The following is a 57,671-nucleotide window of genomic DNA, read 5'->3' as shown; positions in this document are numbered from 1 at the left end:
CGAGCCGACCCGGCAGCTGACCGCGGCGACGTTCGGCCGGGGCATCCACGACCTCACCGTGCCGCGCTGCCCGGCGGCGTCGACCAGCCTGCCGCTGCGGGACCCGGGCGTCGGCGTGGTCGGCGCGCTGGCCTCGTGCCGGGCGGGCTGACCCGGTAGCCCGGAGCGGGGGTGTGGACAACGGCGTCCACACCCCCGCTCCCGTCTCCCCCGGTTGTCGCGGTGATCGAGCGGGCACCCTCGGACCTTCTGCCATGACCACCAGTGTGTGGCCTGGCATCCCCGCCATCGGGTCTTCACGCCGTTGGCGGTCGCCGGCGAGGCTTCAGCTCGCCGCCGCCATCGCGATCGGCAGCGCGGCACGAGGCGGACGCGGCAGCAGATCGGCGAGGTCGCTGTCGGTGCCATCGAGGAAGCCGGCCGCCGTCGCGGAGTAGATCGACATCAGCATCGCCGGTTGGAACGGCAGCAGATCCGCGCCCGCCAGTGCCGCGCGCTGCTCGGCGAGGGACACCGGCTGGTAGGGCACTCCGAGCGCGTCGGCGAGGTCGGCGGCGGTGAGGGCGGCCGGGCCCGTCAGCTCATACGTGCGGTTGCGGTGCGCGTGCGGCTGCGCGGCCACCTGCACCGCGACGTCGGCCAGGTCCTGCCGGGCCACGGCGGCCAGCGCTCCCGTGCCGAAGGGCGCCCTGATCGCACCGGCGCCGGGAGCGGCCAACTGACCGAACAGCTCCGCGTACAACCCGTTGCGCAGGATGGTCCAGCTCAACCGGCTGTCGCGCAGGCGGCGTTCCGTCTAGCGGTGGGCCAGGGCGAAGGCCAGGTGGTCACCGGCCGCGGTGAGGCTGGTGTACACCACGTGTTCCAAGCCCTGCTGCTCCGCGGCGCTGATCACCCGGTCGTGCCGGGCGGTGACCAGATCGTCCTCGCCGTAGCCGGCGGAGACCAGCACCAGGGTGCGCACCCCGGAGAGGTCGAGTCCAGCCGGATCGTCGAAGTCCATCGCCCGGCCCAGCAGGCCGAAGCGGTCGGGGGTCCGGGTGCCGGCCGCCGGGGACAGCCCCCGGTCGACCAGCCCGGCGTGGATGAGTGAACCCAGGTGCCCGGAGGCACCGGTGACGAGCAGCATGGGGCAGACCCTTCCGGGGTGGTGATCATTGGGGACCAGCCCGATCGTGGAAAACCACCTCGGCGAGTGCAAGGAGGCACTTTCGTGTCAGCAGCGAACACCCAGGTAACCGACCTGCTGGAGCCCTGCGGGCTGCCCGAGCATCCGGACTGCGGGATCCGCGACGTCCTGGACCGCATCGGCGACAAGTGGTCGGTGCTGGCCGTCGCTGAACTGTCCGCCGGCACCCGGCGCTTCCGGGAACTGCAGCGGGGCATCCATGGGATCTCCCAGCGGATGCTCACCCTGACCCTGCGTCGGCTGGAACGCGATGGTCTCGTGCTGCGGACCGCGTTCCCCACCGTCCCGGTGACGGTGACGTATGAGCTGACTGACCGGGGCCGGAGCCTGAGCCAGCTCGTCCGGCAGTTGGCCGACTGGTCCCTGGCGAACAAGGCCGCGATCGCGCAGTCCCACCGGGAGTGGGACGTCGCACACCCCGGGGCGGAGGTCATCTGACCGACGGCCGCGTGGCGCGAGCCGGGTCTGTCGGTTCGCCGGGCCCCGCTTCGCAGGCGCGCCGGCGCGGACGGGGCGCAGTAGCACAAATGGGTGTTACCGGACGACGCCGAGCTTTCTTGTCTACCGTAGGTCCCGAGTCGGTCAGCGGAGAGCTGCCCCAGCCGCGCGGCCGGACGGCCCCGGAACGCGGGGCTGGTGGAGAACACCGATGGCTGGAGGCGATGCCGGTGACCATGGAAGCGGAGCGCGTGCTGCGCGAGGAGGAGGTCGGCCAACTGGCCGAGCTCGCCGCCCAGCTGCGGGTGGACGCGATCAGGTGCAGCACGAAGGCCGGGTCCGGGCACCCGACGTCGAGCCTGTCCGCCGCGGACCTGCTCGCCGTGCTGATCTCCCGGCACCTGCGCTACGACTGGGCGGACCCGGACAACCGCGGCAACGACCACCTGATCTTCTCCAAGGGTCACGCCTCGCCGCTGCTGTACGCGGTCTTCAAGGCCGTCGGCGCGATCACCGACCAGGAGCTGGTCGACACCTACCGGCAGTTCGGCTCGCGGCTGGAGGGCCACCCCACGCCGGCGCTGCCCTGGGTCGACGTCGCCACCGGTTCGCTCGGCCAGGGGCTGCCGGTCGGGGTCGGCATCGCGCTGGCCGGCCAGCACCTCGACCGGCTGCCGATCCACGTCTGGGTGCTCTGCGGAGACAGCGAGACCGCCGAGGGCTCCATCTGGGAGGCGCTGGACAAGGCCGGCCACTACGGGCTGCGCAACCTCACCGCGATCGTCGACGTGAACCGGTTCGGGCAGCGCGGCGAGACCGAGCTGGAGTGGGACCTGGACACCTACCGGCGCCGGGTCGAGGCGTTCGGCTGCCGGGCGATCGTCATCGACGGCCACGACCTGGTCGCCATCGACGACGCGCTGGGCCGGGCCAGGCAGGCCACCGGCCCCACCGTGGTGCTCGCCCGCACGCTCAAGGGCAAGGGGGTGGCCGACATCGAGAACCAGCCGGGCTGGCACGGCAAGCCGATCAAGCCGGAGCAGGCCGAGCGGGCCGTCGACGCGCTCGGCGGGGTGCGCCAGATCCCGGTCACCGGGCCACGACCCGAGCCGGTCCCGCCCGCCCAGGCCCCCGACCGCCGGCCACCCGAGCTGCCCCGCTACGACAAGGGGGCGAAGGTCGCCACCCGCGACGCGTACGGGGACGCGCTGCGCGCGCTGGGCGCCCGGTCGGACGTGGTCGCCCTGGACGGCGAGGTCAGCGACTCCACCCGGGCCGACCGGTTCGCCGAGGCCCACCCCGACCGGTTCTTCGAGATGTTCATCTCCGAACAGCAGATGGTCGCGGCGGCGGTCGGCCTCCAGGTGCGCGGCTACCGGCCCTTCGCCTCGACCTTCGCGGCGTTCCTCTCCCGCGCGTACGACTTCATCCGGATGGCCGCCATCTCCCGCGCCGACATCGCCCTGTGCGGCTCGCACGCCGGGGTGGAGATCGGGGCGGACGGCCCCTCGCAGATGGGGCTGGAGGACCTGGCCGCGATGCGCGCCATCCACGGCTCGACCGTGCTCTACCCGAGCGACGCGGTGTCCTGCGCCGCCCTCGTCGCGCAGATGGTCGACTGCGAGGGGATCAGCTACCTGCGCACCACCCGGGGCGGGCACCCGGTGCTCTACGACAACGACGAGACCTTCCCGATCGGCGGCAGCAAGCTGCTGCGCGGCAGCGCGCACGACCACGTCGCGCTCATCGGCGCCGGGGTGACCGCGCACAACTGCCTCGCCGCCGCCGACCAGCTGGCCGGCGAGGGGATCGAGGCCCGGGTCATCGACCTGTACTCGGTCAAGCCACTGGACTCCCAGCGGCTGCTCGAGGCCGTCCGGGACACCGGCGGGCGGCTGGTGGTCGTCGAGGACCACTACCCGGAGGGCGGCCTCGGCTCCGCCGTGCTGGAGGCACTGGCCGACCTCGCCGTACCGGCGCAGGTGTGCCGGCTGGCGGTCCGCGGACTGCCCACCTCCGGGACGCCCGCCGAGCTGATGGACCAGGCCGGCATCGGCGTGAGCGCCATCGTCACCGCCACCCGCGCCCTGCTGGCCCGGACCAGCTGACCCTCCCCCACCGGACCGACGGCCGGTGGATTCCTGGTCGGCCGGCGGGCAGCGGTAGCGTGACGGGGGACACGATCACCACCCGCCGCCGACGCGGTGTCGGCGGCAGGTGATGTGGTGACGCTGGCGACGTAGACGGCGGACCGGGGGGAATGAGTCATGCAGACCCGCACTGATCTCATCGAGGATCTGATGGGGCGGTTCCCGCAGGTGCCGCGGGAAGCGGTGATCAAGGAAGACCTGCTGCGCGGGGGCATGGCGTTCGACGACTCCGCGCTGACCGACAACGAGGGCGGCGAGGTCAAGCCGAAGTCGTACTTCATCTTCTCCTTCGACCACCGCACCCTGCCGGAGCTGGGCACCGCCGCCCTCCGCCGGCCGCCGGAGGAGATCGTGCTCAGCGGCGGCCCGTACGGGCTGCGCCGCACGGTCGTCTCCGTGCGGGTCAACCCCGACTCGCCGTACCGGGTCAAGGACAGCGGTGACGGGGTGCTGCGGCTGTTCCTGGACGACCGCCCGATCGCCGACGTCGGCCTGCCGCCGATGCCGGAGTACTACCGCCACACGCTGGCCAACGGCAAGTCGGTGATGGAGGTGGCCCCGACCATCCAGTGGGGCTACCTGATCTACCTGACCGTGTTCCGGGTCTGCCAGTACTTCGGCGCCAAGGAGGAGTGCCAGTACTGCGACATCAACCACAACTGGCGCCAGCACAAGGCGGCCAAGCGTCCGTACACGGGGGTCAAGCCGGTCGACGAGGTGCTGGAGGCGATGGAGATCATCGACCGGTACGACACCCTCGGCGCCTCGCGGGCGTACACGCTGACCGGCGGCAGCGTCACCTCCACCGTCGAGGGGCTCGGCGAGGCCGACTTCTACGGCCGGTACGCCAAGGCGATCGAGGAGCGGTTCCCGGGCCGGTGGATCGGCAAGGTGGTCGCCCAGGCGCTGCCGAAGGCGGACGTGCAGCGCTTCCACGACTACGGCATCCGCATCTACCACCCCAACTACGAGGTCTGGGACAAACGGCTGTTCGAGCTGTACTGCCCCGGCAAGGAGCGGTACGTCGGCCGCGAGGAGTGGCACCGCCGGATCCTCGACTCGGCTGAGGTCTTCGGCCCCCGCAACGTGATCCCCAACTTCGTCGCGGGCGTGGAGATGGCCGCGCCGTTCGGCTTCACCAGCGTCGACGAGGCGATCGCCTCGACCGCCGAGGGGCTGGAGTTCTTCATGTCCCGCGGCATCACCCCGCGGTTCACCACCTGGTGCCCGGAGCCGACCACCCCGCTGGGCCGCACCAACCCGCAGGGCGCCCCGCTCGAATACCACATCCGGCTGCTGGAGGTGTACCGCGCGACGATGGAGGCGCACGGGCTGTCCAGCCCGCCCGGGTACGGCCCGGCCGGCCCCGGCAACGCGGTCTTCTCGGTCAGTTCGTTCATGGACAGCCTGCCCGCCGAGCCCGACCAGGCCGCCGCCCAGCCGGCGTGAGCCGGACGGCCGGTCCCCGGGCGGGCGGGTAGCTCCGCCGCGCCCCGGGCGACCAGCGGGAGGCCGGCGCTGCCGCACCTCGGGCAGGGTCTCGGTCGCCGCGTCGGCGAGCGCGGGGGTGGCGGGTACGGCTCCCGGCCCATGGATTGCCGACCGCGACCGGAGATGGTTACGGCCGCACTCCTTATCGGCAAGCGACTCCTCGCCGTGGCAGCGCGGCCGGTGCGGTGGCGGATGGTCAGCGCGTGGGCTGCCGACCCTGGTCCCGGTCGGCCGCCTCGTTCTTCTCCGGGTCGGCGGGCGTGCGGCGCAGGCGGAGCAGAGCGGTGCCGACGGACAGGGCGAGCAGCGCCAGAGCGACCACCGCGACCGTCCCCGGGCCGATCTGGGCCAGCCAACCGCTGATCGTGGTCTGGATCGTGCCGGCGGCGTCGACGACCGGGTCGTCCACGCCGCCGGCGCCGGCGAAGAGTCGGATCTCGTACCAGCCGTACCAGGCCACGTAGCCGCCGGTGAGCACGAGGAGCAGGCCGGCGAGGCGGCCGAGCAGCGGCGCGGCGCGGCGGGTGCGGCGTACCAGGGACTCCCGGGCCAGCGCGACGGCCAGCGCGGCGAGCCCGACCGCGAGGCCCATGCCCAGCGCGTACGCCAGGAACAGGCCGACGCCGGAGAGGGGGGAGCCGGCGCGGAAGCCGGCGACCACGACGGCCAGGAACGGGCCGATGGTGCAGCCGAGCGAGGCGATGGCGTAGGCCGCGCCGAACAGCACCATCGAGGTGAACCGCCGTCGGACCGCCGGCCCGGTGGCCAGTCGGGGCGCGAAGGCGGGTAGCTGCCGTCCGGCGAGCAGCCAGCCCCCGGCGGCCACCAGGGCGAGTCCGATCAGTATCGACACCCACGGCAGCCGCCGGGCCACGGCGTCCGCCGCCGGCGCGGCGAGCAGCCCGAACGTGCCGAACACCGCGACGAAACCGACGGTCATCGCGCCGGTGAGCGCGAGCGCCCGACCGATCGGGGCGAGCGGTGCCCGGCCTGCCGCCGGACCGTCGCCCAGGACCAGCACCGACAGGTACGCGGGCAGGAGCGCGAACCCGCACGGGTTCACCGCGGCCAGGAGGCCGGCACCCAGCGCGAGACCGTACGGGGCGTCCGGCATGCTCAGCTCAGCTCGCTGACCCGGCTGCGCAGCTCCGCCTGCGACAGCGGACCGGAGTACACGACGGCGCCGGCGGAGTCCAGCAGCACGTAGCGTTCCTGGCTGGTGACCTTGAACCGGCGCCACACCTGGCCGTCGTCGTCGGCCAGATTGGGAAACCCGTCGATGCCGGTGTCCCGGGCGAACCGCCGCATCGCCTCGTCGCCACTACCCAGCCCGGCGACACCGATCAGGTTGACCCGGGCCGCATTCTCCCGCTGCACGGCGGCCACCTCGGCGGCCACCCCTCGGCACCGGCTGCACCACGCGGCCCAGAACCACAGCACCGCCGGCTTGCCGGCGAGGCTGCTGCCCGCGAACGTCCCACCGTCGATCGTCCGCGCGCTGAACGAGATGGTCTCCGGAAGCCCGCCGGCCGTCGCGCCGGGGCTCGGCGCCACCGCGGTCGACGGTGCCGCGTCGATCGACGTGGCTGTCGCCTCGCTCGGGGCGGTGGGCCGCTCCTCGGCACCGCCGCAGGCCGCGAGAGCGAGGACGGCAGCGGTGAGCAGCGTCGCGATCGGGACAGTGGCGGCACGGGCATCGGGCATGATCGGATGGTAGTCGGCCCACCCGCTCCGCCGTCCTTACCGACCGGTTACGGCACGCGATCAGCCCCGCCCGCACCGGACGCGCGGCCGGGCCGGGCGCGGAGGGGGTCGCCTCCACACCCGGCCCGGAGTTGCTACAGCTCCCGGACCCGCACGTTGCGGATCTCGATCAGGTCGTTCGTGCCGTGGTTCTGCAACCCGACGAACCCGCTGAGGAACTGGCGCAGGTCGGTCGGCGGGTCGCCCTGGCGGGACGACGCCCTGCCCGGCGTGTTGTCGAACTCGTTGATCACGACCCCGTTGCGGGTGATCGTGTAGTGCTGCCCGACCACCCGGATCTCGTAGTCGTTCCACTGGCCCTTCGGTGTCACGCCGGCCTGGTCCAGTCCGATCGGGTCGAAGTTGTAGATCGACCCGGTCTTCTGCGGCTCACCGGTGGGCCCGTCGTAGATCTGGATCTCGTGACCACAGTAGATCGCCACCCACGCCTGGGAACTGCGGGCCGAACCGACCGTGCCGCAGCTGTCAGCCGGTCGTTCCGCCAGCGGCGTGCGCGGGTCGGGGAACCGGACGAACGCGCCGCTGTTGGCGTACGTGTTGCCGGTGGAGACGTCCCGGAACTGCAACCGCAGCGAGAAGTCGGCGAACTCCTGCTTGGCGTACCAGAGCATGCCGAGCCCGCCGGAGCTGCGGATCGAGCCGTCCGGCTGGAGCGTGAACGACCCGCCGGGCGCCTGCCGCCAGTCAGCCAGCGACTGCGCGGTGCCGTCGAAGATCGGCTGGTAGCCGGCGACCTTGCCGATCGGCGACTGGGCCGCGGCCCGGTTCAGCGTGGCCGCCTCGCGGTTGTCCAGGACGCCGGCCTTGCGCAGGTCGCCCACCACACCGGCGACGTGGCTGACGAACTGGCCGTGGTTGGACCAACTGCGCTCGTCGTCGATCAGGTCGTTGACGGTGCAGTCGCCGCCGACCTCGTGGTTGGCCACCCCGGTGTCGGTGTCGAGCATCCGCACCGTCGTGCGGGTGTCCGGTGCGGCGCACCCGACCACCACCTGGACCGTACCGGTGGCCACCTCGCCGTCGGCGTAGGTCACCTTGACCGTCGCCTGGTAGGTGCCGTAGTCGGCGTACGTGTGGGTGGGGTTGGCCTCGCGGGACGGCGCGCTGCCGTCACCGAAGTTCCACTCCCAGGCCACGCCGCCGGCCTTGGCGCTGGAGAAGCCGATGGTCTTCGGGTTGCTCTGCGCGACCGCCCGCGCGGTGGCGTGGTTCGGGTTCGGCGTGGCCGGACCCCCCTGGTAGGCGACCCGGATCAGCTTCTGGTTGGCGTGCAGGCTGAAGAAGCCACCCGCGTAGTCGAGCAGGTACAGCGCCCCGTCCGGGCCGAACTTCGCATCCATCCAGGACTGGAGTTGGGTGCCGCCGCTGCCCGAGCGGATGATGCTGCGCAGGTCCTCGGCGAACGCCGGCGGCCCGTGGCTGTCGACCTTGCTCTTGTCCACGGTCACCGCCACCCGGTTGTTGGCGTTGGACTGGTCACCGATGAACCACTTGTCGTCCCAGTACTCCGGCCACGCCACGCCGCTGTCGACGTCGACGTTCTCCCGCTGGTACGTCGGGCCGTCCATGATGGCCTGCCCGCCGCCCTTGAGATACGGCTGGGTGAAGGTCTCGTCGCCGATCTGGTACGTCGGCAGCCCGCTGCCGTCGGCGCGCTTCGGGTAGACCGGGCCGCCGCCCTGCGGCGAGTACCAGATCATGTTGTCCCGGGCCGGCGGGATGTTCACCAGGCCGGTGTTGCGCGGCGAGGTGTTCTTCAGGTTGTCGCAGTCGTACCAGCCGGTGAGCACGGTGGCGTCGGTGTTGCTGCGGTCCCGGTAGGGCTGCCGGTTGCCCATGCAGTACGGCCAGCCCTGGTTGCCGGCGGAGGTGATGATGGTGGCCGTCTCGTACTTCGCCGGTCCCAGCTCCGGGCTCGGGGCGCCGGCGTCCGGGCCGACCCAGGCGGCGGTCAGCCAGTCGTTGACCGGGTCCCAGGCGATCCTGGCGATGTTCCGCACGCCCATCACATAGATCTCCGGGCGGGTCTTGCCGCCACCCTCCTCGTTGCCGGTGAACAGGTTGCCCGGCGGGATGGTGTACGTGCCGTCGGGCTCCGGGTGGATCCGGAGGATCTTGCCGTTCAGGTCGTTGGTGTTGCCCGAGGTACGGCGGGCGTCCTGGAACGACACGCCCTGGTACTCCTGAGTCCAGTTGTTGCCGGAGTAGCCGTTCGAGCCGCCGGAGGAGTTGCTGTCACCGGTGCCGATGTAGAGGTTGCCGGACTCGTCGAAGGTCATGCCGCCACCGGCGTGGCAGCAGCTGTGGATCTGCGTGTCCCAGTGCAGCAGGTCCTTGCGGGTGCTCTGGTCGATGGTCTGCTTGGCGGCGTCGTAGGTGAACCGGGACACCGTCCGCTGGCCGATCCGCTTGGCCCGGTCGATCGACTCGTGCGGCATCCAGTAGACGTACACCCAGCCGTTCTGCGCGAACTTCGGGTCCAGCGTGATGCCGACGAGGCCCTCCTCGTTCTTGACCAGTTCGCTGCCGCTGCCCCGGTTGCCCATCACGGCGAGCGTGGTGAGCAGCTTGACCTGCTTGGTCTTCGGGTCCCACTGGTGGATGGTGCCGCAGCCGAGGCCGACCTTCGGGTCGTCCCAGCTGACGATCGGCCCGGTCGGGCAGGCGGCCTTGCCGATGTAGAAGACCTTGCCGTCCGGCGCGATGGTCAGGCCGTGCGGCTCGCCGATCTGGTCGAGCTGGCCCGGCTGGTTGGTGGCGGTCAGCCGCTCGATCCGGTAGTTCGACGCGATGGTCGCCTGGCAGTCGCCGCGGACCAGGCCGGCGGTCCACCGGATCGCGCCGAGCAGGTGGCTGCGGAACTGCTTGTCGGTGGTGTAGCTGGCTTCGGTACGGCCCATGCCGGTGTAGAAGGAGCGACCGCCGTCGTAGTCCTGGCACCAGGAGATCGGGTGGAAGGCACCGTTGCCGCTCAGGCCCGGGTTGTAGCTGCCCTCCTCGACCTGGGCGACGGTGTGTACCCGGCCGACCGGGCTCGGGTCCCAGTTGATCCACTGGTCGGACCGCCTCATGGTCAGCGGCAGGCCCTCGTTGGCCGGGTGCTGCCGGTCGGTGAGGTCGACCACGGCCTCCTGCACCGTGCTGTCCGGCGGCGGGCCGGCGTCCGGACCGATCAGCCACAGCTCGGCCAGTTGGACCAGCGGCTCACCGCTGTTCGCGGTGACGTTCAGCCGGTAGTGCTGGTACGCCTTGTCGTTGGTGAAGCTGAACTGCCGGGTCTGGAACCGCTGCGGGAAGGTCTCGTTGCTGCGGGTGTCCAGGTCGGTCCAGGATTCGCCGTCCGCGGAGCCCTGCAGGGTCCAGTTCTTCGGGTCCCGGCCGGGGAAGTCGTTCGCCGAGGTGAGCGCGTACCGGCTGACCACCACCGGCTTGGCCAGCTTCACCGCGAGCCAGCCGGTCGGGTTGAAGGTCAGCCACTTGGTGCCGGTCGAGCCGTCGATCGCCTTCGCGGCGGTCTCGTTCGGCGGGTTCTCGGCGCTCGCCGTGGCGCTGACCGGCTTCTCGGCGTTCGGCAGGCCGGCCGCCGGCCGGGTGCCGATCAGCCCGGTGAACCAGGCCGAGCTGGGCTGGGCGCGGGCCGCGTCGTGCACGCCGAGGAAGCCGCCGCCGCCCTTGATGTACGCCTGGAACGCCGCCTCCTGGGCGTCGTTCAGGGCGACGCCGTTGGCGGAGAGGAACACCACGGCCCGGTACCGGGCCAGGTTGCCGACGGTGAACACACCCGGGTCGGCGGAGGCGTCGACGGCGAAGCCGTGCTCTCCGCCCAGGTCCCGGATCGCGTCGACGGCCTTGCCGACCGGGTCGTCCTGCTGGTCGACCGGGCCGTGGAAGACCAGCAGCTTCACCGCCGCCGCGGCCTCGGCGGCGGCGGCCTGGACGGGGGCCGGGGCGGCGGCCTGCGCGGGCAGGGCCAGCAGCCCGAGCGCCAGCACGGCGCTCGCGGCGAGCGCGCCGGCGCGCCGTACGGTCCGGCGGGCGGTCGGTGGTGGGGAGGCTGTGACGTCGACGGGCGGGCGTCCGACCCATCTGGACAGCCGGGAGCGGTGCTGAGCCATCTCGACTCCTTCACAGGTGAGGTGTGGCGGAGGTGCTCGTCCGAGCGGTTCGAGCAGGAGGCGGTGCGGTCGGGTTTGCGGGCGCGGACCACGGCGGTGGCCCGCGCCGGGTGGCGGCTGCCGGTCCGTTCAGCTCCGGACGGACCGGCAGCCACCGGCCCTCGTCGGCGGCGCGGCGGCCGCCGGCGGTCACTTGTGCTGGTGCTGCCCGGCGGCGGTGTCCGCGCCGGTCGTGGCGCCGGCCGCGGTGCCACCGGCCGGGTGGGAGTGGTCGTGGCCGGGCGGCATGTTCCCGTCCTCGTCCAGGACGTGCAGCATCGTCGACATGCCACCGTCGGAGTGGAACTGCATGTGGCAGTGCAGCATCCAGTGGCCGGGGCCCACCGAGTCGCCGGCGGTCACCGTGACGCCGAACGAGTCACCGGGGCCGAGCGGCTTGTTGTCGATGGTCTGGACGAGGTCGGCGAAGGGTTCGCCGTTGGGCAGCACTCCGGTGCGGTTGTCCGCCCAGGCGTGTCCGTGCAGGTGGAAGGTGTGCATGTCGTTGCCGATGCCGACGACGATGAACTCCACCTTCTCGCCCTTGCGGGCGACCAGACAGGTCGGGCCCGGCTGCGGTCGCTGCGGGTCGCAGGTGTCGGCGGCGGCGCCCCGGCGGAGGTTGATGCTCTGCCGGTCACCGAAGACCACGGTGTAGGTGCGGTCCGGTTTCGGATCGCCGGGGCGGCGGACCACCAGCCCGCCGAAGAGCCCCGCGCCGAGGCCCTGGGTGCCGTGCGGGCCACCCACCACGTGGTCGTGGTACCACCAGTGGCCGGCCGTGCCCGGCGCGCCGGTCTTCTTGTCGCGCTGCTGCGCGAACCAGGTGTACGTGCGCGACTCGCCGGGCGGCACGAACGAGCCGGACTGTACCGTGCCGTCGGAGAGCTGGGTGTACTTGACCCCGTGCACGTGCAGCGAGACGCCGAGCGGGTGCGCCGGGTCGGTCCGCAGCTGCTCCAGGGTGGCCGCGGGCACCTGGTTGTGCACCGTGATGGCCAGGCACTCCCCCTCGGTCATCTCGATGGTGGGGCCGGGGTAGGAGGCGGTCTGCGGGGTGTGGCCGTAGCCGAGCCGGACCTGGTTGCCGTCCTTGGGCAGCTCCACCGCGTACAGCTGCATGGTGCGGTCCGGCTTGGCGCAGCCCTCCGGCCGCTCGGCGAAGAACGCCCCGGTGCGGGCGGCGGCCAGGCCGCCGGCACCGACCAGGGTGAGCAGCACGGTGGCCGCCACCACCAGCAGCCGGCGGGTGCTCGACCGGGGGCGGCGTGGCTCGCCGCTCCGGTTGTCGCCGGTCGCCCCGCCGTCCACCGGCGGCGGTGGGTCCTCGACCAGCCGCCAGGCGCTCACCGTTCACCCCGCAGGTCGACGATCCGCTGGTAGCTGCGCTCGGCGGCGCCCAGCGAGCCGGGCGGGTTCGGCTGGGCGTTCGGAGCGGTGTCCTGCTCCCACAGGTAGGTGAACCGGCCACCCCCGTCGAGCTCGGTGAAGAACTCGGCGAACGGGATGGTGCCGGCGCCGAACTCCACGTCCAGGTAGGAGTTTCCCTGCTGCGGGTCGGGCAGCGGCACGCCGTCCTTGACGTGGAACAGCGGGAACCGGTGCGGGTGGGCCTTGACGTAGTCCACCGGGCGGAACCCCGGGTACTTGCGGGCGCCGCCGTACGCCCACAGGATGTCCATCTCCAGGAACACGTACCGGGGATCGGTGAGCTCCAGGAACAGGTCGTACAGCCGCACGTCGGGCCGGTCGAGCGCGAAGCTGAACTCGATGGTGTGGTTGTGCTGGTAGAGCTTGATCCCGCGGGCCGCGGCGGCGGCGCCCCAGGTGTTGAACTCGGCCGCGGCGGCCTGGTAGCCGGCGATGGTGCGGTTGCCGGTGGGCGCCGACGCGGTGCCGATGGCCGGCATGCCGAGCGTCTCGGCGACGTCCAGTTCCCACTCCAGGTTGTTCCGGAAGTCGCCGAGCCCGCGGTGGCTGCCGGCCGCCTTCAGCCCGTTGTCGTCGAGCAGCTGGCGGATCTGCGCCGGCGTGATCGGGCCGACCGCGCCCTGGGTGTAGCCGGCGAACTCCACCTCCCGGTAGCCGATCCGGGACAGCTCCTCGAACACGGCCGCGAAGCCGAACTGCGCGATCTTGTCGCGGACGCTGTAGAGCTGGATGCCCAGGTGCCCGCGCGGCACCAGGTGACCCCGGGTGGCGCCGCCGGACGCCGCGGCGGGCAGCGCCCCGGCGAGGCTGGCGGCGCCGACCGCGACGGTGGAGCCGGCGAGGCCGCGTAGCAGCGCCCGGCGGTCGATCCTGTGTTTCGCCATGGTTGGATCCCTTCGCTCGTCAGCAGCAGCTGGTCGAGGTGGCAGAGGAGGGCGCGCCGCCGGGGCAGCACGGGGACAGCGGCGCGATCCGCACGTCGCGGAAGCTCACGACGTCGGCGGTGCCGTGGTTCTGCAGGCCGATGTAGCCGGTGGCGTGCTGGCGGCCGGCGCCGCCGGGGTCGTCGGCCCGGGGCGGGCTGAACACCGCGTCCGGGGTGTTGACGTACTCGTTGATCAGCTCGCCGTTGCGGAACACGGAGTAGTGCTGGCCCACCACCCGGATCTCGTAGTCGTTCCAGGTGCCCTTCGGGGTGACCCGGGCGCCGTCGAGGTCGACCCGGTCGAAGCCGTACACCGAGCCGCTCTTGTACTGGTCGCCGTCGGGGCGGTCGTGGATCTGCAGCTCGTGGCCGTACTTGATGGCCACCCACTCGGGCCGGGACTCGGCGGGGTGCCCGTGCACGTTCGGGAAGCGGACGAAGACCCCGCTGTTGGCCCGGCCGGTGCCCGGCGCGTCGTCGCGCCAGCGCAGCTTCAGCGAGAAGTCGCCGTACTCCGCGGTGGGCAGCCAGAGCATGCCCAGGCCGGGCACGGCCCGGCTGGTGATCGACCCGTCGGCGTTGCGGGTGAAGCCGCCCGCCCCGACCTGCTCCCACCGGTTGAACGAGGCCGCCGAGGCGTCCAGCAGCGGGCGGTAGCCGTTCTTCTGGTCCGGCTTGCCGACGCCGGAGCGGGCGGCGGCGCTGACCAGGCGGCCGTGCTCCTTGTGGTCGATGACGCCCAGGTGGTGCAGGTGCTCGGCGATCTCGGTGACGTGCTTGACGAACTGGCCGTGGTTCGGCCACTCCCGCTCGTCCTCGATGGCGTTGTTGATCGTGCAGGCGCCCTCGACGACCCGGTTGGGCACGCCGCTGTCCACGGTGCCGAGCCACACCGTCGGCCGGGTGTCCGGCACCAGGCAGCCCGGCTCGCCGCTGGCCACGACGGTGAAGGTCACCGACGCGGTGCCCGAGGTGTTGCCGGCCTTGTCGGTGGCCCGGTAGCTGACCGTGTGCGCGCCGGGCCGGTTCACCGTGACCGGTGCGGTGTAGCGGGCGTACGGTTGCCCGTCGAGGGAGTACTCCACCCGGTCGACGCCCGAGCCGGCGTCCGCGGCGGTGAGGATCACCGTGGCGCTGCCGAGGTAGGCGCCGTCGTCGTCGAGCTGGCCGGAGAGCGCGGCCGTGACGGTCGGCGGGGTGGTGTCCGGCGCCGGCGGGTCGACCACGGTGAACGACACCGACTGCGCCGCCGAGGTGTTGCCCGCCTTGTCGGTCGCCCGGTAGCTGACCGTGTGCGCGCCGACCTGGTTGACCGTCACCGGCGCCGAGTAGGCGGCGTAGGGCTGCCCGTCGAGGGAGTACTCGATCCGGTCGACGCCGGAGTCGTCGTCGGTGGCCGAGACGGTGACCGTGGCGGAGCCTACGTACGCCCCGGCGTCGTCCCGCTGGCCGCTCACCGTGGCGGTCGCCGTGGGTGCCGTGGTGTCCGGGGCCGGCGGCTGCACCACGGTGAACGACACCGACTGCGGCGTCGAGGTGTTCCCCGCCTTGTCGGTCGCCCGGTAGCTGACCGTGTGCGCGCCGACCTGGTCGACCGTCACCGGCGCCGAGTAGGCGGCGTAGGCGGCCCCGTCGAGCGAGTACTCGATCCGGTCGACGCCCGACTCGGTGTCGGTGGCCGACAGCGTCACCGTCGCCGACCCCACGTACGCCCCGGCGTCGTCCCGCTGCCCGGTCACCGCGGCCGTCACGGTCGGCGGCGTGGTGTCCGGCGCCGGCGGCCGCACCACGGTGAACGACACCGACTGCGCCGCCGAGGTGTTCCCCGCCTTGTCGGTCGCCCGGTAGCTGACCGTGTGCGCGCCGACCTGGTCGACCGTGACCGGCGCGGAGTAGCCGGCGTACGGCTGCCCGTCGAGGGAGTACTCGATCCGGTCGACGCCGGAGTCCTCGTCGGTGGCGGACAGGGTGACCGTCGCCGACTCCAGGTACGCCCCGGTGTCGTCGCGCTCCCCCGCCACGGCGGCGGTGACGGTCGGCGGGGTGGTGTCCGGCGCCGGCGGGTCGACCACGGTGAACGACACCGACTGCGCCGCCGAGGTGTTACCGGCCTTGTCGGTGGCCCGGTAGCTGACCGTGTGCGCGCCGACCTGGTCGACCGTCACCGGCGCCGAGTACGCCGCGTACGGCCCGCCGTCCAGCGAGTACTCCACCCGGTCAACGCCCGACTCGGTGTCGGAGGCGGACAGCGTCACCGTCGCCGACCCCACGTACGCCCCGGCGTCGTCCCGCTGCCCGGTCACCGCGGCCGTCACGGTCGGCGGTGTGGTGTCCGGCGCCGGCGGCTCCACCACGGTGAACGACACCGACTGCGGCGTGGAGGTGTTGCCCGCCTTGTCGGTCGCCCGGTAGCTCAGCGTGTGCTGCCCCGGCTGGTTGACCGTCACCGGCGCGGTGTAGGTGCCGTAGGGGCCGCCGTCGAGGGAGTACTCGACCCGGTCGACGCCGGAGCCCTCATCGGTGGCGGAGAGCGTCACGGTCGCCGCTCCCAGGTAGGCGCCGTCGTCGTCCCGCTCGCCCGACACGGTCGCGGACGCGGTCGGCGGCGTGGTGTCCGAACTGCCGCCGGTGACGACCAGGAGACCGGTCATCCCGCCGTGGCCCGGGATCGCGCAGAAGTACCGGTAGGTGCCGGGCGAGAGCACCACGTCGACGGTCCACCGGCCACCGTTGGCGTCCGTCGGGTCGGCCAGGATGTTCACGTCGACGTCGCTGTTGTACGCCGGGTTGGTGGTGTCGAAGGTCAGGGTGTGCTGCATGCCGGTGGTGTTGCCGGTCGCGGCACTGTTCTCGAACACCAGCGTCGCCGGCCCGGCGACGGCGGTCGTGGGCGCCGACAGGTACGACAGGAAGTTGTCGCCGGCGGTCCAGGTGAGCACCTGGGCCTGCAACTGGCGCGGCGCGTCGCTGCCGGCGGACGACCGTCCCGCGTCCAGCGGGCGCGCGGTCGCCGGCGCGGCGGCCACCCCGGCGGTCAGCGCCAGCAGGACCGCCGTGGCGACCGCGGTGATCGATCTGCGGAGCCGGCCCCGCGGGCGCCGGCCGGGCGGTGAGTACCCGTTCATGGATGCCTCTCTCACGGTCCAAGGACTCATCTGATCGATGTATGTCGTTGCACTGCCGGCCCGCGCGCCCCCTCCCCGGCCGCACGAGATCCTCGGCCGTGACCAGGCGTCACGGTCGTCCTGATGTGTGGGGTCCGCCTGATTCAGCGGGCGAGCCGGACCGCCCGCGGCACCAGACAGGGTTCCGCGTCGGAGCTGACGGGGTGTTGATCGAGAAGGGACGGGCATCGGTCAAGCCACGGCGCTCGCGCGCCGGGGCGCCTGCGTGGGGCGCCGACCCGGGGTGCCATCCCTGGTCCTAGCCGTGGCCGCCGGACGTGTTGCGCCGCCCGCGGCCTCGATCGAGAGTCACCGCGCCGACGGTTCGTCTCGATGGAACATATCGATGTGTCCCGACACTACTAACTTGCCCTCGACGTGTCCAGACCTTTCGCTGACGCCGTCGGTACTTTTCTCCAGACAGACGAAAGTGGTTAGCGCGTCAGGCCACGACGGCGTTACACGCCTCGTCCTCCATTGCCGACGGCCACCGCGCGACCGGCGCGGCGGGCGACCGGCGCGGCGAAGGCGGAACGACAGCGGCCGGCGGCACCGGAGGCGCCGCCGGCCGTTCGGGAAACAGCTGTCGTGGTGCGCCGGTCAGGACCGGCCAGATCGGGCCCGACGCCATGGCCGAGCCGGGGGTCGGGGTCGGGCTCGGCTCAGCACCAGCCGTTGACCGGGCCGTTCACGCCGGTCCACAGGTACGCGTCGGAGACCCAACTGCCGTCGGTGAGCCGGTCCCAGAGCGCGGTGGCGCCGTACCGGCCGGTGTGCGTGGTGCCGTTCGCCGAGCAGGAGATGCTCACCGTGGCCCCGTCGGCGACCGACCCCAGCACGGCGTAGCCGGTGCCCGGGCCGGCCCGGCGGGTCAGCGTGCCGCCACCGTTGGCGTCCACCACCGCCTGGGTGAGGCCCAGGGCGCCGTAGTTGTAGAGAGCACCGCCGGCGCCCACCCAGGCCGAGCCGTGCCGCGCCCCGCCCTGGTAGGCCGCCGCGCCGTTGCCGAACACCCACTTGCCGATGTCGTGTCCGGCGATCGGCACGTACGCGCCGTTCTGTCGCAGTCCGAAGTGGACGTGCCGGCCGTAGGCGGCCCCGCCGCAGGTGACGTCGGTGCCGGTGTAGCCGAGGTACGCCCCCTGGCCGACCGCCGCGCCGTTGACCGAGATGTTGCTCCACAGGTGGTAGTAGTCGGTCGAGTAGCCCCGGTCGTGGATCACCCGGATCCAACCCTGGCACATGGTGTACGCGGTGCCGGCCCGCGCGGCCCGGACCACCTGGTCACCACCGGCGAGGTCGACCGAACTGTACGGCGTCTCGCTGCCACCCCAGCCGTGCGGGCCGCCGCTCAGCGTCCAGGTCTGCCCGACGGCGAACGGCAGGGCCATCCCGGTCCGGTAGTCGCCACCGGCGTACATCGGGCTCGGCGCGGTGCCGAAAAGGGCCTTCTCCGCGGCGCTGACCAGCGGCGACTCGGCGGCCAACGCGGCGAACCCGGACTCACCGTCGAACGCCACCCGCCAGGCGCCGGCCCGCCCGTGGGCGACGAAGACCGCGCCGACCGGGTGCGCGTCCTCGGTCCGCGGCGCGACCGCGACGGCCGTGCCGAACGCCCAGCGGCCGTCCCGCCGGGTGACCGTGATCCGGGTGTCGGGCCGGTCGGCGGCCACCGCCCCGGCGAGCCGGGCCTGCCCCAGCAATTTCGCGGTCACCGCGGCCTCGACCGTGGCGCCGGCCGGCGCCGCCACGGCGGTGTGCACCGTGGCGGCCAGGACCAGGCCCGCCGCGGCCAGCGTCGCGGCGAGGAAGCCGACCCATCGTCGTGGATACCTCATTACCAACCTCTTTTCATAGAAGGTTGTCGCTGCACGATGAGCCGACGGTAGATAACCGATCGAAGAATGTCTACGTGTCGGATGGGACGCGATGAAGGTATGTTTCGCCGACCGGCCGGGCTCACCGCCCCGCCGGGCGGCGTCGGCCCCTGGTCGAGACGAACTGGTAGGACATCACCGCGAACGCCGGGTCGCGCAGCAGCTTGCGGAACGCGTCCAGCTGCCGGGCGACAGCCCCGCGTCGAGCAGCTCCGGCTTCCATCTGCCGGGAGTTCGTCGCGTGCAGCGAGGCGCCGACCGAGCCGCCCGACCAGCTCCGCGAGTGGGTCACCGTGTCCACCTCCTCCAGGCCCGCCGCCGCCAGCTCGGCGTGCACGTCCTGCGCCCAGGCCAGATCCGCGCCGTGGCACTGCAGGATGCCGACCATCGCGTCGGTCACCTGACCGAAGAGCTTCGCCGCGTCGTCGTTCGGCGCGATCAGCACCCGCAGCGGCGCGGTGCGGTCGAACTCCTCCACCGCCAGCCAGCCGCCGGGAGCCAGCACGCCGGCCAGCGTGCCCAGCACCCGCCGCCGTTCCGGCGGGTACAGCAGCACCAGCCGGGCGTGGATCAGGTCGAAGGCGTCCCCGGGCGGCGGGTCGGTGCGCACGTCGTGCCGGCGTACCTCGAGATTGGCCGCCGGGGCGAGGCGCCCGGTGTCGATGTCGGTCGCCAGCACCCGACCCGCCGGCCCGATCGCCCGCGCCATGGCGCGGGCCACCGAGCCGCCGCCCGCGCCGCCTTCCCAGCACACGCCGGCCTGGGCGAGCAGCGACGGGGCGATCCGGTGGGCGGTGATCGGGTCCAAGCACCCGGGGCTGGCCGAGCAGCGCCCGGGCGATCGCGAGCATCTGCTGCTCGCCGCCGGACAACCGGTCGCCGCGGTGGCGCAGCCGAGCCGCCAGCCGGGGCAGCAGCTCCAGGATCCGGGCGACCGTCCAGCCCTCGCCGCCGGGCGTCGCGGCCCGCCGATCGATCCGCCCGCCGTACGGGCGCACCAACCCGCCGACGGTGTGCACGAGGGTGGTCTTGCCGGCGCCGTTGCGGCCCACCACCGCCTGCACGGTGCCGGCCGCCACGTCGAGGTTCACCTCGTGCAGCACGATCCCGCCCGCGCTGTCGCCGGGCGCCCGCTCAGGGCGGCGGGCGCGCGGCCGCCGCCCGGAGCGAGCGGTGTCAGAGGGTACGGGCGAGCCGGTCGGCGAGGATCCGGGTGAACCGCGACGGGTCGGCCAGTTCCCCACCCTCGGCGAGCAGCGCGATCCCGTGGAGCAGTTCGGCGGTCTCCTTCAGCGACTCCTCGGTGCCGCCCTGCTCGTGCGCCTTGCGCAGGCCGGCGACCAGCGGGTGCCCCGGGTTGAGTTCGAGGATCCGCTTGACCGTCGGCACCTCGTGCCCCATCGCCCGGTACATCTTCTCCAGCGTCGGGGTGATGTCGTGGGCGTCGCCGACCACACAGGCCGGTGACGTGGTCAGCCGGGACGACAGGCGTACCTCCTTGACGCTGTCGGCCAGCGCCTCGCCCATCCAGGTGAGCAGGTCGGCGTAGTCCTGGCGCTGCCGCTCCCGCTCCGCCTCGGCCTCCTTCTTCTCCTCCTCGGTGTCCAGGTCCACCTGGCCCTTGGCGATCGAGCGCAGGGCGCGGCCGTCGTACTGGCCGACCCGCTCGACCCAGACCTCGTCGACCGGGTCGGTGAGCAGCAGCACCTCGTAGCCCTTGGCGCGGAACGCCTCCATGTGCGGCGAGTTCTCGATCATGCTGCGCGACTCGCCGGTGGCGTAGTAGATGTCGCTCTGGCCGTCCTTCATCCGAGCGACGTAGCCGGCGAGGTCGGTGAGCTCGGCCGGGTCGTGGGTGGAGGCGACCGACAGGATCTCCAGGAGGGTGTCCTGGTTCTCCAGGTCGTCGATCAGGCCCTCCTTGACCACGGCGCCGAACTCGGTCCAGAAGGTCCGGTAGCGCTCGGCGTGGTTGGCCTTCAGGTCCTTCACCGTGGCGAGGATCTTCCGCACCAGCCGGCGCCGGACGACCTGGATCTGCCGGTCCTGCTGGAGGATCTCCCGGGAGATGTTCAGCGACAGGTCGTGCGCGTCCACCACGCCCTTGACGAAGCGCAGGTAGTTCGGGGTGAGCGCCTCGCAGTCGTCCATGATGAAGACGCGCTTGACGTAGAGCTGCACGCCGCGGCGGCCCTGCGGGGAGAACAGGTCCAGCGGCGCGTGGGACGGGATGAAGAGCAGGGCCTCGTACTCGAAGGTTCCCTCGCCCTTCATGTGCACGATCTCCAGCGGATCGGCCCAGTCGTGACTGACGTGCTTGTAGAACTCGTGGTACTCGGCGTCGTCGACCTCGTCGCGGGACCGCGCCCAGAGCGCCTTCATCGAGTTGAGCGTCTGCACCTCGGTGGTGGTGTCACCCTCGGCACCGGTCCGCTCGACGGTCATCCGGATCGGCCAGGCGATGAAGTCCGAGTACCGCTTGACGATCTCCCGGATCGTCCACTCGGCGGTGTAGTCGTGCAGGTTGTCGTCGGCGTCGGCGGGCTTGAGGTGCAGGGTGACCGAGGTGCCCTGCGGTGCGGAGTCCACCGGCTCCACGGTGTAGGTGCCCTCGCCGGTGGACTCCCAGCGGGTGCCCCCCGACTCGCCCGCCTTGCGGGTGGTCAGCCGCACCCGGTCGGCGACCATGAAGGCGGCGTAGAAGCCGACCCCGAACTGCCCGATCAGTTCCTGCCTCGCGCCCGCGTCCGCCGACTCGCGCAGCTTGCGCAGCAGCTCCGCGGTGCCGGACTTGGCGATCGTGCCGATCACCTCGATCACCTCGTCGCGGGACATGCCGATGCCGTTGTCCCGGACGGTCAGCGTCCGAGCCGCCTTGTCGACCTCGATCTCGATGTGCAGGTCGTCGGCGTCGACGACGAGGTCCTTGTCGACCAGCGACGCCAGGCGCAGCTTGTCCAGCGCGTCGGAGGCGTTCGAGATCAGCTCCCGCAGGAAGACGTCCTTGTTCGAGTAGATCGAGTGGACCATCAGCTGGAGCAGCTGACGCGCCTCGGCCTGGAACTCCAACGTTTCGGCCCGGTCGGTCACACCGTGTCCTTTCTTCTCGCGTCCAACGGGGTTTCGCGCAAAGGATACGAGCCGTCGCCGACCGCACCCGCCGGGTAGTCCGGGGACCGACACCCGCACCGGGGACGCCCGGCCCGCGCGCCGTGGCCGTGGACTGCTCCGGGCGGGCACGCGTACGCGGCGGCTGCGGCATCCCGAGCCTCCGAACACCCCCACATCCCGGGCCCAATTGTGCGGACGAGGCCCGGTGATCAAGGGGTTCGTGTCATCGTCGGGGCCGGATCCTGACGCAAACCCCTTGATCAGCGGGCGGGCGGTGCGGTCGGCGTGCCCGGGGGCGTCGGGGTGCGAGTGGGGGTGCCCAGCACCGGCCGGCGGTGCTCAGGCGGCGAAACGGGCGGCCAGGTCGACGGTACGCCGGGCCGCCGCCACCATCGCCCGGTCGGCGAACCGGCCATCCGGCAGCACCACGGTCCCGGAATCCCGGGTCTGCGCCTCGGCCACCGCGGCGAGCAGCTCCTCGGCCCGGGCCACCTCCCGCTCCGCCGGCCGGAACGCCTCGGCGATCGCCGGGAGCTGGCGCGGGTGGATGGCCGCCCGACCGAGGAAGCCGAGCCGCCGGCCCCGGGCGCAGGAGGCGGCCAGCCCGTCGACGTCGGCCACGTTCGCGTACACCGACATCGCCGGCGGCGGCAGGCCGGCCGCACGGGCCGCCACCACGATCCGGCCGCGCGGCCAGGTCAGCCCGTCCTCGTCGGTGACGCCCAGGTCGGAACGGAGGTCGGCCTCGCCGAGACCGATCGAGGCCACCGCGGGATGGGCCGTGGCGACGGCGTACGCGGACTCCACGCCGGCGGCCGACTCGACCAGCGGGTGCAGCGGTACGTCCACCCGGGCCGCGAGCGCGGCCACCGTCGCGGCCGACTCCACCTTGGGCAGCCGCAACCCGGCCAGCCCCGGCCGCCCGGCGACGGCGGCCAGGTCGGCGTCGAGGTCCGGCCCGGTCAGCTCGTTGACCCGCACCTGCACCGGCACCGGGTGCTCCGCGGCGAGGAACTCGGCGACCGCGTCCCGGGCGTACGCCTTGCGGCCGGCGACCACCGCGTCCTCCAGGTCGAGGATCACCGCGTCGGCGCCCGAGGCGACCGCCTTGGCGAACCGGTCCGGCCGGTCGCCGGGCACGTAGAGCCAGGTGAGCAGCATCAGATCACCCCCTGCGCGCGCAGCTCGGCCAGCTCGGCGTCAGCCACGCCGAGGGCCCGCAGCACCGCGTCGGTGTCCTGGCCGTGCCGCCGCCCGGCGTGCCGGATCTCCCCCGGCGTGCCGGAGAGCCGGAACGGCACGTTCTGCATCCGTACCTCGCCCAGTTCCTCGTCGGGCACCGTGCGGACGGTGCCCAGCGCCGCGTACTGCGGGTCGGCGAGGATGTCCCGCACGTCGTAGACCGGGGCGACCGCCGCCTGCGCCGCCTCGAACGCGGCCACCACCTCGTCCCGGTCCCGCTTCGCGACCCAGGCGCTCACCGCGGCGTCCAGCTCGTCGGCGTGCGCGGCCCGGCCGCTGCCGGTGGCGAACCACGGCTCGTCCACCAGCTCGGGGCGGCCGACCAGGCGCAGCACCCGCTCGGCGATGCTCTGCGCGCTGGTGGAGACGGCCACCCAGCGCCCGTCGGCGCAGCGGTACGTATTGCGCGGGGCGTTGTTGTTGGACCGGTTGCCCAACCGCGGCTGGACGTAGCCGAGCTGGTCGTACCAGGTGATCTGCGGGCCGAGCATCGCCATGATCGGCTCGATGATGGCCAGGTCGACCACCTGCCCCGCACCGGTGGCGTCCCGGGACCGCAGCGCCAGCATCACCGCGTACGCGGCGGCCAGCGCGGTCACCGAGTCGGCCAGCCCGAACGGCGGCAGGGTCGGCGGCCCGTCCGGTTCGCCGGTGGCGGCGGCGAAGCCGCTCATCGCCTCGGCCAGGGTGCCGAACCCGGGCCGCCGGGCATACGGGCCGACCTGGCCGAAGCCGCTGATCCGGGCGATCACCAGCCGGGGGTTGACCGCGTGCAGCTCGGCCGGGCCGAGACCCCACCGTTCCAGGGTGCCGGGGCGGAAGTTCTCCACCAGCACGTCGGCGTCGGCGAGCAGCCGGCGCAGCAGCTCGGCGCCCTTCGGGTCGGACAGGTTCAGGGTGACAGTGCGCTTGTTGCGGCCGAGCACCTTCCACCACAGGCCGACACCGTCCTTGGCCGGGCCGTGCCCGCGCGACGGGTCCGGCTTGGCCGGGTGCTCCACCTTGACCACATCGGCGCCGAAGTCGCCGAGGAACGCCGCGGCGAGCGGCCCGGCGAAGAGGGTGGCCAGGTCGACCACCTTCACCCCGGCGAGCGGGCCGGCCCGGTCCGGTCCGGCTGGGATGGTCATGGCGTTCCCTTCGTCGGGTCGACGGTGGCCAGGAAGACGTCCCCGTTGCCGAGCGCCCCGCCCGGCACCGCCCCGGCGGTGAGCCCGCTGACCAGCAGCCGGCCGTCGGCGCCGACGGTGGCGTAGACGTTCTCCTCGCCGAACGCGTCGGCGGCGTCGTCGCGGGCGGTGCCGTACTGGGCGGCGCCGAGCTGCCGGCCGCGCGCGTCCAGCCGCAGGGTCAGCACGTCAGCGCCGCCGACCGGCACGCCGAGGCTGCTGCCGGTGAACCCGACCACGGCCACCGCGCCGTCGGGCAGCGCCACCACGTCCGCGCCGCCGTCGGGGCCGGGGCCACCGGTCACCGTCCGCCAGCGCTGCCGGCCGGCCGCCGTGTACGCCACGGTCAGCACGTCGGTGCCGCCGGCGGTGGCGTCGCCGCCGACCGAGCCGGTGGCCACCACCGTGCCGGTGGAGCTGACCGCCACCCCGCCGAGCAGGTCGTCGCCCGAGCCGCCGACCGCCGTCACCCAGCTGCGCGTGCCGGTGTGATCAAACCGGGCCAGCCAGCCGTCGGTGCCGCCGAGCGCGGTGGTGCCGGGCAGGCCGGCCGTGGTGCTGCCGGCGACGTAGACGCCGTCGGCGTCGACCGCGACCGCGTACGCCTTGTCCTCGCCGGCACCGCCGAACTGCCGGCTCCAGGCGACCGACCCGTCCGGCGCGACCCGGGCCAGCACCGCGTCCTTGTCGCCGGCCGCGGTCGACCCGTCGAACGAGCCGCTGGTGTAGCCGGCGACGTAGGCGCCGCCGTCCGGGGCGGCGGCGACGGCGTAGAACCGGTCCGCCTTGGCCGGGTCGCCGGCCTGGGTCAGCCAGGCCCGCTGCCCGGCCGCGGTCAGCCGGGTGACGAACCCGTCGTCGGCGGGGCTGCCGGGATGCCGGCCGTCGAGGTCGCCGCGGGTGTAGCCGGCCGCGACGACCCCGCCGTCGGCGAGCGCCACCAGGCCGTAGAGCCGGTCGTTGGCCGGGGTGCCGAACTGGGTCGTCCACCGGGTGCCGGTGGCGTCGAGCCGGCTCAGCACGGCGTCCAGCCCGCCCGCGTACGGCTGGCCGGCGACCGGGCCGGAGGCCGCGTACCCGAGGGTGGTGGCGCCGTCCGGGTGGGCGGCGACGCCACCGGCCCAGTCGGTGCCCACGCTGCCGTACGCCGGGCCGGGCAGCCCGGCTGGCGGGGTGACGCTCAGCGTGCCGGCGAGGTGCTTGAGCCCGGCCACGAAGGCCGGCCGCCAGACGTCCCAGTCGTGCCCCCCGTCGAGCACCCGGAACTCGGCGGCCACCCCGTCGGCGCGGCGCACCGTGTTGTAGAGGGTGGCCGCCTCGTAGTCGAGGTCGTGCGCCGCGTCCGCCGGGTCCGGGTTGGCCCACTCGTCGTCGCCGACCGCGATGTACATCCGCACCGGCGACTCCGGGTCCAGCCCGGGCAGCAGCGCCGGGTAGTTCAGCCGCTGGTAGACCTCCTCGGAGAAGCGCTGGTCGCCGGAGCCGAAGGCGCCGAACTCGCGCGCCGACGAGTCGGCCGGCGGCAGCGGCCGGTACACCGCCGGGCTGAGCACCAGCGCGTTGGCGAACAGGTCCTGATGGGCCAGCGCGTAGCGCAGGGCGCCCGCGCCGCCCATCGAGTAGCCGCCGACCAGCCGGGCGCCCCGGTGGGCGGCGGTGCGGTAGGTGGCGTCGACGTGCGCCACCAGGTCCCGGGTGAGGGCGGTCTCCACCGGCCGGCCCGGGTCGTCCGCTCCGGTGTACGCGGAGTCGACGTACCAGTTGCCGCGGCTGCTCCAGGGTGCGTCGGGCAGCACGGCGATCACCGGCGGCACCTCGCCGTCGGCGATCAGCCGGTCCAGGTCGGCCTTCACCCGGGTCCACGCCTGCATGGTGTCGCCCCGGCCGTGCAGCAGGTACAGCACCGGGTAGCGGCTGTCGCCGGCGGCGTCGTAGCCGTGCGGCAGGTACACGGTGTAGTCGATGTCGCCGCCCAGCGCCGGTGAGGGCGCCGCGGCGGTGGTCAGCGTGCCCGCGTGGAGCCGCTCCGCGGCGGCCGGCGCCGCGCCGGCCAGCCCGAGCGCGAGGAGCACGGCGGCCACCCCGCCGCCGATCCGCCAGCGTCTGCTCATCAGGTCACTCCTGTCCGGTCGTGAGGTCCGCGGCGCAGCGGAAGCCGACCTGCTCGGAGCGGGTCAGCCCGGCGCCGGTCAGCAGCAGCTTCACCGACACGTCCGGCGGCTGCGGGCCGCCGTCGAAGTACCAGTCCGAGCCCTCCGCCCGGTACGCGGCGCCGCCCTTGACAATGACGAACCGGGTCCGCCCGTCGGTGTGCTCGCTCTCGGTCAGGTTCCACACCAGCGGCTCCCGGCGGTTGAGCAGTCCCGCCTCGGCGGCCACCTGCCACTCGTCCTCGGTGGGCAGCCGCAGCCCGGCCCAGGCCGCGTACGCCCGGGCGTCGGCCAGGTCGACCCCGGTCACCGGGGCGTCGGCCGGCCCCCGGCCGGCGGTGAACCGCTCGGGCCGCACCGGCCGGTAGCCGGTGGCGCGCAGGAACTCGGCGTACTGGCCGTGGGTGACCTCGTCGGTGGCGATGGCGAACCGGCCGAGCTGGACGCTGCGGCGCAGTGTGCCGGTGTGGTGCAGCCGCGGCGGCAGCGGCTTCCACTCGTTGACGTACGGGGTTTCCCCGTACAGCCCGGTCTCGCGCACCCGGTAGCGCACCAGCAGGTCCCGCCGCCCGCCGTCGACGGCGACCATGCCGTCCGTCGGCGCGGCGCGCGGCGCCCACGGGGTGCGGGTCCGCACCGCGGCCCGGGCCGGGAAGGACGGATCGCCGGTCGGGGCGGGGTGCGCCGACACGGGCGCGTCGGTGGCGACCACCGCGGCGATCGCGCCGCCCGGCAGCGGGCCGCCCACCGCCACCCGACCGTCCGCGGTCGGGGTGGCGGTCAGGTCGGCGCCGGTGACCAGGTCGACGAAGCGCCGGCCGGGACGCGGCTCGGTGACCAGCCACGGCCCGTCGTGGTCGCCACCGCGGTTGGCCACCGTCCACAGTGGTACGCCGTGGTGCGTCCAGCGGGACGCGTACACCTGGCCGGTGCCCGGGTGGTCGGCGAGCGGGACCCAGTCCTCGGCGCGCAACCACGCGGCGTGGCTGGTCTGCACCCGGCGCATCGCCCGCAGCACCGCCCGGTCGCGGTCGTTCCAGCCGACCCAGACGCCGAAGACGCTCTCCCAGACCAGCATTCCGACGCCGTTGAGCCAGGCGGAGTGCAGCTCGTCGAGGTGGTCGCGGTGCCAGCGGCGGGTGTGGTGCAGCACGTGCCGCCGCTCGAACCACTTGGCCCGCAGCACCCCGGGCACCGGCGAGTCGGCGAACCACTGCGCCCAGGACATCGCGTGGTCGGCGATCCGGGCCAGCGGCACCCGGCTCTCCCCCTCCAGCACCATCCCGGGCCGGACGGCGTCCAGCTCGCGGCGCAGCTCGTCCGCGCCCTCCTTGAGGGTGTCCAGGAAGATCCCGTCGACGCCGAGCTTGCCGGCCAGCGCCGCGACCTCCTGCGCGTCGGTGCCGGCCTCCCGCCGGGTGCCGGTGTCCCAGGGGTTGTAGTCGACGAACACCCGCACCCCGCGGGCCTGGAAGGCGCGCACCACATCGGGCAGGTCGGGCACGTCTCGGTACCAGTCGAACTGGTTGCGCTCGTCCAGCCCGATCACCGGGTACGCGTGCCAGAGCACCACCCCGTCGAAGCCGCCGAAGTCCCGGTCGGCCGCGTCGAGGAAGTCCTCGACGGTGAACACGCCGCGCTCGTGGTCGTAGAGCGTCTCGTCCCAGAGCCAGGCCAGGCAGACGCTGAAGCAGTCGAGTCCGATCTCGTCGTAGTGCGCCCCGGTGTAGCCGAGCCGCGCCCGCGCGTCGGCGCGCCAGCGGGTGAGCTGGTCACGCCAGGCCGGCCAGTCCGCCGGATCGTCCGGGGCGGCGAAGATCTTCGCCTCGTCCAGCGCGGTCAGGTCGGCGTCCCCGGCGAGCGGCACCTCGGTGGGCCGGTCGATCGGGCGCGGCACGTACGGGTTGAAACTCACGGCGTCACCTCGGTTCGCGACTGCGGGGCTCGCAACACCGGCTCACTCCTCGCGCTCACGGCGTCCCCCGGTATGTCGTGGTGTACAGGGCCTCGATGGCGGTCCGCTCGGGCAGCGCGGTCGACGCGCCGGGGCACTGGGCACAGGCCGCCCCGGCGGCACACGCCCAGCGCAGGATCGCGGTGACCGCGTCGGCGTCGACGGCGCCGCCGCGTTCGGCCCAGCCGACGGCCAGCGCCCCGGTGAACGCGTCACCGGCCGCGGTGGTGTCCACCGCGTCGATCCGCGGCGCCGGGATCTCCAGCCGCACCCCGCCCCGGTCCGCGTACGCGGCGCCGCGCGCGCCGAGGGTCAGCACCACCCGCGGCACCAGCTCCAGCAGGGCGTCCAGCAGCACCGGCGGCTCGTCGGCGAAGACCCCGGCGACCACGGCCGCCTCGTGCTCGTTGACCACCAGCACGTCGACCAGGTCGAGCAGTTCGGCCGGCAGCGGCGCGGCCGGCGCGGCGTTGAGCACCACGGTGGTGCCCTCGGCGCGGGCAAGTCCGGCGGCCGCGACCACGGTGGGCAGCGGCACCTCCAGCTGGAGCAGCAGCACGTCGGCGGCGGCGATCGACGCCCGGTCGTCGTCGTCCAGGTCGGTGAGTTCGCCGTTGGCGCCGGGGGCGACCACGATGAAGTTCTCCGCGTTCCGGTCGACCGCGATCAGCGCGACGCCGGACGGGCCGGGCACGGTGCGCAGGCCGCGCACGTCCACGCCCGCCGCGACCAGGCTCGCCCGCAGCTGCGCGCCGAACTCGTCGTCGCCGACCGCGCCGACGAAGCCGCAGGCCGCGCCGGCCCGGGCGGCGGCGACCGCCTGGTTGGCGCCCTTGCCGCCGGGCACGGTGCGGAAGTTCTCGCCGAGCACCGTCTCGCCCGGGCGGGGCAGCTGCGGCGCCGTCACCACCAGGTCGAGGTTGGTGCTGCCCACCACGACCACCTGGGCGGTCACCGCGCACCTCCCGCCGTACCCGGAGCCGGGCCGGCGCCCGACCCCGGCCCGGCGGCGGCCGAAGCCGGACCGGCCAGGGCGGCCGGGGTCGGCTCGGCGAGCGCGGCGGTCCGGGTGGCCAGCTCGTCGAAGCCGATCCCGTCGAAGCCGGCGATGCTGCTGGCCAGCCGGTTGCGCAGCGGGGCCACCCAGCGCTCGGGCAGCCCGGACGCCCCGGCCAGGGCACCGGTGACCGCGCCGACCGTGGCGCCGGTCGAGTCGGTGTCCCAGCCCCCGCTGACCACCGCGCAGATGGACCGCTCCAGGTCCCCCCGCCCGTACGCCAGCGCGGCCGCCACCAACGCGGCGTTGTTGCGGACGTGCACCCAGTGCAGGTGGCCGTGCCGGGCGTACAGCTCGTCCAGCACCGCCTCCCAGTCGTCGGTGGAGGCGCCCAGCGCCCGCGCCTCGCGCACCGTGGCGGCGAACCGGCTGCCCGGCGGCAGCACCGACTCGCCGGCGTCGAGCACCTCGTCGACGCTGGTGGCGACCGTCGCGGCGGCCGCCATCGCGGCCACCCAGATGGCTCCGTAGGCGCCGGCGCGGACGTGGCTGACCGTGGCGTCGCGCCAGGCCAGCTCGGCGGCCCGGTCGGGGCGGCCCGGGTTGACCCAGCCGTAGACGTCGGTGCGGATCTGCGCGCCGATCCACTCCCGGAACGGGTTGTGCCGCCGCGCGGTAGCCGGCGGCGCCAACCCGAGCAGCAGGTTTCGGTAGGCGACCCGCTCGGCGGTGAAGACCCGCCCGCCGGGCAGCCAGTCCAGCCACGCCTGCGCCACGTCGGCGCTGCTGAAGTCCCGCCCGTGGGTCTCCAGCACGCGCAGCGCCAGCAGGGCGAAGTTCAGGTCGTCGTCCTCGGGCATGCCGTCGATGTTCTCGGCCAGGCTGGTCGGCGCGCTGCGCCGGTTCCACGGCCAGCGGGCAGCCACCTCGGCGGGCAGCCCACGTGCGGTGAACCAGGCGCGCAGCGGCCACCGGCCGGTGGCGACGAGGATCTCCCGGATCCCGTGACGGGGGATCTTCTCCACCGGCTTGCCGAGCAGGCAGCCCGCCGCCCGGCCCAACCAGGCGCCGTGCAGCCGGTCGTACGCCACCGTGGTCGGCAGCGACCAGGTCGCCGGCCAGGTCGCCCGCAGGGTCGCCAGGTCGTCCGGCTCGTCGGCGGCGGCCGGGGTGGGCAGCGCGTCGGCGGCGTCCAGCAGCTCGACGGCGAGCGCCCGCAGCGCCGGCGGCGCCGGGGCCGGCGAGGCGCCGCTGACCGGTGGGGTGAGGTCCCCGCCGGCCGCCGCCCACCGCTCGGCGAGCGGACCGACGTCGCGGCCCTCGTCCCGGCTGGCGGCCAGTTCGTGCGGCAGCAGGTCCTCCGGCTGCACCCAGGTGATCCTCACCGGGTCGGCTCCTCGCCCCGCGCCGCGCCGGCCCGCTCCGCCCCGGCGGTCAGCCCGGCGAAGCGCTCGGCCCGCTGGGTGAACCGGGCCCGGTCACGCTCGAAGACCTCGGTGGCCACCGCCGCGAGCACGCGGGCCGGCTCCACCAGGTCGGTCCGGGAGGCGGTGCCGACCGCGTCGGACCACTCCGCCGGCACCGCCGCCGCGCCGCCCAGCGCCCCGGCTATCGCGCCGGCCATGGTGGCGGTGGAGTCGGCGTCCCGGCCGTAGTTCACCGCGCCGAGCACCGCCGGGCGGAACTCGCCGCCGGCCACCACCAGCATGCCGATGGCCACCGGAAGTTCCTCGATGGCGTGCAGCCGGCTGGGCCGGCGAGCGCCGAGCCCCGGGCTGCGGTACTCCTCCCCCACCGTGTCGTAGGGCGCCACCGCGGCCCGCAGCGCGGGGATCGCGGCCTTCCAGTCGTGGTGGCCCCGGGCCTCCTTGACGACCGCGTCGATCGCCGCCCGGGTGCCGTCGCGGGCCAGGTCCAGCGCCGCGGTGACCACGTCCTCGACGCCCGCGCCGGGGGCCGCCGCGGCGGCGACCGCGGCGGCGAAGACCGCCGCGGCCTCCCGCCCGTAGCTGTGCTGGTGCGCCCCGGCGATCTCCACCGCCTCGGCGTACGCCCCGGCCGGGTCGCCCGCGTTGACGATGCCGACCGGGGCCATGTACATGGCCGCGCCGCAGTTGACGATGTTGCCGACGCCCGCCTCGCGCGGGTCGGCGTGCGCGTGGTGCAGGCGGGTGACCAACCACCGCTCGGCGGCCGCGAGCCGGTGGAAGGTCACCCCCTCGCGCTCCAGGTCCGGGATGTACACCACCCGCTCGATCAGGTCGGGGACGAGCAGCTCCACCACGTCGTACGCGTCGAGGTGGTCCCGCTTGGCCGCGTACGCCCGCACCAGTGCGTGGGTCATCAACGTGTCGTCGGTGATGTGCCCGTCGCCCTTGTGGTACGGCGCGAGTGGCCGCGCGGTGGCCCAGTCGGCGTGGTACGGGGGCACGATGCCCTCCACCCAGCCGCCGAAGCGGGCCCGGATCTGCTCCGGTAGTGCCGTCTCGGTGGCCCCGCCGAGGGCATCGCCCACGGCGGCGCCGACCAGACATCCGACCGACTTGTCGAGCAAGAGTGCCATCGTTACCTCAGAACCTGCTTGCCCCCGTCGACCAGCTGCGTGCCGAGCTGGTCCAGGGTGATCTTGTTGGCGAAGTACTGCTGCAGGGCCGGGGTGGCGTACTTGGTCTTCCACTCCGGGTACCCGTCGGCCATCTGGAACGGCGCGACGGTCAGGTCGGCCGCGCTGTCCGCGGCGACGTCCCAGCCCTGCTTGCCGCCGGTCAGCTTGACCAGCTCCTCGTTGGCCTGCTTGCCGGTGGGCACCAGCCAGTCACCCTTGGCCAGCGCGGCCATGTTGGCCGGGTTGAGGAAGTACTCCAGGAACTGCGCGGCCTGCTTCTTGGCCTTGGAGTCCTCGGCGATGGACAGCGTCTGCGGGTTCGCGGCCTGCTTGCTGGACAGCCCCTTGACCGGCGGCAGGGTCACCCACTCGAAGTCGGCCGGCGCCTGTTCGACCATCTGCTGGCGCAGCGACACCGAGCCGGGCAGCATGGCGTACTTGCCGCCGAAGAAGCCGGGCAGGGTGTCCGCGCCGCTCATCCCGAGCGCCTCCGGGGAGGCCGACTTCGTCGTGTAGATCATGTCGTGGATCCGCTTCGGGACCTCCTTCTCCGCGTCGCCGACCTTGACCTCGGTCTTGCCACCGTCGGTGTAGAAGAACTTCCCGTCGAAGTTGAGCGCCAGGTTCAGCACCCGGTTGGTCGGCGACTTCAACGCCCACGCCACGCCGTACTGGCCGGGCTTGGTGAGCTTCTGCGCGTTGGCCTGGAACTCGTCCCAGGTCCAGCCGCCGTCGGCCGGCGGCACCGCGACACCGGCGGCGTCGAGCAGCTTCTTGTTGGCGATGACGACCTGCGACTCCAGCAGGAACGGCACGCCGGTGACCTTGCCGTCGTAGGTGACGGTGTCCCAGACACCCTGGTCGACCTGGCCCTTCAGGTCGTCGGAGATCAGGCCGGACAGGTCGGTCAGGTAGCCCTGCTTGCTGAACTCGCCGATCGCGGACGCCTCGTAGTGCACGATGTCCGGCGCGTCGCCGCCCTCGAACGAGGTGACCAGCTGGTCGTGCACCGAGTTCCAGTCACCCTGGACGTACTCGACCTGGATGTCCGGATGCTCGGCGTTCCATTTGGCGACCAGGTCCTTGTTGGCCTGCAGCGACTCCTTCTGCCAGGCCAGGCTGAGGAAGCGCAGCTTGACCGGGCCGGATGTGGTCTCGTCGTCGCCGCCGTCGCCGCACGCGGCGAGCGTGCCGACGCCGACGACCGCGACCGCGGCGGCCGCGGCCAGTCGACGGAATCTGCTACGGAGCATGGGGGAAAACCTCCTCGGTGGTGGATGGGGGGGGTGGATCAGCCCTTGACCGCGCCGGCGAGCGACCCGGACGAGAGCCGGCGTTGCATGAACGCGAAGAAGATCAGGCTGGGCAGGGTGGCCAGCAGCGAGCCGGCCGCCAGCGGGCCCAGGCGGGCGGTGCCCTCGATGCCCACGAACCGGGCCAGCGCCACCGGCAGGGTGGCCAGCTCGGGCGTCTTGACCAGCACCAGGGCGAAGAAGAACTCGTTCCAGGCGGAGATGAACGAGAACAGCGCGGTGGCCACCACCCCGGGGGCGAGCAGCGGGAAGACCACCCGGCGCAACACCTGCACCCGGCTGGCGCCGTCCACGCTGGCGGCCTCCTCCAGCTCGCGCGGGATGTTGCGGACGAAGCCCTGCAGCATCCAGAGCGCGAACGGCAGCGCCCAGACCACGTAGATCAGCACCAGTCCGGCGTGCGTGTTGGCCAGCCCCACCTGCCGCAGCACCAGGAAGATCGGGATGATCAGCAGCACGAACGGGAACAGCTGGGAGAGCAGAACCCAGCCCAGGGCCGCGGTGCCGAGCTTGGAGCGGAACCGGGCCAGGGCGTACGAGGCGGGCAGCGCGACCAGCACGGTGAGCACCGCCGAGGCGAGCGAGACCTGGAGGCTGTTCAGCGCCGCCCGGCCCAACTCCTGCTCGGTGAAGGCCTGCACGAAGTTCTGCACCGTCGGGTTGCTCGGGATCAGCGTGGGGTGCAGCTGCACCAGTTCCCGGGGCGGCTTGAACGACGTCGAGACCAGCCAGACCAGCGGGAACCCGAGGAAGATCAGGTAACCGGCCAGCGCCAGGTACTGCAACGTCCGCCCGGTACGGCTCGACTTTCCGATCACGTCAGTTCGCCTCCCTCAGCCGGCGACGCAGGTAGACGGCGAGCAGCGCCACGATGATCACGACCATCACGTTGCCGAGCGCGGCGGCGTAGCCGTAGTTGCCGTAGCGGAACGCCTCCTCGTACGCGAAGAGCATCGGCAGCATGGTCTTGCCGCCCGGCCCGCCCGCGGTGAGCACGTAGACCAGCCCGAACGAGTTGAAGTTCCAGATGAAGTCCAGCGAGGTGATCGCCACGATCACCGGGGTCAGTGCGGGCAGCGTGACGTGCCGGAACCGGTGCCAGGCGCTGGCTCCGTCCACCGCAGCCGCCTCGTGCAGCTCGCGGGCGACGCCCTGCAGACCGGCCAGCAGCACCACGGTGGTCTGCGGCATGCCCGCCCAGACGCCGACCAGGATCACCGCGGGCAGCGCGGTGCTGAAGTCGCCGAGCCAGTTGGTCCGCAGCCCGTCCGCGCCGACCCGGTGGAAGAACTCGTTCAGCAGGCCGGCGTCCGGGTGGTAGACCAGCTTCCAGAGGATGCCGACCACCACCGGGGGCATCGCCCACGGCACGACGGCCAGCACCCGCGCCACGCCCCGGAAGCGCAGCCGCTGGTTCAGCAGCAGCGCCAGGCCGAGGGCGAGCAGGAACTGCAGCACGGTCACCCCGAACGCCCAGAGCAGACCGATCTTGAACGAGTTCCAGAACAGCTCGTCGCCGAGCAGCTCGCGGTAGTTCGCCAGGCCGGTGAAGCTGACCTCGACGTTGCGCCCGGCCCGGGCGTCGGTGAAGCCCAGGTACATGCCGCGCAGCAGGGGGAAGACCGACAGCACCAGGATCGGCAGCAGCGACGGGAGCAGCAGCAGGTAGATCATGGTGCGGTCGGAGCGGGACCAGCCGCCCCGAGCGGGCCTTCCGGCCCGGTCGACGTCCGGCCGCTCGGCCAACGTGGTCACCGGTTCACCTCCTCGTTCGCTACCGCGGGACCGGCCGGCTCACCGCCCGCCGGCACCGCCGCATCGGCGGCCCGAGGGCTCGGCACGGCGGCCCGACTGGAGGCGCGGATCGCGAGGCTGGGCGGCACCTGCTCGCGTCGGGGCGGCAGCGCCGGGTCGGCGATCCGGGAGAGCAGCAGCTCGGCGGCCCGGCGACCGCGTTCGGCCGAGCCGAGCGAGACGCTGGACAGCTGCGGGAACATCATCTGGGCCAGTTCGGTGTCGTCCATGCCGACCACCGCCACGTCCTCGGGCACCCGGTGCCCGGCGGCCAGCAGGGCGTGCAGCGCGCCGACCGCGATCAGGTCGTTGGCGCAGATCAGCGCGTCCGGGCGGGCCCGGGCGAGCAGCCGCTGGGCGGCGGCGCGGCCGGCCGCGTACTGGAAGTCGCCGACCTCGACCAGACGCTCGTCGAGGTCGATGCCGTGCTCGGCCAGTGCGGCCCGGAACCCGGCGTCGCGGGCGGCGCCGGGGACGGTGTCCAGCGGACCGTTGACGAAGCCGATCCGGCGGCGCCCGGTGGCGACCAGGTGCTCCACCGCCAGCGCGACGCCGCGCCGCGAGTCGGTACGCACGTTGTCCACCGGGGCGTCGGCGCCGAGCTGGCCGATCACCACCACCGGCACCGGGCTGTCCACCATGGCGGCGAGATGGTCGTCGGTGACCCGGATCGGCGACAGGATCATGCCGTCGACGTAGCGGTTGGCCAGCCGGCGCAGCAGTGCTGTCTCGTTGTCGATCCGCCCGCCGGTGGCGTGCACCAGCAGCTGCCGCCCGGACGCGGCGACCACCGCCTCGATGGCCCGCATCATCGCCACGTACACCGGGTTGCCGATGTCCTCGACGGCGAGCGCGAGCAGGCCGGTGCGCTGCGACTGCAGGGAGCGGGCGATGGCGTTGGGCACGTAGCCGACCTCGGCGGCCGCGGCGCGCACCTTGCGGATGGTCTCCGGGCTGCCGCCGACGCCGTTGAGCACCCGCGAGGCGGAGGCGATGGAGACGCCGGCGCGGGCGGCGACCGTGTGGACGGTGGGCCGGCCGTCGGTCGACTCCTGTAAACGTTTACGACCCACGCTCGGCACCTCCACCTGATTGCTGTAAACGTTTCCGGGAGTCTGCGCCGTGCTCCGCGCCAAGGTCAAGGGCTCGTTACGAAAACGTTTCCAACTCGGTCGTACGACAGCACCGACCGCTGGTTGCGAGCGAGTTCCCGGCGCGGACGATCAGCCGGTGGGCGAGGGCTCAGGAGCCCCGCTTGCGCTCCTGGGCGAGCCGCTCGTCGAGCCGGCCCAACTCGTAGATGGCGTTCAAACTGGTGGGCAGCCGGGTCACGTTGTCGTCGACCGGCCCGGGCTCGGGCTCCGGTCCACCGGCCGGCGCGGCGGGCGCGGCGGCCGCGGCGGGCGCGACCCGGGGTCGGCCGCGACGCAGCAGCAGCACGACCGGCACCGCCAGAGCGCCGATGGCCATGCCGAACACCATCCACTGGAGCCGGTCGTCGTCGGCCGGCGCGGCGGGTCCCGCCAGCGGCGCCGGGTCGTCGACCGCGGCGGTGCGCCCGTCCGGCGCCGGCAGCACCCCTTCCCGGCCGCCCGGCCCCTGACCGGCCCGCCCGGGCACCGGCACGCCGGCCCCCGCGGGTGCCGGGGCGGAGGTCGACGACGACGGGACGGCCGGCGCGGGCGTCGGCGCCGAGGGGGCGGAGCCGCTCGGGGCGGGCGAGCCGCTCGGCGGCGGCGTGGTGCCGCCGTCACCACCGCCCAGCAGGCCGTCGACCACGTCACCGACGCCGCCGAGCAGACCGCCGACCAGCCCGCCGGAGCTCGACGACGACGGAGCGGGCGTCGGCGCGGGCGCCAAGGCCAGGGCCAGGGTCAGGGCGAGCGCGGCGACGGAAGGCATGAATCACCTCGGAAGGGGTCGATATGTGAGCACCGTACCGCACTCCGCGTATCCGCCGGGTGACGGCCCACGACTCCGCGCCGGCGCACACGGTCCACGGGGGACACCGCCGGGCGGCGTCCCCCGTGGCGGGCGGAGCGATCAGACCGGCAGGCCGCCGACCTGGGTGTTGATCCACGACCGGATGGACGGCAGGTCGCCGTAGATCGAGGGGCCGGTGGCGCAGACCGAGTTGTTGTTGCCGGACCGACTGGTGGCACCGATCAGGTTCCACACCCCGTTGATCCGGCGCACCTGCGGGCCGCCCGAGTCGCCGTAGCAGGCGCCGGAGTTGCCGTTGGTGTTGTTCGTGCAGATCTCGTACGGGCCGTTGATGCCGATGCAGCGGCTGTCCGACACGATCGAGGTGTCCAGCTCGTTCGCCACCGTCGGGGCGCCGCCGCAGCCGCGGGTCGGGCAGGTCTGGCCCCAGCCGATGATCCGGGTCGCCGTGCCGACCGCACCCGAGGTGGTCGGGATGGGTGCCGGGGCGTAGCCGACCGAGCTGGCCAGTTGCAGCAGCTTGACGTCGATCGTCGGGTGGTTGACCGCCCGGGTCACCCGGACCACCGTCCCGCCGCTGGTGCGGTTGACGCTGCCCACCCGCACCGAGTAGGGCGTCGAGCAGTGCCGGGCGGTGACCGCCCAGTTGGCCTTGATCAGGGTGCCGGTGCAGCCGGAGACGTACACCATCCACGGGTAGTTCTCGGTGGCCGGGCGGCCGCCGACCACCAGCGGCGCCACGTCACCCTCGGCGTCCGCGCCGTCGGTCCAGGTGTACGTCCGGGCGACGGTGTCCGCCGACGCGGCCAGGCCGCCGGCGAAGAGCTGGTTGACCCGGCTGGCCTCGGCCGAGCTGGGGTAGGCGTTGCGGCAGGAGACCGGGGCGCTGCTGCCGGACATCAGGTCGGAGCAGAGGCCGGTACGCCGGTCCGGCAGGCCGAGGATGTGGCCCAGCTCGTGGCTGGCGATGCGAGTGCGGTCGTAGCCCTGGTTGACCGCCGTCCAGCCCATCCAGATCCGGCCCGAGCCCAGGCCGGTGACCTGCGCCCGCGGCCACCCGCTGTCCACGTAGATGGTGACGTTGCCCGGCGTCCGGGGCACCAACTGGACGTTGCTGACCCGGCTGTTCCAGATCTGCGCGGCCTGGTCGAAGTTGGTACGGAACTCGCCGGCCCGGCTCGCGTCGTAGTAGACGGTGCGGGCCGCGGCGGACGCGGTCGTGCCGCTGGCCACCTGGACCCCGGCCGCGGCCAGCACGGCCGTCAGCACGGCGCCCCCGGCGCGCAGCAGTTGTCGTCGGAACATCACGCACTCCCTGTGTTCACGGCGGCAGGACCGCCGAACATCGATGTACGTGGATGTTAGATGGATCGCCGTCGATGTCCGCCATAACGGAACCGTCATACCGAGCGGCGTGCGCCCCCCCACCCGGGACGACGGGCCGCCCCGGTCAGGGCAGCGGATCGGGCAGCATCGCCAGGGTCGCCGGCAGCTGCGAGTGCAGCGGCTCGGGCAGCGCGTCGCGGGTGAACCAACCCAGCCGGTCGAACTTGTGCGGCTCGCCGATCGCCACCGTCGCCGGGTCGACCCGGACCGCGAAGACCACCGCCACCCAGTGCGACGGCGGGTCGGCCCGCAGCACGTTGCGCACCCCGAGCAGGGTGACCGCCAGCGGGGTGCTCGCGTACTCCTCGGCGACCTCCCGGCCGACCGCCGCCTCGAACGTCTCACCGAACTCCAGCGCGCCCGCGCCGGTGTCCCAGGTGCCCGGCTCGTCGCGCGCCCCGGCCGCGCGCCGGGCCAGCAGCAGCCGGCCCGCGCCGTCGTGGCAGACGAACACGCAGGAGACCTTCGGCGTGCGCCCGGTCATTGTCGTCCTCCCGTCCGGTTCACGGTGCGGCGGCGACCAGCGCCTCCGCCGCGGTCGTCCGGGCGTAGAGCACGAAGCGGCCGGAGCGGTGGGCGCCCACCAGACCCGCCGCGCGCAGCGCACCGAGGTGTGCCGACACCGTACCCGGGGTCAGCCCACACCGGTCGGCCAGTTCCGTGGTCGAGGTCGGCACCGCCAACTCGTGCAGCAACGCGGCCCGGGTCCGGCCGAGCACCCGGGCCAGCCCGCGACCGTGCGGACCCCGGGCCCGCTCCCAGAGCGTGGCCACCGCGCGGGCCGGATAGCGCAGCACCGGCTGACCCGGCGAGCCGAAGTTCGACCAGACCCGGGGACCGCAGAAGACCGACGGCACCAGCAGCAGCCCGCGCCCGTCGAGGTGGACCGTGCCGGAGACCACCAGGTGGTCGACGTGCAACGTGTCGCCCTCCAGCCGGACGTACGGGTCGAGGTGGTTGAGCAGACCGGCCACCCCGTCGGTGGCCATCCGCCGCGCGCCCAGCAGCACCTCCCGCTCCAGCAGCGTGCGCATCCGCGGCCAGTACGGCCCGATCGCCGCGTCGGCGTACGCCCGCACCACCTCGGCCAGCCGGGCCAACCCGGCCGGCGGGTCGTCGGACAACTGCGCCAGCCGCGGCGACCGCGGCCGCGCGCCCAGATCAGCCCGGACGGCCTCGGCCGGGGTGGCGGCGAGGGTGGCCAGCTCCACGTCCAGGGTCGGCTGGGAGGTCGACGGGGGCGGACAGAGGAAGCTCGGCACCACCCCGGTCAGCACCGGCACCAGGTCGGCGAGGAGCCGCCAGTCCACCCCGGCCAGCCGCGGCCGGGCCCGCTCGACCCAGGGCAGGTGCTCCGGGAACCAGTGCGGTTGCCGGATGACCCGGACGCTGGCGACCACCTCCCACAGCGGCGACACCGCGAACCGGGTGGTCGCCAGGTCGCGCGCGGCCAACCCGACCAGCATCATCGGCACCTCCGGTGGGTTTGGCGAGAATCAAATCTATCGCCCGCGGCCGGAGCCGTCGGCACGGTGGTCGGCATGCTCACCACTCCTGCCGCCCCGCCCGCCGGCCACCACCGGACCGGCCGCTGGCCCCGCTCCTTCCGCCTGCTCTACGCCGGCGCGCTCGTCCACGACCTCGGCTTCCAGGTCGGCCAGTTCGCCGTACCGGTGTTCGCCGTCGCCCTGCTGGCGGCCACCCCCGGCCAGGTGGGGCTGCTCGGCGCGCTGAGCACCGTCGCGTTCCTGCTGATCGGCCTGCCGGCCGGCGTCTGGGTCGACCGGTTGCCCCGGCGCACCGTGCTGGTCACCGCGAACCTGGCCCGGGCCGTGCTGATGGCCTCCGTGCCGCTGGCCTGGTGGGCCGGCTGGCTGAGCATCGAGCAGCTCTACCTGGTGGTGCTGCTGACCGGCGTCGGCACCGTCTTCGCCGACGTCGCCGCGCAGAGCTACCTGCCGGAGCTGGTCGGCCGGGACCGCCTGGTCGCGGCGAACTCGCTGCTGATGGGCACCAGCGCGACCCTGCAGATCGCCGGACGAGGGCTCGGCGGGCTGGCCGTGCAGGCGCTCACCGCACCGGTCGCGATCGTGGTGGACGCGGTCGCCTTCGCCCTCTCCGCGACGATCCTGCGACGGATCCCGGCCGGCCCGCCCCGCGAACCCTCCGGGCAGCCGGCCGACGGCTTCGGCCGGCAGCTCGGCGCGGGCGTCCGGCACGTGCTCGGCAACCCGCTGCTGCGCCCGCTCGCCGTCTCGACCGCCGGCATCAACCTCACCATGCAGCTGACCACCACCATGCTCCCGGTGGTGTTCCTGCGCGAGCTGGGCCTGGGCCCCGCCGCCCTCGGCCTGTTCCTCGGACTGGGTGGGGTGGGCGCGCTGCTCGGCGCGCTCACCGCCCGACCGCTGGCCGAGCGGATCGGTCACGGCCGCGCGCTGTGGCTGCCCGGCCTGCTCGTCGCCCCGCTCGGCGGGCTGGTCGCGCTGATCGACGGCGGGGCGATGCTCTGGCTGGCCGGCGTCGGTTGGCTGGCCCTGGCCTGGCGGACCGGGGTGGGCAACGTCATCGGGGTGAGCCTGCGCCAGGGCAGCACCCCGGATCCGCTGCTCGGCCGGATGAACGCCACCTTCCGCTTCCTGCTCACCGGGGCGCTCACCGTGGGCGCGGTCGCCGCCGGCCTGCTCGGCCAGTACGCCGACGTGCGTACCTCGCTGGTCGTCGGCGCCGTCGCCAACGGGCTGACCTGGCTGCCGGTCTACTGCTCACCGCTGCGGACGCTGCGCCGCCCGCCCGAGTCCGACCCGAACGCCTGACCGGCACCTGTTACCCGGGCGTTACGCCACGGCGAAGTCGCTGTGGCGGACCGGACCGACGGTGGACGCCGAGGCCACCGGCGACGAGGCCGACGAGGTGGCCCGAACGGGAACGACCCGAGGGGGAAGACGATGAGGATCAGGAGCGCGCTCACGGCGCTGGTGGTCGTGCTCGGCGGGCTGGTCGCCGGCGCGGGCACCGGCGCCGCGGCGACCACCACCGCGGCGGCGACCGGGGCGCCGTACTGCGGGATCACCTGGGGCAGCGGGGCGAAGTCGGCCGGCACACTGAGCACCGCCCCGCTGGTCGAGGTACGCACCGGCCGGCACGACTGCTACGACCGGGTGGTGTTCGAGTTCGCCGGTGCGGTGACCGGCTACACGGTCACCTACGGCGAGACCTGGACCGAGGGCGAGGGGCTGCCGCTGTCGCCGTACACCGCCGGGGACGAGCTGCTGCGGGTCTCCCTGCAGGCCCCGGCGTACGACGACGAGCACCTGGCCACCGTGCCGTACCGGGTCGGCGAGCACGCGGCGAACGTGCTGCGCTACCGGACGCTGCGGGACGTGGTCTTCGGGGGCAGCTTCGAGGGCTACACCACGTTCGCCGTCGGCGTGCGGGCCCGACTGCCGTTCCGGGTGTTCGTGCTCAGCGGCCCCGGCACGCACAGCCGGATCGTGCTCGACGTCGCCCACCAGTGGCAGCAGTGAGCGAGCCGCACGGTGGAGGGCCCGGCGCCGCCCGGGCCCTCCACACCGTCCGTTGTGGCAGGTCGGCGGCGCCTCGCGGCGGGACTAGTCTCGGATGATGGAGGGCCACGTGCTGGTGGTCGAGGACGACGCCTCCATCCGGGAGGTCACCGCCCTGGGGCTGCGCCGTGCCGGTTTCCGGGTCAGCACCGCCGTCGACGGCCGGGAGGCACTCGCGGCGTGGCGGGCCCGGCCGGTCGACCTGATAGTGCTCGACGTCATGCTCCCCGGCCTGGACGGCTTCGAGGTGTGCCGGGAGATCCGGCGCACCAGCCAGGTGCCCGTGCTGATGCTGACCGCCCGCACGGACACCATCGACGTGGTGGTGGGCCTGGAGTCCGGCGCCGACGACTACCTGCGCAAGCCGTTCGACCTGCCGGAGCTGGTGGCCCGGGTCCGCTCGGTGCTGCGCCGGGCCACCGCGCCGGCGGCGCCCGAGGTGTTCACCGTCGGCGGGCTGGAGATCGACCCGGCCAGCTTCGTCGCCCGCAAGGACGGCCGGGATCTGCCGCTGACCGCCACCGAGTTCCGGCTGCTGCTGGAGCTGGCCCGCCGGCCGGGGCAGGTCTTCACCCGGGAGCTGCTGCTGGAGCGGGTGTGGAACCACAGCTACCTCGGCGACAGCCGGCTGGTCGACGTGGCGGTGCAGCGGCTGCGGGCCAAGGTCGAGGACGACCCGGCCCACCCCCGACTGGTCCGCACCGTGCGCGGCGCCGGCTACAAACTCTCCACGGCGTGAGGGAGGAGGCAGCGATGGCCACCGACGCCGTCGCACCGGGCCGCCTGCGGCGCCGCCTGATGATCGCGTTCGTACTGGTCGCCGGGGTCTCCGCCGGCGTGCTCGCGAGCGGCTCCTACCTGCTGCTGCGGCAGGCCCGCCTGGACGGGTCGCTGCACCAGGCCGCCGCCGACGCCCGCTACCAACTGGTGCTCGCCGGGCAGTTCCTGCCGCTGACCGACCAGCGCCGCGCCGACCTGCTGACCAGCTTCGAGAGCAGCGGCCGGCACGTGGTGCTGGTGGCCGGCGAGGCGCAGCCGTCCAACCCGGCGTACGCGCCGACGCTCGGCGCGGGGCTGCGGGCCACCGTCGCGGCCGGCCAGCTCGGCTACGAACGTTCCGCGCCCGACGCCCGCCCCCGGCTGCTGGTGGTCGGCGGCCGGATCCCCGGCTCCACCGCCGAGCTGTACGTGGTCACCGTCGAGGACGCGGTCGTCGCCGACCTCGACCAGCTCCGCACCGCACTGCTGGCCGGCTGGGTGCTGGTGGTGCTGCTCGCCGCCGGGGTGGGGCACGGCCTGGCCCGCCGCACCCTGGAACCGGTGGGCCGGGCCAGCCGCGCCGCCCGGGCCATCACCGAGGGGCTGCTCGCCACCCGGCTGCCGGTACGCGGCCGCGACGAGTTCAGCGCCTGGGCCGCCTCGTTCAACGAAATGGCCGAGGCGCTGGAGTCGAAGATCGAGGCGCTGTCCCGCGCCCAGGCCCGCGAGCGGCGGTTCACCGCCGACGTCGCGCACGAACTGCGTACCCCCGTCACCGCCCTGGTGGCGGCGGCCTCGCTGCTGCGCGACCACCTGGACCAGCTGCCCGGCGACGCCCGGCGCGCCGCCGAACTGCTGGTCACCGACGTGGTCCGGCTGCGCCGGCTGGTGGAGGACCTGATGGAGATCTCCCGCCTCGACGCCGGCCAGGAGCCGGTCGCCGTCCGCCCGGTCGACCCGCCCGCCCTGCTCGACGCCATCGTGGCCGCCAGCGGCTGGCGGGACCGGGTCACCGTCGACGCCGAACCGGTCGAGCTGCGCACCGACCCGCGACGGCTGGAACGGGTGCTGGCCAACCTGATCGCCAACGCGGTCGAGCACGGCGGCGGCGACATCCGCGCCGCCGTCCGGCCGGACGGGCCGCTGGTCGTGTTCGAGGTCACCGACCAGGGGCCGGGCATCCCCGCCGAGCATCTGCCCCGGCTCTTCGACCGCTTCTACAAGGTCGACCCGGCCCGCTCCGGGCGGGGCAGCGGCCTCGGCCTGGCCATCGCCCGGGAGAACGCCCGGCTGCTCGGCGGCCGGCTTTCCGTGCACAGTGCACCCGCCCGCGGCACCCGGTTCCGGCTGGAACTGCCCGCCACCGACCCGGTACCGCCCCGCGACCCCGCCGACGCCGGCACCCGGCCGGCACCGCAGCCCGGAGGTGCCCGATGACCCGCCCCCCGACCCGGCACCCGGCCGGCCGCGCCCGCCGCGGCGCCGCGCTGGCGGTCGTCCTGCTCCTGGCCGCCGGCTGCGGCGACCCGCGCGGCGGCACGCTCGGCCCGGCGCCCACCGCGGCGTCGCCAGCCACCGCGCCCACCGGCCCGACACCGCCACCCACCCCGGCGGACACCGGCCCGCCGCCGGCCACGCCGGCGACCCGCACCGCACCCCCGAGCACCGGCGCCACCCCCCGCCCGCAGAACCTGACCATCGAGCTGTGGTACGTCCGCGACGGGCGGATCACCCCGACCCGCCGCACCCGGCCGGCCACCCCGGCCACCTCGCGGCTGGCGCTGACCGAACTCGCCGCCGGGCCGACCACGGCGGAGGCCGCCACCGGCATGACCACCCTGCTGCCGGCCGGCGTCGAGGTCACCCGGATCGCCGACGGCGTCGCCACCCTTCCCGCGCTGCCCACCGGGTCGGCAGCGACCCGGCGACTGTGCGAGGCCCAGGTCGTCTACACCCTCACCCAGTTCCCCACCGTGCGGCGGGTCCGGTTCGGCACCGGCGACCCGGCCGACCGCGCCGACTACGCCGACCTGCTTCCCCCGATCGTGGTGACCAGTCCCGTCGTCGGCCAGCGGGTCACCGCCCCGGTCACCGTCACCGGCACCGCCGACGTGTTCGAGGCGACCGTCAACGTCCGGATCCTCGACGCCGCCGGCCGGGAACTCGCCACCAGCTTCACCACCGCCACCTGCGGCACCGGCTGCCGCGGCGACTACCGGGTCGGCGTCCGCTACCGGCTCACCCGGGAACAGCGAGGCACCGTCGAGGTGTACGAGGTCTCCCCCGCCGACGGCAGCCGCATCAAGCTGGTCGCGGTGCCCGTCACGCTCGCCGCCGCCAGCCGCTGAACACCGGGGCGCGGAGTCCGCGGGTGGGCGGCGGCGAGCCGGTCGGATCGCGTGTCGCCGAGGTAATCCGGCCTGCTCGGCGTCCTGGTGTCGCTGCCCGACCGTGATGCCGGGCCGTCCCGTCGACGCCGTTCTCCGGGCGTCACCAATGCCTTCAGTGCCCTTTAGAGCTGCCCCATCTGTGGGACCACTGGCTGACGAACGGTCCTCGCGCTCGCACCCCGAGCAGCGGTTTGCGGGCCACGTCGCGGCGCTGCCCCTATAGCTGGGGCAGCTCGACAGCGTCTGCGGGGGTGCAGTGGGCGGTAGTGGATGCCCGTCCGTCGCCGACGTCAGCACAGCTGCCGTCGCCGGGTACGAAGCCGGCGAGACGCTCGAAGCCGTCGTCGCCCGCGACGCTGACAAGCTAGAACCCCTCGTGCGGATCGGGCTGGGGGCGGAGGATTCGAACCTCCAACCTTCCGCTCCAGAGGCGGACGTGCTGCCAGTTGCACCAGCCCCCACGGGCCGCCCGACGCGTTCGCGCCGGGCGGCGTACCACGTGCCCCGGCCAGGATTCGAACCTGGACCCTCCGGATTCGTAGACCGGCGCGCTCTCCGTTGCGCCACCGGGGCGTGCGGACCGGCGCCCCAACCCCCCGGGGCGCCGGTCAGCGGTCATCCCTTCACGCAGACCACCTGCTTGAGGTGGGCGACCACCTCGACCAGGTCCTCCTGCTGCGCCATCACCTCGGTGATGTCCTTGTACGCGCCGGGGATCTCGTCGACCACCCCGGCGTCCTTGCGGCACTCCACCCCCGCGGTCTGCGCCGCCAGGTCGGCCGTGCTGAACGTCCGCTTGGCCTGCGCCCGGGACATCCGGCGCCCGGCCCCGTGGGAGGCCGAGCAGTACGCGTCCGGGTTGCCCTTGCCGCGCACGATGTACGACCCGGTGCCCATCGACCCCGGGATGATCCCCAGGTCCCCCCGACCGGCCCGGATCGCGCCCTTGCGGGTCACCAGCACGTCCACCCCGCCGTAGCTCTCCTCCGCGACGTAGTTGTGGTGGGAGGAGATCGGCTCGTCGTAGCCGACCTGCGGGAACTGCTCCCGCACCACCTCGCAGAGCAGGGCGAGCATCACGGCCCGGTTGCGCCGCGCGTACTCCTGTGCCCAGAACAGGTCCCGCCGGTAGGCCGCCATCTCCGGCGTGCCGGCGAGGAAGACCGCGAGGTCACGGTCGGGCAGGTCGGCGTTGTGCGGCAGCCCGCGGGCCACCGAGATGTGCCGCTCGGCCAGTTCCTTGCCGATGTTGCGGGAACCGGAGTGCAGCATCAGCCAGACCCGGCCGTCGTCGGCGCCGCCCTGCTCCAGGCAGACCTCGATGAAGTGGTTGCCGCCGCCGAGGGTGCCCAGCTGCCGCTGGGCCCGGGTCTCCAGCTGCGCCACCCGCTTGTCGAGGTCGGCGAAGCCGCGCCAGAACGCGTCCCAGCCGGACTGCTCCAGGCCGCGCACCCGGCGCGGGTCGACGGCGGTGTCCCGCTGGGCGAAGCCGACCGGGATCGTCGCCTCGATCGCCGAGCGCAGCCCGGCCAGGTCGTCGGGCAGGTCGGCCGCGATGAGCGAGGTGCGCACCGCGGACATCCCGCAGCCGATGTCCACGCCGACCGCGGCCGGCGAGACGGCCTGCCGCATGGCGATCACCGAGCCGACGGTGGCGCCCTTGCCGAAGTGCACGTCCGGCATGACCGCGACGCCCTCCACCCAGGGGAGCGCGCCGATGTTGCGCAGCTGCCGCGCGGCCTGCGGCTCGATGCCGTACGGGTCGGTCCACACCCGGACCGGCGCGCGGGTGCCCGCGAGCGTGCTGAAAGTCATCGTCGGCTCCTCGTGTCGTCTGGTCGCCACCGTCTCCGGTGACCGATAGTGATCGTGGACCGCCCGAGGATCGAACCCGGCGGGAGCGGCGTGCAAAGCCGCTCTGCGCCCAGCGCGCAGCCCGTGCCGGCGGGTGCCGGCGGTCGAGCGATTGGCCGGATTCGAACCGGCGATCTTCACCGTGGCGAGGTGACGCGCTGCCAGACTGCGCTACAACCGCGGGGGGCGGGCGACGCCGTCCGGCGTCGCCCCGTAGGCCGTACGGGGTTCGAACCCGTGACCTCCCGGCTGAGAACCGGGTGAGCTTCCCGTTGCTCCAACGGCCCGTGTCGGGAAGGGCTCGTCGCCCGTCCGGAACGAGAAAGCCGCCCAGGCCCCGGTGGGGTGGGCGGCTGCGCGTACGCGCCGGCGCTAGTCGCGCCACCACCCCCGTCGCCGGCCCTGCCGACGCTGACCCCGGACGCCTTCGCCCGCGGACCGCAGGGCACCACCACATGGCGAAAGCCACCTGGCGTAGGTGCGGTTACGCTGCGACACGGCGTGCTCCAAACGGGATCTGCGGCTCGGTTGACCTGCGACATGGACAGTAGGCGGCCCGCCGGCTGACCGCAATTGATATTCGACGGCGAGTTGGTCACGATCCGTCGCGCCACCCGGCGACCCGGCGGACGACCGCCAGCAGGTACTTCCGGCGGTCCGTCGGGTCGTGGTCCGAGCGGTCCCGCACCGGCGTCGCGCCGCGTACCGGGCGGTGGTGGTCGAAGGTGGACTCCAGCATGCCCTCGCCCCGGGTCAGTGCCGGCAGCCGCTGTTCCAGCGCGTGCACCCGCCCGGCGGGGATGTCGCCCGCCACCACGTACGCCCCGCCCTGGGCGGTGGTCTGCCGGGGCACCGCGTCCAGGCCGGCCAGCACCGGCAGCACCGCGCCGAGCACGTCGGCCGGCACCTCCAGCCGGAAGTGGTGCATCGGCTCCGCCACCCGGGTGCCGGCCTGCCGCAACGCCGCCATCAGCACCAGCGGGGTGAGGTTGCGGAAGTCCCCGGCGGTGCTGGACATGCTTTTGTCGAAGGTGCCGTGCGAGTGGCTCTGCCGCGCCCAGTAGCCGGAGTGGGTCATGGTGACCAGGCAGTCGAGGACCTGCCACCCGTGCGGGCCCTGGCGCAGCGTCTCGTGCACGGTCTCCTCGACGGCGGCGAAGAACGCCGGCGGCATGGAGCCGAGTTCCACGCCGAGCCGGAAGGTGGTCCCGCTGCCCGGCGGGCCGGGCTCGACCCGCAGCCCGACGGTGGCGAGGAACGGATTGGGCGGCACGCCGATGAACTCGACCGCCGCGCCGACCCCGACCACCCGCTCCACGTGCACGGTGGTGGTCTCCCGGAAGGTGACGGCCACGCCGTGGTCGTCGGCGAGGACCGCCTGGATGACCTCCTTCTGCACCTCGCCGTAGAGCGACACGGAGATCTCCCGCCGGATCGGGTCCTGCCGGACGTTGATCAGTGGGTCCTGCTCGGCGAGCTGGGTGAGCGCCGCGTGCAGCGCCCCCCGGTCGCTGGGGCGCCGCGGCAGCACGACGGTCTCCAGGGTGGGCGGCGGGAAGTGCCGGCGGCCACCCGGCGGCGGCGCGCCGACCGGGTCGCCGACCCGGAGGTGGTCCAGCCCGCGCAGGATGGCGATCCGGCCGGCGTTCACCGCGTCGGCGCGGACGGCGGTGCCCTGGTCGAAGAGTTCGATGCCGGTCACCTTCGGCTGGTGGGCCGGGCCGGCGGGCAGCCGGTCGCGGGTGCGCAGCGTCCCGCCGAACAGCCGGACGTAGGCGAGCTTCTCGCCGGCCGGGCCACGCTCGACCTTGAAGACAGTGCCGGAGACCGGCGCGTCGACGTCACCGCTGGTCGCCGGCAGCAGGTCGGGCAGGGCGGCGACCAGCGCGTCGACGCCGGCGCCGGTGACCGCCGAGCCGGCGAGCACCGGGTGGACCAGCGCGCGGCGGGACTGCGCGGCGAGCGCCGTCCGCAGTCGCGGTGCGTCCACCGCCGCCTCGTCCTCGACGTACGCGGTCAGCAGCGCCTCGTCGTGCGCGGTGAGCACGTCGACCAGCCGGCCGGTGAGAGCCGGATCGGTGTCGGCGTACGGCACGAAGCGAGCGTCGGGGGTGCCGGGCCGCGCGACGGCGCCCATCGGCACGACGGCGGCGCAGAGCCGGGCGGCGATGTCCCGCAGGGTGCGGTCGGCGTCCGCACCGGCCCGGTCGACTTTGTTGACGAAGATCAGGGTGGGCAGCCGCAGGCGCTGGAGCGTGCGCATCAGCACCCGGGTCTGCGCCTGTACGCCCTCGACTGCCGAGACCACCAGCACGGCGCCGTCGAGCACGCCGAGCGCGCGCTCCACCTCGGCGATGAAGTCCGGGTGGCCGGGGGTGTCGATCAGGTTGACCGTCACGTCGCCGACCAGGAACGACACGACGGCGGAGCGGATGGTGATGCCCCGCTGCCGCTCCAGCGGCAACGAGTCGGTACGAGTGGTGCCCGCGTCCACGCTGCCCGGCTCGTCGATCACGCCGACGGCGTGCAGCAGGCGTTCGGTCAGGCTGGTCTTTCCGGCGTCAACATGCGCCAGGATCCCTACGTTGAGCGTCTTCACGCCGCGTCATGTCCTTCGGGTCGAGAACGATTCCGAGCTGGTTGGACATGAACGTCGCGCGCATTCCGGGGATCCCTTCCGGTCGTCGGCTGTCGTGGGCAGTGCAGCAGCGCACCCGCCGGCCGGGCAACCGAATAACCCGAACGTGCGATCGGGGCGGAACCGGGTACCCCGGCGGGATGAGGCCGAACGCCGAGGGCGTGGACGTCGACGAGCCGCTCGCCGTCGACGTACCCCCCGCGCCGCACGACGCCAGCGGAGAGCGGGTGCCGATCCGTCAGCTGGCCGGGCTGGCGCCGGTGGCCCGCCCGGCGCGGCGCTGGACGCCCCGGCGGGTGGTCGCCACCCCGGCGGCGCTGGACCAGCCGCACGGACGGCGGATCGTGGCGCGGTTGGCGACCCTGGGCATCGAGGTCGAGCGGCTGCGCTCCAACCGGCTGACCGGGGTGCGCGGCGACACCGAGCGGGAGACGTACGCCCGGGCGAAGTCGACCCTGGCGATCGTGGTGAGCCCGCCGTCACGCCGGAAGCTGCAACCGATCGCGCCGAGCGCGGACTGGCGGTTCGACCTGGCCGAGGGCTGCCCGGCGCACTGCCAGTACTGCTACCTGGCCGGCTCGCTCTCCGGCCCACCGGTGACCCGGGTCTACGCCGACCTCGACGACATCCTGGCCGGGCTGGCCGGCTACGCCGGGCAGGGGACGGTGACCAGCCGCAACCCGCGCCGGGCCGGGGAGGGCACCACGTTCGAGGCGTCCTGCTACACCGATCCGCTCGCCCTGGAGCACCTGACCGGCAGCTGGCGGCGGGCGGTGGAGCACTTCGCCGGCTGGGACGCGCCGGTGCAGCTGCGCTGGACCACCAAGTACGCCGACGTGGACAGCTTCGTCGGGCTGCCACACGCCGGCCGCACCCGGGTGCGGTTCAGCGTCAACTGCCGGCCGGTGAGCGAGCGGATGGAGGGCGGTACGGCCCGGGTGCCGGACCGGCTGGCCGCGCTGCGCCGGCTCGCCCTGGACGGCTACCCGGTCGGCCTGACCATCGCCCCGATCATGCCGCTGCCCGACTGGCGGGCCCACTACGGCGAGCTGCTCGGCGCGGTCGCGGCGGCGGTCGACGGGGTGCCCGACCTGGACCTGACCGCCGAACTGATCACCCACCGGTTCACCCCGGGCAGCAAGGAGGTGCTGCTCGGCTGGTACCCGCGCACGAAGCTGGAGATGGACGAGACGCTGCGCAGCCGCCGGCACGGCCGGTTCGGCGCGGTCAAGTACGTCTACCCGCGCGACACGATGGCCGAGTTGCGCTCCTGGTTCGAGCGCGAGCTGGCCGACCGGCTGCCGGCCTGCCGGATCCTCTACTGGACCTGATCGCCGCGTCGACTACGGTCGGGCACCGTGGCCCTGATGCGTGTCGACTTCTACTCCGAGGTGCTCACCCTCAGCACCTCGATGACGGTGATCCTGCCGCAGCGCACCACCTCGCAGATCGGCATGGCCGGCGGCGTCACCGCCGGCGATCCGCCGGTGCTGTACCTGCTGCACGGCCTGACCGACGACGACACCATCTGGCTGCGCCGCACCTCGATCGAGCGGTACGTCGCCCCGCTCGGCCTGGCCGTGGTAATGCCCCAGGTGTCCCGCAGCTTCTACACCGACGAGGAGCACGGCAACCGGTACTGGACCTTCCTCAGCTCCGAGCTGCCGCAGGTCTGCTCGTCGTTCTTCCGGCTGTCCCAGCGGCGCGAGGACACCTTCGTCGCCGGGCTGTCGATGGGCGGCTACGGCGCGGTGAAGTGGGCGCTGCGCGAGCCCGACCGGTTCGCCGCCGCGGCCAGCCTCTCCGGCGCGCTGGACGTGGCCACCCGCCGGCACCACCCGACCAGCCCGCTGGACCCGGCGGTCTGGCACACCGTGTTCGGCGAACGCCGGGTGACCGGCACCGAGGACGACACGATCGCCCTGCTCGACCGGTACGGCGACGGCCGCGCCGACGCACCCGACCTCTACGTCGCCTGCGGCACCGAGGACTTCCTGTACGAGGACAACGTCCACTTCGTCGAGACGGCCCGGCGGCGCGGCATCCCGCTCACCGTGGACTTCTCCCCCGGCACGCACGACTGGGCGTACTGGGACGCCAAGATCCAGGACGTGCTGGCCTGGCTGCCGCTGCGCGGGTGACCGCGCCGGCCGGAGCCGACGGCTTGCGGCGGGGCGGTCGCCCCACCGGCGCACGTCCTCCCGGTCAGCGGCTCAGCACCACCTTGAGCGCACCCGTCTCCGCCGGCCGGGCGAAGACGTCGTACGCGGCGAGGATCTCGTCGAGCGGGAACCGGTGGGTGACCAGGTGGCCGGTGTCGAGCTGCCCGGCGACCAGCATGTCGAGCAGCTTGGCGGTGGAGTGGGTGTCCACCAGGCCGGTGGTGATGGTGACGTTGCGGATCCACAGGTCTTCCAGGTGCAGCGTCACCGGCTTGCCGTGCACGCCGACATTGGCCACGTGCCCGCCGGGACGGACCAGGGTGGTGCAGAGTTCGAACGCGGCCGGGGTGCCGACCGCCTCGATCACCACGTCGGCACCGAGGCCGCCGGTGACCTGGCGGACCGTCGCCAGCGGGTCGGCGTCGGCGAGCACGGTGACGTCCGCGCCGAACTGCTTGGCCGCGTCCAGCCGGCTCTGCGCCCGGTCCACGGCGATCACCTGGGCCGGGGAGAACAGCTTCGCGGTGAGGATCGCGGCCAGCCCGATCGGGCCGGTGCCGACCACCACCACGGTGTCGCCCGGGCCGACCCGCCCGTTGAGCACACCCACCTCATAGGACGTGGGCAGGATGTCGGCCAGCAGCACGGCCGCCTCGTCGGAGACCGTCGCCGGCAGCCGGTAGGTGGACAGGTCGGCGAACGGGATCCGGGCGTACTCGGCCTGGACGCCGTCGACGGTGTGGCCGAGCACCCAGCCACCGCCGCCGAGGCACTGGCCGTAGCTGCCCTCGCGACAGTACCGGCACACGCCGCAGGCGGAGATGCAGGACGCGAGCACCCGGTCACCCACGGCCAGGTTGCTCACGCCGTCGCCGACCGACACCACGGTGCCGACCGCCTCGTGGCCCAGCACCCGACCGGGCTGGACCGCTGGCACGTCGCCGCCCAGGATGTGCAGGTCGGTGCCGCAGATGGTCACCGCGTCGACCCGGATGATCGCGTCGCGCGGTGCCTCGATCGTGGGATCGGGAACGTCCTTCCAGGACTTCTTGCCCGGTCCGCCGTAGACGAGCGCCTTCATGGTGTCCTCCTCACGCCGTCGTCACCTCCCACGTTGCTCCGGGGAAGGCGCGGCGGGCAGGGTCGGACGGCCCGCCGGACGGGTCCCGAGGTCCCGGCCCCGGCGGGTGGCGTGGTCAGGCGCCGACGGTGCCGTCGATGCCCTCGCGGAGGAAGTCGGCGTGGCCGTTGTGCCGGGCGTACTCGTGGATCAGGTGCAGCATCACCAGCCGCAGCGACACCCTCTGGTCCCAGCGGGCGTTGTAGCCGGTCACGTCGAGCGACTCCGCCGCCCGCTCGATCCGCCGGGAGTGCTCCACCTCCCGCTGCCAGGCGTCGAACGCCTCCGCCCGGGTCGACCCGGTGGGGTCGTACGCCTGCTGGTAGTCGCCGGAGTCCGACCAGACCAGCCGGATGTCCTCGCCGTTGATCACCCGGCGGAACCAGGTGCGCTCCACCTCGGCCATGTGCCGCACCAGCCCGAGCAGGGTGAGCGTCGAGGGCGGCATGGAGCGCAGCCGCAACTGCTCGTCGGTGAGCCCGTCGCACTTCATGGCCAGGGTGGCCCGGTGGTAGTCCAGGAAGGCGCGGAGCATGGTGCGCTCGTCCCCGGTGACCGGTGGGCCGATCCGTTCGGTGGTCACTGTCGCCTCCCTCGTCCGGCGGCCACCCCGCCGGTCCGACGCCGATCATGCCCGTTGGCGGTCGGGCCGGCGCGGGCCGGGTCAGCCGACCGAGGCGCGGGCCACCGGGGCGTCGAAGTAGGTGTCCGGGTACGGCTCGTCCTGATAGCGGTAGTGCCACCACTCGCGGTCGTAGTTGACGAAGCCGGCGTCGGTCATCAGCCGCCGGAGCAGCCGCCGGTTCTCCCGGGCCGAGCCGGTGACCCGGGGGTCGTCGGTGTGCGCGAGCCGGTCGAAGCAGTCGAACCCGGTGCCCATGTCGACACTGTTGTCGGCGAACCGCTGCCCCGCCGGCGCGGTGCAGGGGACCAGCGGCTGGCCCGGCGCGTACGGTGGTTGGCTGGCGGCGGGGACGCCGACCAGGGTCAGGTCCACGGTGCTGCCCCGGCTGTGCGCGGTGGGCGCCCCGAGGTAGCCCTGGTCGAACAGCGCCGACTTTGCCACCCGGGGGTAGAACTCCCCCTTCATCTGCCGCTCGCCCGGCCGCTTCGCCCAGGCGAGGAAGTCGTCGGCGGCCGGCTGGGGGCGGTAGCAGTCGTACACCTTGAGGCTGTGCCCGCCGGCCAGCGCGGCGTCCTGGGCGCGGCGCAACGCCTCCGCCGCCTGGCGGGTGAGCAGGCAGAGCGGTTCCCGGTAGCCGGCGATCGGCCGGCCGACGAAGTTGTGCGCCCCGGCGTACCGGATGTCGGTCAGGATGCGCGGGTCGACGTCGGAGAGCACCACGAAGCCGGGTAGCGGCGGCGCGGCGGTCGGGGCCGGCGGCCTGCTTCGCGCCGGCTCCGGCGAGGGCCGCTCGCAGCCGGCGACGGTCGTGGCGAGCAGCCCGGCCGCCGCGACCAGCGCGGCCGCCCGCCGGCCGGCTGGCGGTGCCCAGCGGACCCTGCCTGACCTGGTCACACCTGATGTGTATCAGGCTGCGCGACGGCCGGAACCCGGTTCGACGACAGGTGGTCGCGCAGGAAGCGCAGCGCGGCCTCGTCGTCGTCGATCCCGCCGGCCTCGTGGCCGTTGTACCGCCAGACCGACAGCTCCGCCGACCCCCGGTAGGCGTTGACCGCCGCGAAGACCGTCGACGGCGGCACGATCTCGTCCATCAGCGCAACGGAGAACCGGGCCGGCACCTCGGCGCGACGGGCGAAGTTGACGCCGTCGACGTAGCCGAGGGTGGCCAGCACCCGCTCCTCGGCGTGCCGGTGGATGGCCAGGTAGTCGCGGATCTCCCGGTACGGATGGGCGTCGGTGACCAGCACGGCGCGCGGGATGTCGGACAGGAACGGCACCCCCGCCACCAGGGCCGCCAGGTCGGGCACCAGGGCGGCGACGGCGAGCGCGACCCCGCCGCCCTGGCTGTGCCCGAGCACGGCGACCCGCGCCGGGTCGACCGCCGGCAGGGTCCGCACGGCGTCGACCGCCCGGACGCCGTCGGCGATCAGCCGCCGGTAGTAGTAGGTGCGCCGGTCCTCGATCCCCCGGGTGGTCACGCCCGGCGCCTCCGGGCCGGCGGCGGCCGGGTCCGGGGTGTCTCCCCGGCTCCAGCCGGAGCCCTGCCCCCGGGTGTCCATCTGCAGGTGCGCGAAGCCTGCCGACGCCCACAGCAGGTTCTCCAGCGGGTGCCCCCGGCCGCCGCCGTAGCCGGCGTACTGCACCACGGTCGGCAGCGGCCGCGGCGCGTGCCGGGGCAGCCGCAGCCAGGCCCGCACCGGTTGCCCCGCGTACCCGGCGAAGGTGACGTCGAGGACGTCGACAGTGGCCAGGCCGGTTTCCACCGGCGCGGTCCGCGCCGGCCACCCGCAGCCGCGGGCCTCGGCGAGGGTGTCGGCCCAGAACCGGTCGAAGTCGCTCGGTGCCCGCACCTCGCTGCGGTACGCCCGCAGCTGCTCCTCCGGCAGGTCGGTGAGGGCCATCGGCTACCGCCGCGCGGCGCGGAGCGCCGCACCGGCCGAGACGGTACGGGTCAGCTGCACGTGACATCCTCTCGAAGGTCTGGAAACACCCGCCTGCCAGGTCGAACGGCCGAAAGCGTCCGATAAACTTCCGGAAGATCCCCGCAACTCGTCGAAACGCTAGGACCGACCGGCCGTGTCGTCAACCCCCGTCGGTGGGGCAAGATGACCGTGGGGCGGACGTGCCGTTCCGGGATTTCGGTGGCGACGGTCGGCCCCGGCCCGACCGGTGAAGGAGACGCGGGTGGACGCGGACGAGGGACGCAGGGTGACCATCACCGCGATCGCACGGGAGGCGGGTGTCTCGGTGCCGACCGTGTCGCGGGTGCTCAACGGCCGCTCGGACGTGGCCCCGGACACCCGGGAGCGGGTCGAGGAGCTGCTACGCCACCACGGCTACCGGCGCCGGGGCAGCCGCACCGTACGCCGCGCCGGCCTGGTCGACCTGGTCTTCAACGACCTCGACAGCCCCTGGGCGGTGGAGATCATCCGGGGGGTGGAGGACGTCGCGCACGGCGCCGGAGTGGGCACCGTGGTCTCCGCGATCCACCGGCAGTCGACCGCGGCCCGGCTGTGGCTGCAGAACCTGCGCGCCCGGGCCACCGACGGCGTCATCTTCGTGACGTCGCACCTGAGCCCGCCGCTGCACGCGCAGCTGCGCCGGCTCAACGTGCCCGTGGTGGTGGTCGACCCGGCCGGCGTGCCGGCCATCGACGTGCCGACGATCGGGGCGACCAACTGGGCCGGCGGGCTCGCCGCGACCGAGCACCTGCTCTCGCTCGGGCACCGGCGGATCGGGTTCGTGGCCGGGCCGAGCCAGCTGCTGTGCAGCCGCGCCCGGCTGGACGGCTACCGGGCGGCGCTGGAGGCCGCCGGGGTGCCGGTGGACGACCGGCTGGTGCAACCGGGCGACTTCTACCACGCCTCCGGCTTCGCCGGCGGTACCGCGCTGCTCGACCTGGACGAGCCGCCGACCGCCATCTTCGCCGCCAGCGACCAGATGGCGTTCGGCGTCTACGAGGCGGTCCGCCGCCGCGGCCTGCGGGTCGCCGACGACGTCAGCGTGGTCGGCTTCGACGACCTGCCGGAGGCCCGGTGGGCCTCACCGCCGCTGACCACCGTCCGGCAGCCGCTGGTGGAGATGGGCCGGCTGGCCGCCCGTACCGTGCTGCGGCTGGCGCAGGGCGAGGCGATCGACTCCCCCCGGGTGGAACTCGCCACCGATCTGGTGGTGCGGGACAGCTCCGCCGCACCGCCGGCCCGGTAGCACAGCCGGCCGCGACGGCCACCCCTTTCTCGGCAGGCCGGTGACTCCGCTTCCGGTGACGACCCGATAGTTGCGGCCCGCTCTCCGGCCCACGTGGCCGGCACGGAGAGCGGGCCGTCGACCGTCAGCGGTGGTGGTGGTGCCGCACCGCCCGGCAGATCTCCACCGGCAGCGCCGGTGCGCCGTCCACCGGCGCCGGGTCCTCCGCCGTCGGGGCGATGCCGCCGGCCGCGATCCGGTCCAGCGTGGCCAGGCCCGCGGCGTCCACCGAGCCGAAGATCGTGTAGTACGGACGCAGCGCCGAGTTCGACTGGACCAGGAAGAACTGGCTGCCGTTGGTGTCCGGACCGGCGTTGGCCATGGCGAGCACGCCGCGAGCGTAGACCTTGCGCTCCCCGGTCGGGTCGGTCGGCGCCGGCGGCAGGTCGGTGGGCAGCTCGTCGCGGTACCGGTAACCGGGGCCGCCGGAGCCGGTGCCGGACGGGTCGCCGCACTGCAACACCTTCAGCGTCGGGTACGCGGTCAGCCGGTGGCACGAGGTGCGGTCGTAGAAGCGGTGCCGCACCAGGTGCAGGAAGCTCTGCACGGTGCACGGGGCGGCGGCCCGGTCCAGCGTCAGGCCGATCGGCCCCTGGTTGGTGCGCAGGGTCACCCGGACCGTGCCCCGGTCGGGGGTGCGCCGCGGGTCGGGCGGCAGCGGGACGGGCCGGGCCGCCGGGTCCTCCGGCGTCTCGGTGTACGCGCACGGCCCAGGGGTGGTCCCCGGCAGCTCGCCCCCGGCGGTGGCGGTCGGCGTCGCGCCGCCCGGCGCGGCGGGGGCGGCCACCGCGGCGGTGCCGCCGGCGCCGACCAACGCCCCGGCCAGCAGGGCCGCACCGGCGAGGCGGGCCAGTGTGCGGGACGGTCGGCCGGGCGTCGCGATGGCGGACGGGACCGGCTGCGGTCGGGGTTCACTCGACACGGGCATCCTCCTGGAACTCGTGGTGCCAGAGAGACCGCAGTCTATGGAGCTGATAGCCGGTTGTCGATCGGCGACACACCGGCCGGTCAGCGGGCGCGGCGGCGGACCGTCCGGCGTCCCCAGAGCAGGCCGCCGAGCAGC

At 73.8% G+C, this 57,671-nt stretch carries 46 protein-coding genes, 4 tRNA genes and 2 pseudogenes (2 of these 52 running past the window's edge); 13 read left to right on the top strand and 39 right to left on the bottom strand.

What is annotated here, in order from left to right; genetic code table 11:
- On the top strand, positions 1–151 hold the 3' end of the coding sequence (locus tag FHX32_RS33415; protein ID WP_167192011.1) for a sialidase family protein. The gene continues 2,237 nt to the left of window position 1, outside the view; the window shows 151 of its 2,388 coding nt (coding positions 2,238–2,388); its start codon lies beyond the left edge, outside the window; its stop codon occupies positions 149–151.
- Positions 152–325: 174 nt separating this feature from the next.
- Here FHX32_RS33415 and FHX32_RS34740 read toward each other — a convergent pair whose 3' ends face one another.
- Together FHX32_RS34740 and FHX32_RS34735 are read right to left on the bottom strand one after the other, a co-directional pair.
- Positions 326–769, bottom strand: coding sequence for a Rossmann-fold NAD(P)-binding domain-containing protein (locus FHX32_RS34740; RefSeq protein WP_208419654.1), 444 nt, complete (start codon positions 767–769; stop codon positions 326–328).
- A gap of 27 nt (positions 770–796) precedes the next feature.
- The gene (locus tag FHX32_RS34735; RefSeq protein WP_208419653.1) at positions 797–1,129 is read right to left on the bottom strand and encodes a hypothetical protein; all 333 of its coding nucleotides are present in this window, start codon (positions 1,127–1,129) and stop codon (positions 797–799) included.
- An 84-nt stretch (positions 1,130–1,213) separates the two neighbouring features.
- On the opposite strand from FHX32_RS34735, the gene FHX32_RS33405 reads away from it, so the two are divergent.
- From FHX32_RS33405 to FHX32_RS33395, 3 genes are all read left to right on the top strand, one after another.
- Positions 1,214–1,627, top strand: a complete 414-nt coding sequence (locus tag FHX32_RS33405) for a winged helix-turn-helix transcriptional regulator (protein WP_167192009.1) — start codon at positions 1,214–1,216, stop codon at positions 1,625–1,627.
- A 236-nt stretch (positions 1,628–1,863) separates the two neighbouring features.
- Positions 1,864–3,735, top strand: a complete 1,872-nt coding sequence (locus tag FHX32_RS33400; RefSeq protein WP_167192273.1) for a transketolase — start codon at positions 1,864–1,866, stop codon at positions 3,733–3,735.
- Positions 3,736–3,894: 159 nt separating this feature from the next.
- Positions 3,895–5,226 carry a radical SAM protein gene (locus tag FHX32_RS33395; protein ID WP_167192007.1) on the top strand — a complete coding sequence of 444 codons (1,332 nt, stop codon included), beginning with the start codon at positions 3,895–3,897 and terminating at the stop codon, positions 5,224–5,226.
- A 238-nt stretch (positions 5,227–5,464) separates the two neighbouring features.
- Here the strand turns inward: FHX32_RS33395 and FHX32_RS33390 are convergent, their stop codons facing one another.
- The 25 genes and pseudogenes from FHX32_RS33390 to FHX32_RS33275 form a co-directional block, all read right to left on the bottom strand.
- A complete protein-coding gene (locus tag FHX32_RS33390) occupies positions 5,465–6,382 on the bottom strand; it encodes a sulfite exporter TauE/SafE family protein (RefSeq protein ID WP_167192005.1) in 918 nt (305 codons plus the stop codon).
- 2 nt (positions 6,383–6,384) lie between these two features.
- On the bottom strand, positions 6,385–6,972 hold the full coding sequence (locus FHX32_RS33385; protein WP_167192003.1) for a redoxin domain-containing protein: 588 nt from the start codon (positions 6,970–6,972) through the stop codon (positions 6,385–6,387).
- Positions 6,973–7,106: 134 nt separating this feature from the next.
- Positions 7,107–11,147, bottom strand: coding sequence for a ThuA domain-containing protein (locus FHX32_RS33380; RefSeq protein WP_167192001.1), 4,041 nt, complete (start codon positions 11,145–11,147; stop codon positions 7,107–7,109).
- 189 nt (positions 11,148–11,336) lie between these two features.
- The gene (locus FHX32_RS33375; RefSeq protein ID WP_208419651.1) at positions 11,337–12,536 is read right to left on the bottom strand and encodes a multicopper oxidase domain-containing protein; all 1,200 of its coding nucleotides are present in this window, start codon (positions 12,534–12,536) and stop codon (positions 11,337–11,339) included.
- Positions 12,533–13,501 (bottom strand): sugar phosphate isomerase/epimerase family protein, encoded by a 969-nt coding sequence (locus FHX32_RS33370; protein ID WP_167191999.1) that lies wholly within the window; start codon positions 13,499–13,501, stop codon positions 12,533–12,535. Before FHX32_RS33370 ends, FHX32_RS33375 begins: the two co-directional genes overlap by 4 nt.
- Positions 13,502–13,520: 19 nt before the next feature.
- A complete protein-coding gene (locus tag FHX32_RS33365) occupies positions 13,521–16,667 on the bottom strand; it encodes an OmpL47-type beta-barrel domain-containing protein (RefSeq protein ID WP_208419650.1) in 3,147 nt (1,048 codons plus the stop codon).
- Positions 16,668–17,368: 701 nt separating this feature from the next.
- On the bottom strand, positions 17,369–18,544 hold the full coding sequence (locus tag FHX32_RS33360; RefSeq protein WP_167191997.1) for a peptidoglycan DD-metalloendopeptidase family protein: 1,176 nt from the start codon (positions 18,542–18,544) through the stop codon (positions 17,369–17,371).
- Positions 18,545–18,665: 121 nt separating this feature from the next.
- Entirely contained in the window at positions 18,666–19,391 is a 726-nt protein-coding gene (locus tag FHX32_RS34730; RefSeq protein ID WP_208419649.1) for a methyltransferase, read from the bottom strand.
- A 172-nt stretch (positions 19,392–19,563) separates the two neighbouring features.
- A pseudogene (locus FHX32_RS35600) lies at positions 19,564–19,674 on the bottom strand (ATP-binding cassette domain-containing protein); the annotation flags it as partial.
- A gap of 85 nt (positions 19,675–19,759) precedes the next feature.
- A complete protein-coding gene (gene htpG, locus FHX32_RS33350) occupies positions 19,760–21,673 on the bottom strand; it encodes a molecular chaperone HtpG (protein WP_167191995.1) in 1,914 nt (637 codons plus the stop codon).
- A 360-nt stretch (positions 21,674–22,033) separates the two neighbouring features.
- Positions 22,034–22,855, bottom strand: coding sequence for an HpcH/HpaI aldolase/citrate lyase family protein (locus FHX32_RS33345; RefSeq protein ID WP_167191993.1), 822 nt, complete (start codon positions 22,853–22,855; stop codon positions 22,034–22,036).
- Complete coding sequence (locus FHX32_RS33340; RefSeq protein ID WP_167191991.1) at positions 22,855–24,066, bottom strand: CoA transferase; 1,212 nt, start codon at positions 24,064–24,066, stop codon at positions 22,855–22,857. The genes FHX32_RS33345 and FHX32_RS33340 overlap by 1 nt, the downstream gene beginning before the upstream one ends.
- On the bottom strand, positions 24,063–26,216 hold the full coding sequence (locus FHX32_RS33335; protein ID WP_167191989.1) for an alpha/beta hydrolase-fold protein: 2,154 nt from the start codon (positions 26,214–26,216) through the stop codon (positions 24,063–24,065). Before FHX32_RS33335 ends, FHX32_RS33340 begins: the two co-directional genes overlap by 4 nt.
- Before the next feature lie 4 nt (positions 26,217–26,220).
- On the bottom strand, positions 26,221–28,170 hold the full coding sequence (locus tag FHX32_RS35595; RefSeq protein WP_167191987.1) for an SUMF1/EgtB/PvdO family nonheme iron enzyme: 1,950 nt from the start codon (positions 28,168–28,170) through the stop codon (positions 26,221–26,223).
- A gap of 55 nt (positions 28,171–28,225) precedes the next feature.
- The gene (locus FHX32_RS33325; RefSeq protein ID WP_167191985.1) at positions 28,226–29,164 is read right to left on the bottom strand and encodes a ribokinase; all 939 of its coding nucleotides are present in this window, start codon (positions 29,162–29,164) and stop codon (positions 28,226–28,228) included.
- A complete protein-coding gene (locus FHX32_RS33320; protein WP_167191983.1) occupies positions 29,161–30,591 on the bottom strand; it encodes an ADP-ribosylglycohydrolase family protein in 1,431 nt (476 codons plus the stop codon). The genes FHX32_RS33325 and FHX32_RS33320 overlap by 4 nt, the downstream gene beginning before the upstream one ends.
- Positions 30,588–31,769 carry an ADP-ribosylglycohydrolase family protein gene (locus FHX32_RS33315; protein ID WP_167191981.1) on the bottom strand — a complete coding sequence of 394 codons (1,182 nt, stop codon included), beginning with the start codon at positions 31,767–31,769 and terminating at the stop codon, positions 30,588–30,590. The genes FHX32_RS33320 and FHX32_RS33315 overlap by 4 nt, the downstream gene beginning before the upstream one ends.
- 2 nt (positions 31,770–31,771) lie before the next feature.
- A complete protein-coding gene (locus tag FHX32_RS33310) occupies positions 31,772–33,064 on the bottom strand; it encodes an ABC transporter substrate-binding protein (RefSeq protein WP_167191979.1) in 1,293 nt (430 codons plus the stop codon).
- Between the two features lie 38 nt (positions 33,065–33,102).
- Positions 33,103–33,942 carry a carbohydrate ABC transporter permease gene (locus FHX32_RS33305; protein ID WP_486481461.1) on the bottom strand — a complete coding sequence of 280 codons (840 nt, stop codon included), beginning with the start codon at positions 33,940–33,942 and terminating at the stop codon, positions 33,103–33,105.
- 1 nt (position 33,943) lies between these two features.
- Positions 33,944–34,879, bottom strand: coding sequence for a carbohydrate ABC transporter permease (locus FHX32_RS33300; RefSeq protein ID WP_486481460.1), 936 nt, complete (start codon positions 34,877–34,879; stop codon positions 33,944–33,946).
- Positions 34,876–35,991, bottom strand: coding sequence for a LacI family DNA-binding transcriptional regulator (locus FHX32_RS33295; protein WP_167191977.1), 1,116 nt, complete (start codon positions 35,989–35,991; stop codon positions 34,876–34,878). The genes FHX32_RS33300 and FHX32_RS33295 overlap by 4 nt, the downstream gene beginning before the upstream one ends.
- A 169-nt stretch (positions 35,992–36,160) precedes the next feature.
- The gene (locus FHX32_RS33290) at positions 36,161–36,820 is read right to left on the bottom strand and encodes a hypothetical protein (protein WP_167191975.1); all 660 of its coding nucleotides are present in this window, start codon (positions 36,818–36,820) and stop codon (positions 36,161–36,163) included.
- Positions 36,821–36,961: 141 nt separating this feature from the next.
- On the bottom strand, positions 36,962–38,167 hold the full coding sequence (locus FHX32_RS33285) for a snapalysin family zinc-dependent metalloprotease (protein ID WP_167191973.1): 1,206 nt from the start codon (positions 38,165–38,167) through the stop codon (positions 36,962–36,964).
- Between the two features lie 145 nt (positions 38,168–38,312).
- Complete coding sequence (locus tag FHX32_RS33280; RefSeq protein ID WP_167191971.1) at positions 38,313–38,732, bottom strand: NUDIX domain-containing protein; 420 nt, start codon at positions 38,730–38,732, stop codon at positions 38,313–38,315.
- A gap of 19 nt (positions 38,733–38,751) precedes the next feature.
- Positions 38,752–39,714, bottom strand: a complete 963-nt coding sequence (locus FHX32_RS33275; RefSeq protein ID WP_486481459.1) for an ArsR/SmtB family transcription factor — start codon at positions 39,712–39,714, stop codon at positions 38,752–38,754.
- Positions 39,715–39,789: 75 nt separating this feature from the next.
- Between FHX32_RS33275 and FHX32_RS33270 the strand changes: the two genes are divergently transcribed.
- The 6 genes and pseudogenes from FHX32_RS33270 to FHX32_RS35590 all read left to right on the top strand — a co-directional run.
- Positions 39,790–41,064: an MFS transporter gene (locus FHX32_RS33270; protein WP_167191967.1), complete on the top strand. Its 1,275-nt coding sequence runs from the start codon at positions 39,790–39,792 to the stop codon at positions 41,062–41,064.
- 132 nt (positions 41,065–41,196) lie between these two features.
- Entirely contained in the window at positions 41,197–41,775 is a 579-nt protein-coding gene (locus FHX32_RS33265; RefSeq protein ID WP_167191965.1) for an AMIN-like domain-containing (lipo)protein, read from the top strand.
- Between the two features lie 97 nt (positions 41,776–41,872).
- Positions 41,873–42,553 carry a response regulator transcription factor gene (locus FHX32_RS33260; protein ID WP_088997748.1) on the top strand — a complete coding sequence of 227 codons (681 nt, stop codon included), beginning with the start codon at positions 41,873–41,875 and terminating at the stop codon, positions 42,551–42,553.
- 14 nt (positions 42,554–42,567) lie between these two features.
- Entirely contained in the window at positions 42,568–44,010 is a 1,443-nt protein-coding gene (locus tag FHX32_RS33255; protein WP_167191963.1) for a sensor histidine kinase, read from the top strand.
- Positions 44,007–44,921 (top strand): Gmad2 immunoglobulin-like domain-containing protein, encoded by a 915-nt coding sequence (locus FHX32_RS33250; RefSeq protein ID WP_167191961.1) that lies wholly within the window; start codon positions 44,007–44,009, stop codon positions 44,919–44,921. The genes FHX32_RS33255 and FHX32_RS33250 overlap by 4 nt, the downstream gene beginning before the upstream one ends.
- A 316-nt stretch (positions 44,922–45,237) precedes the next feature.
- Positions 45,238–45,345, top strand: a pseudogene (locus FHX32_RS35590) (HD domain-containing protein); the annotation flags it as partial.
- Between the two features lie 6 nt (positions 45,346–45,351).
- Here FHX32_RS35590 and FHX32_RS33240 read toward each other — a convergent pair.
- The 6 genes from FHX32_RS33240 to FHX32_RS33215 form a co-directional block, all read right to left on the bottom strand.
- Positions 45,352–45,424 (bottom strand) — tRNA-Gln (locus tag FHX32_RS33240).
- Positions 45,425–45,463: 39 nt separating this feature from the next.
- Positions 45,464–45,536, bottom strand: a tRNA-Arg gene (locus FHX32_RS33235).
- 42 nt (positions 45,537–45,578) lie between these two features.
- Positions 45,579–46,778, bottom strand: coding sequence for an RtcB family protein (locus tag FHX32_RS33230; protein ID WP_167191959.1), 1,200 nt, complete (start codon positions 46,776–46,778; stop codon positions 45,579–45,581).
- Positions 46,779–46,924: 146 nt separating this feature from the next.
- Positions 46,925–46,998: transfer RNA gene (locus FHX32_RS33225), tRNA-Gly, on the bottom strand.
- A 33-nt stretch (positions 46,999–47,031) separates the two neighbouring features.
- Positions 47,032–47,104: transfer RNA gene (locus FHX32_RS33220), tRNA-Glu, on the bottom strand.
- 308 nt (positions 47,105–47,412) lie between these two features.
- Complete coding sequence (locus FHX32_RS33215) at positions 47,413–49,416, bottom strand: elongation factor G (RefSeq protein ID WP_167191957.1); 2,004 nt, start codon at positions 49,414–49,416, stop codon at positions 47,413–47,415.
- Positions 49,417–49,595: 179 nt separating this feature from the next.
- Here FHX32_RS33215 and FHX32_RS33210 point away from each other — a divergent pair, with 179 nt between their 5' ends.
- Both FHX32_RS33210 and FHX32_RS33205 read left to right on the top strand, forming a co-directional pair.
- Complete coding sequence (locus FHX32_RS33210; protein WP_208419647.1) at positions 49,596–50,786, top strand: spore photoproduct lyase family protein; 1,191 nt, start codon at positions 49,596–49,598, stop codon at positions 50,784–50,786.
- Positions 50,787–50,813: 27 nt separating this feature from the next.
- A complete protein-coding gene (locus FHX32_RS33205) occupies positions 50,814–51,596 on the top strand; it encodes an alpha/beta hydrolase (protein WP_167191955.1) in 783 nt (260 codons plus the stop codon).
- Between the two features lie 64 nt (positions 51,597–51,660).
- Here FHX32_RS33205 and FHX32_RS33200 read toward each other — a convergent pair whose 3' ends face one another.
- The 4 genes from FHX32_RS33200 to FHX32_RS33185 form a co-directional block, all read right to left on the bottom strand.
- Positions 51,661–52,698, bottom strand: a complete 1,038-nt coding sequence (locus tag FHX32_RS33200) for a zinc-dependent alcohol dehydrogenase family protein (RefSeq protein ID WP_167191953.1) — start codon at positions 52,696–52,698, stop codon at positions 51,661–51,663.
- A gap of 115 nt (positions 52,699–52,813) precedes the next feature.
- On the bottom strand, positions 52,814–53,320 hold the full coding sequence (locus FHX32_RS33195) for a DinB family protein (RefSeq protein WP_167191951.1): 507 nt from the start codon (positions 53,318–53,320) through the stop codon (positions 52,814–52,816).
- An 81-nt stretch (positions 53,321–53,401) separates the two neighbouring features.
- Positions 53,402–54,256, bottom strand: a complete 855-nt coding sequence (locus FHX32_RS33190) for a M15 family metallopeptidase (protein ID WP_486481458.1) — start codon at positions 54,254–54,256, stop codon at positions 53,402–53,404.
- Entirely contained in the window at positions 54,253–55,263 is a 1,011-nt protein-coding gene (locus FHX32_RS33185; protein WP_167191949.1) for an acetylxylan esterase, read from the bottom strand. The genes FHX32_RS33190 and FHX32_RS33185 overlap by 4 nt, the downstream gene beginning before the upstream one ends.
- Before the next feature lie 283 nt (positions 55,264–55,546).
- On the opposite strand from FHX32_RS33185, the gene FHX32_RS33180 reads away from it, so the two are divergent.
- Positions 55,547–56,569, top strand: a complete 1,023-nt coding sequence (locus FHX32_RS33180; RefSeq protein ID WP_167191948.1) for a LacI family DNA-binding transcriptional regulator — start codon at positions 55,547–55,549, stop codon at positions 56,567–56,569.
- 124 nt (positions 56,570–56,693) lie between these two features.
- Here FHX32_RS33180 and FHX32_RS33175 read toward each other — a convergent pair whose 3' ends face one another.
- Together FHX32_RS33175 and FHX32_RS33170 are read right to left on the bottom strand one after the other, a co-directional pair.
- On the bottom strand, positions 56,694–57,437 hold the full coding sequence (locus FHX32_RS33175; protein WP_486481478.1) for a peptidylprolyl isomerase: 744 nt from the start codon (positions 57,435–57,437) through the stop codon (positions 56,694–56,696).
- 179 nt (positions 57,438–57,616) lie between these two features.
- Positions 57,617–57,671 carry the 3' portion of a serine hydrolase gene (locus FHX32_RS33170; RefSeq protein WP_167191946.1) on the bottom strand. 1,193 nt of this gene lie beyond the right edge of the window, so 55 of the gene's 1,248 nt are visible here — the last part of the coding sequence; its start codon lies beyond the right edge, outside the window; its stop codon occupies positions 57,617–57,619.

The organism is Micromonospora sp. CNZ280 (genome assembly GCF_011759515.1).
Note: the sequence above shows the minus strand (reverse complement) of the source record. Positions and strands in the feature narration are given on the sequence as shown.

Excerpts from the sequence above, each read along its gene's own strand:
- FHX32_RS34735 (WP_208419653.1), bottom strand. The coding sequence starts at position 1,129 with ATGCTGCTCGTCACCGGTGCCTCCGGGCACCTGGGTTCACTCATCCAC.
- FHX32_RS33400 (WP_167192273.1), top strand. The coding sequence starts at position 1,864 with ATGGAAGCGGAGCGCGTGCTGCGCGAGGAGGAGGTCGGCCAACTGGCC.
- FHX32_RS33395 (WP_167192007.1), top strand. The coding sequence starts at position 3,895 with ATGCAGACCCGCACTGATCTCATCGAGGATCTGATGGGGCGGTTCCCG.
- FHX32_RS33390 (WP_167192005.1), bottom strand. The coding sequence starts at position 6,382 with ATGCCGGACGCCCCGTACGGTCTCGCGCTGGGTGCCGGCCTCCTGGCC.
- FHX32_RS33385 (WP_167192003.1), bottom strand. The coding sequence starts at position 6,972 with ATGCCCGATGCCCGTGCCGCCACTGTCCCGATCGCGACGCTGCTCACC.
- FHX32_RS33380 (WP_167192001.1), bottom strand. The coding sequence starts at position 11,147 with ATGGCTCAGCACCGCTCCCGGCTGTCCAGATGGGTCGGACGCCCGCCC.
- FHX32_RS33370 (WP_167191999.1), bottom strand. The coding sequence starts at position 13,501 with ATGGCGAAACACAGGATCGACCGCCGGGCGCTGCTACGCGGCCTCGCC.
- FHX32_RS33365 (WP_208419650.1), bottom strand. The coding sequence starts at position 16,667 with ATGAACGGGTACTCACCGCCCGGCCGGCGCCCGCGGGGCCGGCTCCGC.
- FHX32_RS33360 (WP_167191997.1), bottom strand. The coding sequence starts at position 18,544 with ATGAGGTATCCACGACGATGGGTCGGCTTCCTCGCCGCGACGCTGGCC.
- FHX32_RS33345 (WP_167191993.1), bottom strand. The coding sequence starts at position 22,855 with ATGCTGCTCACCTGGCTCTACGTGCCCGGCGACCGGCCGGACCGGTTC.
- FHX32_RS33340 (WP_167191991.1), bottom strand. The coding sequence starts at position 24,066 with ATGACCATCCCAGCCGGACCGGACCGGGCCGGCCCGCTCGCCGGGGTG.
- FHX32_RS33335 (WP_167191989.1), bottom strand. The coding sequence starts at position 26,216 with ATGAGCAGACGCTGGCGGATCGGCGGCGGGGTGGCCGCCGTGCTCCTC.
- FHX32_RS33315 (WP_167191981.1), bottom strand. The coding sequence starts at position 31,769 with ATGGCACTCTTGCTCGACAAGTCGGTCGGATGTCTGGTCGGCGCCGCC.
- FHX32_RS33310 (WP_167191979.1), bottom strand. The coding sequence starts at position 33,064 with ATGCTCCGTAGCAGATTCCGTCGACTGGCCGCGGCCGCCGCGGTCGCG.
- FHX32_RS33290 (WP_167191975.1), bottom strand. The coding sequence starts at position 36,820 with ATGCCTTCCGTCGCCGCGCTCGCCCTGACCCTGGCCCTGGCCTTGGCG.
- FHX32_RS33285 (WP_167191973.1), bottom strand. The coding sequence starts at position 38,167 with ATGTTCCGACGACAACTGCTGCGCGCCGGGGGCGCCGTGCTGACGGCC.
- FHX32_RS33280 (WP_167191971.1), bottom strand. The coding sequence starts at position 38,732 with ATGACCGGGCGCACGCCGAAGGTCTCCTGCGTGTTCGTCTGCCACGAC.
- FHX32_RS33275 (WP_486481459.1), bottom strand. The coding sequence starts at position 39,714 with ATGCTGGTCGGGTTGGCCGCGCGCGACCTGGCGACCACCCGGTTCGCG.
- FHX32_RS33270 (WP_167191967.1), top strand. The coding sequence starts at position 39,790 with ATGCTCACCACTCCTGCCGCCCCGCCCGCCGGCCACCACCGGACCGGC.
- FHX32_RS33265 (WP_167191965.1), top strand. The coding sequence starts at position 41,197 with ATGAGGATCAGGAGCGCGCTCACGGCGCTGGTGGTCGTGCTCGGCGGG.
- FHX32_RS33260 (WP_088997748.1), top strand. The coding sequence starts at position 41,873 with ATGGAGGGCCACGTGCTGGTGGTCGAGGACGACGCCTCCATCCGGGAG.
- FHX32_RS33255 (WP_167191963.1), top strand. The coding sequence starts at position 42,568 with ATGGCCACCGACGCCGTCGCACCGGGCCGCCTGCGGCGCCGCCTGATG.
- FHX32_RS33250 (WP_167191961.1), top strand. The coding sequence starts at position 44,007 with ATGACCCGCCCCCCGACCCGGCACCCGGCCGGCCGCGCCCGCCGCGGC.
- FHX32_RS33230 (WP_167191959.1), bottom strand. The coding sequence starts at position 46,778 with ATGACTTTCAGCACGCTCGCGGGCACCCGCGCGCCGGTCCGGGTGTGG.
- FHX32_RS33210 (WP_208419647.1), top strand. The coding sequence starts at position 49,596 with ATGAGGCCGAACGCCGAGGGCGTGGACGTCGACGAGCCGCTCGCCGTC.
- FHX32_RS33200 (WP_167191953.1), bottom strand. The coding sequence starts at position 52,698 with ATGAAGGCGCTCGTCTACGGCGGACCGGGCAAGAAGTCCTGGAAGGAC.
- FHX32_RS33185 (WP_167191949.1), bottom strand. The coding sequence starts at position 55,263 with ATGGCCCTCACCGACCTGCCGGAGGAGCAGCTGCGGGCGTACCGCAGC.